Genomic DNA, 57,671 nt, shown 5'->3' on the forward strand with positions numbered 1-57,671 from the left:
GGTGGTGTATATGCGTTAGTGGGTCCAACAGGTGTGGGTAAAACAACGACTGTTGCTAAGCTTGCAGCTCTAGGCGCACAAAAATATGGTGCCGATAAAGTGGCGTTAATAACCACTGATACATACAGAATTGGTGCTTATGAACAACTTGCAACATATGGTCGTATTATTGGTTGTGGTGTTAAGCAAGTTAAAGATGCTAATGAATTAGCTGAAGTTTTATATCATTTACGAAATAAACGTCTAGTATTAATTGACACAGCAGGTATGAGCCAGCGAGATTTACGTTTAACTGAGCAATTAAACACGTTAATGCGTAACCAACGTGTAGATATTCGCAGCTACTTAGTACTTAGCGCGACAGCACAAATTAATGTATTGCAAGAAACTGTACGTCACTTTAAAAAAGTACAGTTAAGTGGCTGTATTTTCACTAAGTTAGACGAATCATTAAGTTTGGGTGAGATTATTAGTATTGCGATTCAAAATCGCCTTCCAATAGGGTATCTTACTAATGGTCAACGAGTACCAGAGGATATTCGTGTTGCAAATGCTGAGAAACTAGTTAAAAAGGCTGAGCAATTATATTTAAAAAGAACAAAAGAACAACATTCAAGGCACCAATCAGTGGCGCCAAGCACAGTAGGGATGTATGATTAACACAGTATTAGATCAAGCAAGCGGCCTGCGCAAAATGAGTCAAAACAATAACAACGGCGTAAAAGTTATCGCTGTAACCGGTGGTAAAGGTGGAGTAGGGAAAACAAATGTTTCTCTAAATACAGCTATTGCACTTGGGCAGCAAGGTAATCGAGTATTAGTGCTGGATGCTGACTTGGGTTTAGCAAACTGTGATGTGATGCTTGGTTTACGTGTAGAGCGTAACTTGTCACATGTCTTGTCTGGTGAATGTGAGCTTGATGAAATTTTAGTTGAAGGCCCTGCAGGAATTAAAATTGTACCCGCTACATCGGGTTCGCAAAGTATGGTTGAATTATCACCATCTGAGCATGCTGGGCTAATTCGTGCGTTTAGCGAATTGAATACCGAATTTGATATTTTAATTGTAGATACAGCTGCTGGTATTTCAGACATGGTACTGAGCTTCTCGCGTGCAGCGCAAGATGTAATGGTTGTTGTATGCGATGAGCCGACATCAATCACCGACGCTTACGCACTTATTAAAGTATTAAGTCGTGAGCACGGCGTTTATAAATTTAAAATTGTTGCCAATATGGTGCGCAGTATGCGTGAAGGCACTGAATTGTTTGCAAAGCTATCTAAAGTTACCGACCGCTTTTTAGATGTATCAATGGAGCTAGTAGCAACGGTTCCTTATGATGAAAATATGCGCAAAGCAACACGTCGTCAAAAAGTAATAGTAGAGCTCTTTCCAAATTCGCCAGCCGCTCTTGCGTTTAAAACGCTGGCAACAAAAGCAGTTAAATGGCCAATACCCAACCAACCATCTGGGCATTTAGAGTTTTTCATTGAGAAACTAGTAAACGGTTAATTATGACAACACTGGTGAATAGAGCTATGGGATATCAATCAACACAAAATTTAAATGTGATTGTTGAGAAGCATGCATCACTTGTTAAAAAAGTGGCATGTCATCTAATTGCTCGATTACCACCTAGCGTTCAACTTGATGATTTAATTCAATCAGGAATGATAGGCTTAATAGAAGCTTCGAAAAACTTTGATGCAACAAAAGGCGCAAGCTTTGAAACTTTTGCAGGTATTCGTATTCGCGGTGCTATGCTTGATGAAATGCGCCGTGGTGATTGGGCTCCTCGTTCAGTTCACCGTAAAAACAGGCAAGTTGCAGAAGCAATTACTGAGCTCGAAAGTAGTCTGAACCGCGAACCAACGGACATAGAAGTTGCTGAAAAACTTGAAATTTCGCTCAATGAGTACCATCATATTTTAAATGATGCGAATACGAGTAAAATATTAGGCATTGAAGACCTTGGTGTAGATGAGGATGTTATTACTCCTGTAGGCCAAGATTTAGCACAAGATAAACCTTTTAATAATGTTAAAAATGATAGGTTTAATGAGTCTTTGCTAAGTGCAATTAAGTCATTACCAGAGCGTGATGCAATGGTGCTTTCTTTGTACTACAACGATGAAATGAATTTAAAAGAAATAGGACATATACTCGATGTAAGTGAATCGCGTGTAAGTCAGATACATGGTCAGGCGATGATTAAGCTTAAAGCTAAAATCAATGACTGGATAAATTAGTAGTAAGTAAACAAAGGTTAATACCTCACTGGGGGATGTTTTGGATAAAAACATGAAAATTCTTGTAGTTGATGATTTTTCAACAATGAGACGCATTATAAAAAACCTGTTACGTGACTTAGGTTTCACTAACGTTCAAGAAGCTGATGATGGGTCTACAGCTTTGCCTATGTTGCAAAATCAAGTGTTTGATTTTGTAGTTACGGATTGGAATATGCCTGGAATGCAGGGTATTGATCTTTTAAGAGCAATACGTGCAGACGATAAGTTAAAACATATCCCTGTATTAATGGTAACGGCAGAGGCTAAAAAAGAACAAATAATAGCTGCAGCGCAAGCTGGTGTTAATGGTTATATTGTTAAGCCATTTACGGCTGGAACATTAAAAACTAAATTAGAAAAAGTATTTGAACGCTTAGGCTAATGATGGGGGAGAGGCTTATGCCAGCACCAGCTGCGCCTCAAATAACGTTAGAACAAGCTCGTCAGCTCGTTGTTTTTTTAGAAAATGATGAGCAAGACAAAGCAAATCAGTTGATTTTAGAGGCTGCATCTAAAGAGCAGTCTGAATTATTTGCTGAAGTTGGAAAGTTGACTCGTCAACTGCACGAAGCCCTTAAAAGTTTTGAGCTTGATACTCGCTTAACTGATATAACGACAGATGCGATTCCAGATGCTAAAAAGCGGCTTAATTATGTTATAGAAATGACAGAAAATGCGGCTAATAAAACAATGGATGCAGTGGAGGCGAGTCTTCCTATAGCCCAACAGTTAGCGGACGAAATATCTCATATCAAACCGACATGGGATCGTTTAATGAGCCGCGAGATTGAGCTTGGTGAGTTTAAGCAACTTTGCCATAGCATCGATAAGTTTATGAACAACTCTCATCATAAGACTGATGAGCTTCAAAACTTAATGACAAATGTATTAATGGCTCAAGACTATCAAGACTTAACAGGTCAAGTTATTCGCCGTGTTATTGAACTTGTTAGGGAAGTAGAAGAAAGTTTACTGCATCTTTTAACTGCGTTTGCTGAACAAGACGACAGTAACAGCACCGCGAATAAAGTAGAACAACAAAAAATAAAAGAACCAGTTGCCACACAAACTTTAGCAGGTCCTGAAGGCCCTATTATTGATAAAGAATCGCGTAATGATGTTGTATCTGATCAAGATGAAGTTGATGATCTTTTATCAAGTTTGGGCTTCTAAGAGGAGAGTAACTGCATGTTTGAAGTCGATGAAGATATTTTACAAGACTTTCTTGTAGAGGCTGGAGAAATCCTAGAGCTTTTATCTGAACAGTTAGTTGAGCTGGAAAATAATCCAGAAGATACCGAGTTACTAAACGCTATATTTAGAGGTTTTCACACTGTAAAAGGTGGTGCAGGCTTTTTAGCTATGACAGAACTTGTTGATGCTTGTCACGGTGCTGAAAACGTATTTGATTTACTACGTCAAGGCGTGCGAACAGTCAACTCAGAGTTAATGGATGTTATTTTACAAGCACTAGACACCATTAATGAGATGTTTGCGACTATCCAAAACAGAGACAAGCCTGAACCTGCAGATCCTGAATTACTTCATACTCTTCATATCTTAGGTCTACCTCCAACAGAAGCCGAAGCCACTGAAGCCTCTTCACAAACAGAGGTTGAACAACCTCATAATGAAGTGGTGGATACACCGGTAGCTGATGATGAAGATCCGTTTGCATTTGATGAACTATTTAGCGGAGCGCCTTCGGTTAGCGATGCTGAAATAGATGAAATCACTGAAGACGAATTTGAAAGCTTACTTGATGAGCTGCACGGTAAAGGACAAGGTCCTGCAGTTGAAAAACCAGTAGCAAGTAGTAGTGATTTTAGTGGTGATATTACTGATGATGAATTTGACAGCTTATTAGACGAGTTACATGGTGTTGGCAGTTTTGGTGAAGTTACGAGCAAACCTGAACAAAATGATGCCAATAAAACACCTGTAGAATCTGCTATACCAGCTGTAAATACAGTTAATTCATCAGATGATGAAATTAGTGATGACGAATTTGAAGCGCTTCTTGATGAACTTCATGGTAAAGGCACTGCTCCTAAATCGATAGAAAGTGCGCCAGCTGCAAAACAACCTGAACCTGTTTCACCGCCAGCTAAACAAGTGAGTGAACCAGTAAAAAAAGCTGAGCCAGCTAAAGCTCCTACTCCAAAACCAGTTGAAAAAGCGCCAGAGAAGCCAGTAGCTAAAGTACCACCAGCAGCAGCTCCAAAAAAATCAGCGCCACCAGCAGCAGAGACCACTGTTCGCGTAGATACAAAACGACTCGATCAAATTATGAATATGGTTGGTGAGTTAGTTCTTGTACGAAATCGTTTGGTTAGTTTAGCGACTAACTCAGACAGTGAAGCGATGGGTAAAGCAATCTCTAACTTAGATGTGGTGACTGCGGATATTCAAGGTGCGGTTATGCAAACGCGAATGCAACCAATTAAGAAAGTATTTGGTCGCTTCCCTCGCGTTGTACGCGACTTAGCACGTAGCTTAAATAAAGATATTGATTTAAAGCTTATTGGTGAAGAAACGGATCTAGATAAAAACTTAGTTGAAGCACTTGCCGATCCGCTTGTGCATTTAGTTAGAAACTCAGTTGACCATGGTATTGAAATGCCCGCTGTCCGTGAAGCTGCAGGTAAGCCTAGAACAGGTAATGTTACTTTATCAGCGTCTCAAGAGGGCGACCATATTTTGCTAACCATCAAAGATGATGGTGCAGGTATGGATGCTGAAAAACTGAAAAAAATTGCAATTAGTAAAGGCGTACTCGATCATGACCAAGCGAGTCGACTTTCTGACACCGAAGCATATAACCTGATTTTTGCACCTGGCTTTTCTACAAAAGAAGAAATATCTGATATTTCAGGCCGTGGTGTAGGAATGGACGTAGTTAAAACTAAGATCACGCAACTTAATGGCTCAGTAAGCATTCAGTCTGAACTTGGTGTCGGTACTATTTTAGAAATAAAAGTACCACTTACCTTGGCTATATTACCGACATTAATGGTCGTTGTTGGCGCACAAACATTTGCGTTACCACTGGCTGGTGTTAGTGAGATATTCAATTTAGATTTAACGAAGACGAATGTAGTTGATGGGCAATTAACAATTATTGTGCGTAAAAAGGCGATACCGTTATTTTACCTTGAGCATTGGTTAGTAAAAGACTCAGATCGTTCTCAGCGAAAATCTAAAGGTCACGTCGTTATTGTACAAATTGGTACGCAACAAATTGGTTTTGTTGTTGACTCATTAATTGGCCAAGAAGAAGTAGTGATTAAGCCGCTTGATGCGTTACTTCAAGGAACGCCAGGTATGGCAGGCGCTACAATAACTTCAGATGGCGGCATTGCACTGATTTTAGACGTTCCAAACATGTTAAAACATTACGCAGGCTAATAATAAAGTAGGTATATATTTAATATATACCTACGCATAAATTTAATAAGAGAGCTAAATGGCCGTTAAAGTTTTAGTTGTTGATGATTCAAGCTTTTTTCGCCGTAGAGTAAGCGAAATCCTTGAGCAAGATAGCGATATACAAGTTATAGGCTTTGCTGTTAATGGCAGAGAGGCTGTTGAGAAAGCAGCTCAATTGCGTCCTGACATGATCACCATGGATGTCGAAATGCCTGTACTTGATGGTATTAGCGCAGTTAAAGAGATAATGGCGAGTAACCCAACTCCTATCTTAATGTTTTCATCACTTACACGTGATGGTGCAACAGCAACGTTTGATGCGTTAGATGCTGGCGCAATGGATTTTTTACCGAAAAAATTTGAAGATATTGCGCGCAATAATGAAGATGCAATTAAGCTTTTGCAAAGTAAAGTAAAAGATATAGGACGAAGACGTTTACCGCGAACATTTAGAGCGGCAACACCAGCTAAACCAGTCATTTCAACGAAACCAACAAGTTCACTTTCGCAAAGAACAAGCACATCAACAACTCAAATCAAGCAGCCTGATAGAAGCTTTCAAAGAGCTGCGCCTGTTGCATCGACAAGTTCAAATGTTGCCTCAATGCGAGCAAGTGGAAAACAATATCAACTTTTAGCTATTGGTACTTCTACAGGTGGTCCTGTTGCTCTGCAAACTATATTGACTCAATTGCCTGCTAATTTTCCTCACCCTATTTTACTTATTCAGCACATGCCCGCTGCATTTACACCCGCGTTTGCAGCGCGCTTAAACGGTTTGTGCCAAATAAAAGTGAAAGAAGCACAACAGGGCGATCGCTTACAACCAGGAACTGCTTATTTAGCGCCTGGCGGACAGCAGATGATGGTAGAGGGGCGTGGAGCAAATAGAACGCTGCGCGTATTTGAAGATCATAGCGAGAGAATAAGTTATAAACCAAGCGTAGATGTAACGTTTGCTAGTGCAGCTAAAACGTACCAAGGTGATGTACTTGCTATTGTTTTAACAGGTATGGGCGCTGATGGTCGTGATGGTGCAAGAATGTTAAAACAAACGGGGGCAACTATTTGGGCACAGGATGAGAAAAGCTGTGTCGTTTATGGAATGCCTCAAGCAATTGCTAATGCGGGGCTTTCAAGTGAAAGCTTAGCATTGAGCGATGTTGCAGCACGTATAATGAGAGAGGTAGGTTGTGGATAAACTCTCAATATTTGGACTATTGGTAGCACTTAGTGCAATAGGTTTAGGTTATTCTTTAGAAGGCGGTGTTGTTTCAGCTTTATTTAATGGCCCTGCGCTTATTATTGTACTTGGTGGCACGCTTGGCGCTGTTATGTTGCAAACCTCTGCTAGCACATTCAAAAAAATGCTAAATATGAGCTCGTGGGTTTTTGTTGCACCACAATACGATATTGAAGACGCAATAGAGCAAGTTAAACGATGGTCTCATAAAGCACGTCAAGAAGGTTACTTAGCGCTTGAGAATGAAGCCTTAGCTCACCCAGATGCTTATGCAGCAAAAGGTTTAAGCTTACTTGTCGATGGCTGCTCAGAGCAAAAACTACGAGACACGCTTGAAATTGATTTACTGCTAGAACGCGATCGTTTGCTTGAAGCCGCGCGTGTTTATGAAGCAATGGGGGGTTACAGCCCTACCATTGGTATTTTAGGTGCGGTGCTTGGCTTAATACAGGCAATGTCGTTTATTACCGATCCACAAATGCTTGGCGCCGGCGTTGCAACGGCATTTATTGCGACCATTTATGGTGTTGGTTTAGCTAATTTATTGTTTTTACCTATGGCAAATAAGTTAAAACAGCGTGTAGAGCAAAAAATGCTTTACCATGAAATGCTTGCTGAAGGCGTTATTGCAATAAGCATAGGTGAAAGCCCAGTAAATATAGAATTAAAGCTTGAAGCCTATCGTGTAGAGCGCCCTAATTTAGTGGACGAATAACATGTTACGCCGACGACTTCGTCACTCTGCTGCTAAAAGTCAACATACCGAACGTTGGCTTGTATCGTATGCCGATTACATGACTATTATGTTTGCTTTTTTTGTGGTTCTGTATGCGATAGCGATTAATAAAGAAGAACAATTCCAAATATTGTCAGATTCCCTTGAACAGGTTTTTGATAAGTCAGCTCGCCAATACTCCCAGCAAGGTGAAGGTGTCAACGGTAATGGAATATTGACAGATAGAGTGACACCTGAACAAGAAGTTCTTTATGGCGAAAGTATATTAAAAGAAGAGCAAGGTCCTGAGCTACTCGACGGCCAAAGTGATACAAGCAACATCCAGCAAAAGTATTTAGGCAAACCTCTTGATAGTTTATTAATTAAATTACAGTCAGCGCTTATTGATGAAATCCGTGATGGAGAAGCCAGTTTAGAGCTTAACCAAGATTGGCTGATTATAGAGCTAAGCTCAGGTATGTTATTTTCAAGTGGTAGTTCAGTTGCACACTCTCGAGCAAAACAGGTCGTCAAGATTGTTAAAGATATTATTGCACCAGTAGATAACTATGTAAGAGTACGAGGTTATACTGATGATGAAAGTATTCGTAATGAGATATTTCGTTCGAACTGGGAGCTGTCGGTAGCTAGAGCCACGTCAATTTTAGTAGAGCTGGAAGCATTAGGCATTAATTCAGCTAGAATGGCGATAGAAGGTTATGGCCAATATTCACCTTTTGCAAGTAACGATACAGAACAAGGGCGCGCAGAAAATCGTAAAGTTGTTATCGCACTTTCTAAGTATGGATTACCGCCAAAACAAGAGGTTAAAAGTGACGGGCAAGCTGATGAGCCTGCAGTGATTGAACCTGAAATTGAACTTCCTTCAGATGACGATACAATAAAAATAATTCGTTTGCCTCATGGCGGTATTCGCATAACAACGCGCAATGAACAGTAATTAGGATGTAATGTGAAGATTTGGACTGTCGCTAATCAAAAAGGAGGGGTTGGTAAAACAACAACCGCAGTGAGCCTTGCCGGTATTTTGGCATTACAAGGTAAACGTGTATTGCTTATAGATACAGACCCTCATGCGTCACTCACTTATTACTTTGGCATTGACTCAGAGGATTTAGAAGTCAGTGTGTACGATATTTTTGCCCGTGGTACAAGTATGCAAAGTGAAGAGATACTCCAAGCTTTGTGTCCATCAACACTTCAAAACTTGGATATTTTACCTGCGACTATGGCAATAGCTACGCTTGATCGAAGTATGGGTAATAAAACAGGGATGGGGTTAATACTAAAAAAAGCGCTTGCAAAAATTAGCGAACATTACGATTATGCCATTTTAGATTGCCCTCCAGTTTTAGGGGTGTTAATGGTCAATGCGCTTGCAGCAAGTGAGCGAATTTTAGTGCCAGTGCAAACGGAGTTTTTAGCACTCAAAGGGCTTGATAGAATGATGCGTACTATGGATTTGATGCAATCCTCTCAAGCAAAAGATTATCAATATACTATAATTCCTACCATGTACGACAAACGTACTAAAGCATCGTTAGAAGCATACAAAACATTGCAAAGTACATATGGTGATAAAGTTTGGCCAGGTGTGATACCGGTGGATACCAAATTTAGAGATGCAAGCTTTGCACAAAAAGTACCTGTAGAGTATTGTCCTCGCTCGCGCGGTGTATACGCATATAAAGCACTGCTAGAATATTTAATTGAACAAGGTTAATGAATGAGTAAGCAATTGTTTGCTAATGAAAAAGTAATGAAACAATACCTTGGGGCTTTGTTATGTGAAGATGAGCCTGTAGATAACCTTGAGCCAGTTGCAAAATTACTTGAGCAAATCCCAGATGATTCACAACAGCATATTCATTCAAAACCTAAAGAACAATTAAAAGCAGCAGAGAGTACATTTGATAATGACTTGCTCAATGTTGAAATTGAGCCAATAGCTGAGCCAGCGTTTGAAACTGAAAAAGTTAATGAAGTGGTTGACGAGGAAGTAATAGCACCTGCAATTACTACTATAGAAAAGCCAGAGCTGGAGATTGTAACTACTAGCCAATCAGACTATTTTGATGGTGAATTTCAGGCATTGTTTTTTGAAGTTGCTGGCTTGACCTTGGCTGTGCCATTAAAAGCACTTGGTGGAATACATCAATTAGGTGAAGTAAATCATTTGTTTGGTAAGCCGAAATGGTTTAAAGGCGTTATGCTCAACAGAGAAGAAAAGCTTAATGTTGTTGATACTGCGCGTTGGGTTATGCCAGAAAAATATGATGATAAATTAGAGGCATCTTTAGATTATCAATATTTGATTACACTAGGTGATAGCCAGTGGGGTTTATTAGCTGAAAAGTTGATAAATAACATTACATTGAGTAAAGAAGATGTAAAATGGCGTACAAATAAAAGCAAGCGCCCATGGCTTGCTGGCGTTATAAAAGAAAAAATGTGTGCTTTGATAGACGTAGATAATTTAAATATATTATTAGAGAAAGGCTTAGATAGCCGTCAGTAGTAATGACCATTACGGGGTAATAGCATGAATCAAGATAAATTACTGTCAGCAAATAAAAACGCAGATAATAACGATGAAATTTTACAGTGGGTTACGTTTAAGCTAGAGGAAGAAACTTACGGCGTAAATGTAATGCAAGTACAAGAAATACTTCGTTATACAGAGATAGCTCCTGTACCAGGTGCACCTTCATATGTGATTGGTATTATTAACTTACGCGGCAACGTTGTTACCGTTATTGATACTCGTGCACGTTTTGGTTTGCTAGCTGCTGATGCAACTGACAACTCTCGCATCTTAATTATTGAAGCAGAAGAGCAAGTTATTGGTATTTTAGCCGACAGCGTATCGGAAGTGGTTTACTTGCGCAGCTCTGAAATCGACAGTGCGCCAAATGTTGGTACTGAAGAAAGCGCTAAGTTTATTCAAGGTGTTTGTAACCGCGATAATGAATTACTGATTTTGGTTGATTTAAATAAGTTACTCAGTGATGACGAATGGGATGAGTTAAGCGATATATAAGCTTTACCAAATAAATTATGGTGTTACTTAGTATAGCTATATCAGCGTTAGCGGTAGGACTTATATCGCTGGCGTTAATTATTGCATTAAAAAATAAACACGCGAATGAAATTAATGCTGTATCGCAGCAGCTTAAAGATAGCTCTGAGCAGACTCATATTTTGCGCAGTGAAATTTCGGAGATTAGAACCGGGCTCTTAAGTATTGGTAAGCGAGTGCTTGAAGTTGAACAACAAAACCAAGATTTAATGCAACAGCAAGCGGCGCAAAAATATGATGACCCTGATGCTAAAATTTACTCTCGTGCTGTAAAAATGGTTGAGTTAGGTGCAGACCTTGATGAAGTAATACGCGAGTGCGAACTACCACGAGCAGAAGCCGAATTACTATTTTCATTACATAAACAAAAAGGTGCTTAGCGCCTTTTTTTATGTGCGGATAAATTGGCTCAAGCCTTAATATTTAACTTACCTTGAAAATCCTGCCAACCTGGCGGAAATTGACCTCTTAATACATACGAAAACGCAATAAGCTCTGCAATAACATAATAAAGCTCTTTAGGAATTTCTTCTCCTAACTCTAAATGCGACAACGTTTTAGCAAGTGCTGCATCTTCGTGGATCATAATTCCTTTTAGTTTAGCCGCTGCTATTATTTCATCAGCTAATTCACCAAACCCCTTAACACTTACAGTGGGTGTGTTACCAGCTTCGTACAAAAGCCCAATGGCTGATTTATTAATCGGTGTATCACTCATAGCTAAACCTTAATATTAATAATTGCGTGAGATTTATAGAATGCCTGATTGTTGGCATCGCCTCGCCTTAAATTGAGCTCGCCAACTTGTAAGCCATGTTTAGCTAGTTTTGATCTTAAATTATCTAAGTGAGGGTGAGCAATTGCACTTACTTCTTGGCTCGAGGCTAATAGCTGGCAATCGAGTGCTTTATCCATTAACTCTGCAGTAATTTGTAGCTGCCCAAGTTGGGCATAATCAAAGTTTAATCTGACAAACCATACATTTTTATCTTCTAATTTACCGGCGCTTGGCTTTTTATACTGTCCAAGTGTTATTTCTGTTTGGGCTGCTTCTGGAGGTAATCTCATCGGTAATAAAAATTGTGCAAGCGGGTTTGTGTCTGGCTGTTGATTTGGTGTTGAGACACTTACTTGGGTAAGTGTGTTTTTAACGTGTACGATTTCGCTGGCCAAAGCTTGTACTTGAGCTTGTTGAAGCTGTTCAAGCATTTTTGCTCCCGTGTTACCCATTTTAAAAGTAGGTATAAGTACTTGTAAGAGAGCATCTAAGCCAGTTTGATTATTAAAACTGATAGGCGTTACTGATTGGCTAATCAGAGGCGCAGCTAAAATACTCACAGCCACCTGTTCAAGCCCTTTAGTGAAACTACTTTGCAGCATATCACCCGCTAGTTGAGTGGGCTGTAAAGTAGCAAGTATCTCACGCTGTATGGTTGCAGGGTTTATGTTATTACTTGAAACCATACGGTTAAATGCCTGATTAATTAAGCGAGTTAAATCAGGGGTGTCTTTTGTTGCCTTATCTGTAATATCAGTAATTTGACTGCTTAAAAGTTGTTTATTGTAAGCCAGCCTATCTGTAGGGGTTGTGGCATCAGGAAGCTTTAATAATGTACTTAATAGTTTTGCTTCTATTGGTTGTAGCATTTGACTACGAGAGGGCGCATTAGATAACGGCTCAGTTAACAAGGTAATGCTTTTAGTGTTCACTGTGCTTGTGTTGTTTTGATTATTATCGTTTATTGCAAGCTGTGCTGAGGAGGTGGTAAGTCCCTTAGTGACTACTTCATTGGTAGGGTTAACCAAGGTGTTCGATTTACTGCTTTCACTAGTAATAAGGGGTTTTAATTGGCTTGCTTTTAAATCACTTAGCTTAGCGCTCGCCACTTCACCTGGGGTAGTATTATTTGTTATTGGCATGTAGGTTGTTGCTGTGTTTGCAGGTGTTTGCCAAACACTAACACTTCCTTTTACTAGTTGCGTTAATTGTACAATCGGCGGGAGCCTTGAAAAGTGCTCTGGCAAAATATTGCTCGTATTGTTATTTAACGCAGTACTCACACTTTGAGTAATGTTAACTCTATTTAGCGGTGATTCACTCAGTTGTATAGCTAAAGACGTTTTTTGTTGCGCGGGCGAAGTTGATAGCTGCGTTAACTCAGATTTACTTATTGTAGCAAAAGGCTTATTTTCAAAATATTTAACCGCATCATTAATTCGCGTTTTTAAATCACTAAAACTATTTTGTAACCACGATTTTATTGGACTATTTAGGGTCAATAATGGATTTACTTTAATATTACTCGCAGAAACGGCTACTTCAGGTGCATTGCTTTTTTGCGCTAAAAGTAACTCGTTAAATGGTTTTGAGAATGAGTTGTTAAGCGTTACTTTTATATTGTTTGTATCGGTTTTAATAAATAATTTATCTGCCTGGTTCACTAAATTTACTTTAATAGGTGTATTAGGTAGTTCGGCAAGTTGTTGATTAGTAATAGGTGTTGTAAATGAACCTGACTTTTGAGGATGAGTTAAAATAGCCAGTTTTGGTGTTGCTTGAAGTTGCGCACTGGGTAATAAGGCCGCGAGCAAATTAGTAAGTTTAGTTTGGCTAAGTGGTTGCGAGTGAACCGTATCAGCAAAGCGGTTAATAACATTAATCTGCGCGCCTTTATTAGTCGTACTAACAACTACTTTTAAAGGCTGTTCTGTTGTAAGTAACTGGGCTACGTCTTTATTTATGGCAATACTTGCGTTGAGTTTATCAATAACTAACTTGGGAGAAGGGGATACAGCAACTTGTACATCCATTGGTTGGCTTTGTACCTCAGTGCCCGTGCTTACATAATTTAACAAGCGCTGCAATTGTACCGGCTGATTTAAAGTAAAGGTTGTACTGTTTGGCGATATGTTGAGCTGCTTACCATCAGGGCTGATTTGTATGTTAGCACTGACTATTTTTTGCAGGTTTTGTGGTGCGCTTGTAGTGCCAAGCCTTAATGTTTGCCAATGCTTATCAATAAATACATCAAGCGTAATCGAGTCTTTCGAAAATTGGATGTTTTTAGCCGCAAGTACCTCACTAGGTAACTGTGGTAACTCATTGGTCTGGCTGTGAGCAGATTGATTGATAACCAATGAGTTAGATAATGTTATTTGCGTTGGTGTATTCATTATTTTAAATCAAGTTTTTGTTAATCGATTATAAAGCAATATTCGTATTACCCTATCATTATGGTAGACTAACGCCTAATTTTTGGCAGAGAGAATCGTCATCTTGTTACACATTAAGTCCGTCACCTGCATCAAGCAAGATCGTTGTTTGTTTGCGGATCTTAATTTTAGCCTTAATAGCGGTCAAATCATGCAATTAGCGGGTCCTAATGGGGCTGGTAAAACATCGCTACTGCGTATTATTGCTGGCTTTTCTGTGCCTGATGAAGGGTCTGTTCTGTTCCAAGATCAACCTATATCTAAGTACTATGAAGAGTATGCCAGAGAGCTGCTTTTTATAGGGCATAAAACAGGTGTAAGTACTCAGCTTAGTGCAGTTGAAAATGTTCGCCACTGGTTACAAATTAATGGCTACATAAATGAGCCTGATTTGTATCCTATTTTAGCGCAACTTGGCCTTGTTGGACTTGAAGATGTACCCGTTAGAATGCTATCTGCTGGACAACAACGACGTGTAGCGCTTGTTAGGCTTTGGTTAAGTGATGCTAAATTATGGGTACTTGATGAGCCATTTACCGCGCTTGATAAAAGCGGTGTCGCCTTTTTACAGCAGCGATTTACTGAACACTTACAAAGCGGTGGTGCCATTTTATTAACGACCCACCAAGACTTAACGACCCACTTTAGTAACTTACAAACGGTTACACTGGAGTATCGCCACTAATGACTCGTCAACACTCTTATTGGTTGCTATTTAGTGCGGTATTTACCAAAGATGTAAAACTTGCGTTTCGCCAGCGCGCCGAAATTGTAAATCCTATTTTATTCTTCTTAATTGTAATTTCATTATTTCCGTTAGCAATAGGGCCTGAGCCCAGTCTACTTGCGAGAATGGCGCCAGGTATTATTTGGGTTGCCGCATTACTCTCTACCATGTTGGGTTTAGATAAGTTGTTTAGGGATGATTTTAACGATGGCTCGTTGGAGCAGTTAATTGCATCCTCTTATCCATTATCGCTAACCGTACTTGCTAAAGTGGCTGCTCATTGGGTGGTAACAGGTTTACCGCTTGTATTAATGACCCCGCTATTTGCATTGTTGTTAAACCTAGAAAGTACGGCGTTAACAGCAACTGTTTTAACATTATTATTAGGCACTCCACTATTGAGCTTTATTGGCGCAATAGGCGCAGGGCTTACTGTAGGATTACAAAAAGGGGGTATTTTGATGAGTTTACTCGTACTGCCTTTGTATATTCCTGTTTTGATTTTTGCAACGTCGGCTATCGATACCAGTACAATGTCACTGGATTATAGTGGGCAGCTTGCCATCCTTGGTGCAATGTTACTTATTGCTATTATTAGCGCACCAATTGCCATATCGTCAGCTTTAAAAGTGAGTGTAAGTTAATGTGGAAGTGGTTACATCCCTATGCTAAAGCAGAGCGTGCATACCAGTTATGCAATACGTTACTGCCATATTTTGCCGTAGTTACCGTAGTTAGTATGATTGTTGGATGGGTATGGGGGCTTGGTTTTGCACCTGCCGATTACCAACAAAAAGACAGCTACCGTATCATCTTTATTCATGTGCCTTCTGCCATTTTATCTATGGGGGCTTACTCATCAATGGCGATTGCCGCTATCGTTGCACTTGTATGGCAGCTACGAAATGCCGAGCTTGCTGTTATTGCTATTGCGCCTGTTGGTGCATGTATTACTGCTATAGCGCTTATTACTGGCGCTGCATGGGGTAAACCTATGTGGGGTGCTTGGTGGGTATGGGATGCGCGTTTAACGTCTGAACTTATTTTATTATTTTTATATCTTGGCGTGCTTTCGCTTTACCATGCATTTGAAGATAAGAAGTCAGCAGGGCGTGCGGCTTCTATTTTAGCAATTGTTGGCGTAATTAATTTACCTATTATTCATTACTCTGTTGAGTGGTGGAATACGTTACACCAAGGTGCAAGCATTACAAAGCTAGATACAAAAGCAATAGATCCAAGTATGTTTTGGCCTCTTATGGTTAATATTTTAGCCTTTGCTGCTTTTGTTGGAACAGTGACTTTAATTCGTCTTAAAAATGAAATTTTGCAACGAGAAAAGCACCGACCGTGGGTTCGCTCGTTGTTAAATAAGGGGTAATTATGCAGTTTGACTCTTTTTCTGATTTTATTGCAATGGGAGGTTATGGATTTTATGTCTGGCTTTCTTTTGGTACATGCGCACTTATTTTACTCGGTATTTTAGTGAACTCTTTGAGAGACACAAAGCGTATTATGGCTTCAGTGGAGCAACAAATAATACGTGAAGCGCGAATTAAAAAAGCTAAGCAGGAACAAATCTCATGAATCCAAGACGTAAAAAGCGCCTATTGGTAATCATTGCCGTACTGTTTGGTATTGGTGGGTCAATTGGTTTAGTGCTTTATGCACTGCAAGAAAATATTAATCTTTTTTATACGCCAAGCGAATTAATTGATGGCAAAGGCCCTAACAAAGAAAAACCACATATAGGTCAAAAGTTACGTATTGGCGGCATGGTTGTGCCAGGCACGGTTGAGCGTAATGAACAAAGCTTACAAGTAAGCTTTAAGCTAATAGATACAGGTCCATTAGTGACTGTGCGTTATCAGGGCATATTGCCAGACTTGTTTCGTGAGGGGCAAGGCATTGTAGCGCAGGGCGTATTAGTCGAGCCTAATGTTATTGAAGCATTTGAAGTACTAGCAAAGCATGACGAAGAATATATGCCAGCAGAAGTTGCAGAGGCAGTTAAAGGTATTAAGCACGAAAAACCAAAATACAACTTAGATAGTGGTAATTAGCTATGATCCCAGAAATTGGTTATTTTTCTTTAACGCTTGCCATGGTGCTAAGCGTTTTACTGTGTATTTTTCCTCTTTGGGGCGCGCATACTGGTAATCTTCGGTTAATGCGTGCGGCTCCATCTTTAGCAATAGGCCAGTTTGCTTTTGTACTAATCTCTTTTGCTGCACTTATTTATGCAAGTTTAACAGACGACTTTACCGTATCTTACGTAGCGTATCATTCAAGTAGTACGCTGCCTTGGTACTATAAAATCACCTCTACGTGGGGCGGTCATGAAGGTGCTATTTTATTATGGTTAGTAATGCAAGCGGGTTGGACCGCTGCTGTAGCAGCGCGTTCTAAATCATTACCTTGGGTATTACGTGCTCGCGTACTGGGTGTACTTGGTTTTTTAGGTGTAGGTTTTATGATGTACACCTTACTGCTTTCAAGCCCGTTTGAGCGCCTACTTCCTTATTTTCCGGTAGAAGGGCGTGACTTGAATCCGCTGCTTCAAGATCCAGGTATGATTATTCATCCACCATTACTGTACATGGGTTATGTGGGGCTGTCGGTTGCTTTCTCTTTTGCTATAGCTGCATTGTTAACAGGTAAACTTGATAACACATGGGCTAAATGGTCACGCCCGTGGACGATGACTGCGTGGGGTTTCTTAGGTTTAGGTCTTACTATTGGTAGCTGGTGGGCGTATTCAGAACTAGGCTGGGGCGGCTGGTGGTTTTGGGATCCAGTAGAAAACGCAGCGCTTATGCCTTGGCTTGTTGCAACCGCATTACTGCATTCATTAAGTGTGACAGAAAAGCGCGGTATATTTAAATCATGGACCGTATTACTCGCAATTGCAGCATTCTCTTTAAGTTTGCTAGGTACGTTTATTGTACGCTCGGGTATTATTGTATCGGTACATGCGTTTGCTACAGACCCCGATAGAGGCTTATTTATACTCGCCTTTTTAGGCATCGTTGTCGGTGGTGGCTTGGCGTTATATGCAATGCGTGTGTCACAAGTTCACAGTGAAGGACGATACAAGCTGGTATCGCGCGAAGTGGCCTTATGGCTCAATAATATATTTTTAGTTGTTGCTACATTAATTGTTATGTTAGGTACATTGTTGCCAATGGTTCATAAAGAAATGGGCTTAGGTAGCATTTCTATTGGCGAACCGTTTTTTAATAAGATGTTTGCAATAATTTTAGTACCGTTTGCTATTTTGATGGGGATCGGACCACTTTTACGTTGGAAGCAAAACAAGTGGGCTTTTTTGCAAAACAAAATATTAATGGGCGTATTAGCAAGTGTTGTGATTACCTGCGCTTGGTTATTCTCAAGTTACGATTTAGTAAAACCACTTACGTTATTAGCGACAACACTGGCGGTTTGGATTGCAATATCAACAGGGATTGATATTTACACCAAAGCAGCTGTGCACGGGAGCTTAAAAGAAGGCTTAAAACGCTTTACTGTAAGTTACTGGGCTATGGTACTTGGGCATATTGGTATTGCATTTATTATTGCGGGCGTAACACTTACCTCGGCTTATTCAGTAGAGCGTGATGTATCGATGAAACCGGGTGAAATAGCACAGCTTAATGAGTATGAATATCGCTTTGATGGCGTTAAAACTATTCGTGGGCCAAACTACAGCGGTCATGCGGGCGTTGTATCTGTGCTTAAAAATAATGAGCTAGTAACACGTTTACACGCCGAAAAACGTAAATATGACATTGGTATGCAGTTTATGACTGAGGCGGCAATAGATGCCGGTTTTAAACGTGATTTATATTTAGCATTAGGTGAGCAATTAAGTGGTGATGCATGGTCACTTCGCATTTATCATAAACCATTTGTACGCTGGATATGGATTGGTGGCGTGCTTATGTCATTTGCAGGTTTCATGATTTTGTTTGATAAACGTTACCGTACATCAGCTAAAACAGCCCGTAAAGATGTACCGGAGAGTGTTTTATGAACCGTAAAATTTTAGCTATTGCGCCGCTTTTAGTGTTTGCTTTTGTGTGTGTATTTTTATACCAAGGTCTTTTTGCCAACCCTCGTGAAATTCAAACAGGGCGGATAGGTCAAGAAATGCCAGCGTTTAATTTACCTGATTTAATGCAAGACAATAAGCAGTGGACCAACGAGTCGTTAAAAGGTGAAGTTTACTTATTAAATGTATGGGGTACGTGGTGCCCAACATGTTTAGTCGAACTTGGTTATTTAACTAAGTTACGTGAGCAAGGCGTTAAAATTATTGGACTATATTACGTACAAGGTTACGACTCTGATTTTGATGGCCCGTTTGATATGCAATCACTTCGCAGCGAAGTCACTGATATGCTGCAACGTGCAGGTGACCCTTACCAATTTAATATTTTAGATTTACACCGTACTTTGTCGTTGGATTTAGGCGTGTCGGGTGCGCCAGAAACTTTTTTAGTCGATAAAAACGGCACTATTTTGTTACATCACACCGGTGATATAAATCCGCGAGTATGGCGAGCTAAATTTGCGCCAATTATGCAGGAGCTTAAATAATGAAGTGGTTACTACTTACGCTTAGCCTTTTTGTAAGCATGGGTGCGTTTGCACAGCAAGATCGCTATCAATTTGATAACAACAAACAAGCAATATTGTTTGAAGAGTTAACCAAAGAGCTACGTTGCCCTAAGTGTCAAAATCAAAACATTGCGGACTCCGACGCTGTTGTTGCTAAAGACTTGCGCGATAAAGTACTCGTATTGGTTAAAGAAGGTAAAAGTAAAGACGAAGTGATTGATTATATGATTGACCGCTTTGGCTATTTTGTTCATTACGACCCACCTGTTACACCAGCGACTTTAGTGCTGTGGGTACTACCTGTGTTAATTGTAATTGTTGGCTTTGGTTTTATTGTTATTCGCCAACGAAAAGCATCAGTAAAACAAACATGGAGCAGCGACGATGAAGTGCTGCTAGCGAAGCTAATTGAACAAAATAAACGTCAGGAGCAAAGCTAAATGATTTTAATGTGGGCGTGTTTTGCCTTACTCACACTGGTTGCTCTTAGCTTTGTTATGATACCTTTTTTAAAAAAAGAGCGTGTTCAAACGATTACTCATAACGCCAATGCTGAATTAATTAGTATTTATGAGCAGCGTTTAGTCGATTTGCAAACTGATTTAGATAATCAACGCATTGATAGCGTAAATCACGCAGAATCAATTGTTGAATTAAAACGTCGCTTATCGAACGAGCTATCACCAGAGAAATCACTTAACAGCAAAGGTAATAATCGTATTTTTGCTTTAACAGGCGGTGCATTTGTTCTTGCGCTTACAGGGATTTTTTATAGTTTTACAGGCAGTCAGCAGCAAATTTCGGCTTGGCATGACGCAATGGATAATTTAGCTGATTATGGCGAGCGTGCTGTAATGCAAAAAGGTGAGCCGCTTAGTCAAAATGAGCTGCAGGCTTTTGCATTGGCGCTTCGTACTAAACTTAGCCGCTCTGGCGATGATGAAGTTGCTTGGATGCTACTTGGTCGAGTGGCTATGTCGCTTAATGAATTTGACATGGCGCAGCAGTCATTTGATAAAGCACTACGTATGAACCCTGATAATATGCAGGTTCTTATTAGTTACAGTCAGGTTTTATTACTTGAAGGTAGCGAAGCTAATATGACTCGCGCGGCAGGTATGCTTTCAAAAGTGCTAAACGTTGAGCCTACTAATTTAGATGCTATTTCGTTACTAGCCCTGATAGCGTATGAACGTAAAGATTGGCCGCAAGCTAAAACTGCATTTGAAGTTTTATTGGCGAGCATGGAAAAAAATGATTCACGTTATAACATGATCTCCGAACGTATTGCTGATATTGAGCAACAAATGCAAAGTGAAGGCTCAGTTATGCCAGTTACTACTACAACGGGTGCTATTGCAGTTACAGTCGACATTGCAAAAGAGCTTATTGATAAACAGCCAAAAGACGGTATTTTGTTTATATTTGCAAAAGCTGCAACTGGCTCACCTATGCCATTAGCTGCTGTTAAGCTGACTAAATATTCATTTCCAATTACAGTTGAGTTGAGTGATAGTAGTGCAATGGTTGCAGGGCTTAACTTATCTAGTGCAGAAAATATTATTATTTCGGCGCGTATTTCTATCGATGACTCTGTTATGCCAAGCTCTGGTGAGCTAGAAGGTCATTCACAGGCGTTAAAGCGTGAAAGTGTAAGTGACTACCAACTTCAAATTGATACATTAATACCTTAAGGACGTTAGATGTTAAAACACAGTTTTACTTTTTTATGTTTATTGATACTAGCCGGCTGTGCTCAAGTACCTCAAAGCAAAGTAGATGACAGAGATCCGCTGCAAAGTATTAATCGTCCATTATATGACTTTAATATGGATGTACTGGATGCTTATTTATTGCGCCCAGTTGCTGTAGGTTATGTTGAAGTAACGCCTGTACCGGTAAGAAACGGTATTGTTAATTTTACAGGTAATATCACCGCACCTGTAGATATGATCAATGCGGGTTTGCAAGGTAAACCGGGTAATGCAAGTGTGAGCTTAGCACGCTTTTTAGTTAACTCTACTGTCGGTCTGTTTGGTATCTTTGATGTTGCAAGCTCACTAGGTCTTGAAATAGTCGATGAAGACTTTGGACAAACGTTGGGTGTATGGGGCGTAGGTGATGGCGCCTATTTAATGCTACCAGGTATGGGGCCAACAACAGCACGTAACCTGACCGGTGATGTAGTCGATAACTTTGTATTACCTGAAGTTGCGCTAACGACTCCACAAACTATTTTAGTATTTGTTTTAAAAGCAGTTGAGGCGCGTGCATCTTTAATACCACAAGAAGGGCTATTAAATGATTCACTTGATCCGTACTTATTTGTAAAAGATATTTACTTCCAGCGTCAAATTTATGAGCTGTACGATGGCAACCCACCTATAAAAGAAGAGCCAGCTGATTTTGATGAAGACTTTTTAGAAAGTTTATAATTGAAGCCACTAATAAAAACGCCAGCTAAATGCTGGCGTTTTTATTGACTGTTTATATAATCTGAACTTTGGCTAGAGAAAAATAAACTTAGATATCATTATAATTCAATAAATTAGTAAATATCTTAACCAGAGTTCGGGTTACTTATTTTTCGTTAACTACTAACTGCATTTGCTCATTAACCCAAGTCAGTGCTTCATGATAGGCATCAGGAACTTTTTCACCTAGGTTTAGCTCTTTCGTTAATTCGTTTGCGGCTGACCAGTTAGCTTGTTCATAATACTTAACTAAGTTTAAATATTTTGCCAGCAAGCCTTCATCGTTTAATAACGCTGCTTTTATGTCATTCGAAAGTGGAAGCTTTTTCATAACGCTTTCCATACTCTCATCTAAAATAGCATCCATAAGAGACATCATACCGGTTAAAAATGCCATGCCGGTATCTTTAAATTGTCCATGGGATATAGCGAGTAACTCACCAAAACGAGCGCGCGTAAGCGATAGCCTAATTAGCTCTATAGGTTTATCTGCTGATACTTGCGCTGCAAATAATAATGATAATAGTTTTTTAATTTCGTTAGCACCAAGCACTATAAGGGCTTGCTTAATGGTACTTATTTCAGCACGCCTTGCAAAGGCAGCAGAATTTGAATACCTAAGTAATTTGTAAGATAGGTTTACATCACGCTCAAACACATCAGTGATTTTTTTAAGATCCATATCAACGCTTGATGTTTCGTAAAGTAATTCAGCTAATGCCATTTCTGAAGGCGGTAGAGCCTTACTTTGTACCATTTCAGGTTTTGAGAAGAAAAATCCTTGGAAATAATCAAAACCAAGCTCTAGAGCTTGTTGGTAAATTTCATAGGTTTCTACTTTTTCGGCAAGTAACTTAATATGCGAGTGCAGTTTTAAATCATTAAGAACCGTTTTTATTGTATCTATATCAGATGCTAAAAAGTCTATTTTAATAATATCAATAAATGGATAAAAGTGGCGCCAAACAGGCTGATGAATATAGTCATCAAGAGCAATAGTGTAACCTTTATCTTTTAGATCTTTCACTATGGCTAATAATCGCTTCCCAGGTTGCACAGTTTCAAGGATTTCTACAACTACAGTATCTTTGCCCAATAGTGTTGGGTAGCCCTTTGATAGCGTTTCTAGGGTGAAATTTATATAGGCGGGTTTATTGTCGGTTAAATCTTCTAAGCCGAAATTAAACTGACTACCTTCAATTAGTCGTGTAGTTGCCTCGTCACCATCTATATCAGGAAATACGTTATCAACGCCATCGCGAAATAAAAGTTCATACCCGATGAGCTTTTTATCTCTGTCTAAAATAGGTTGGCGTGCAGCGTAAAAATACATAAACAGTTCCGTAAGAGTAATGTAATTGGGTATTGTAATAATATATGGCAAAAGACTCAAAATAGCATTACGTATATTTGCTAGATTAATAAATTATCATTAAAAATTAAGGTGTTTCTAGTATTTAATTTATTTTATTTCACCAATTCGCTTTAAAATCATTCAACATGAGTATTTTTGTATCAGGTGAGGGCAACAAGTTGGAGATTTTATTATCAAGCATGATATAGTCAGCGAGAATGGTTTTTACCCCAATAGTGTCTTAACTATAAAATTTTAAGAGTCATTATTTGGATTAAAGCCTATTATTAATAATTATGCGGAGGCTAATTTGGAAACAGGAATGATTATTTCACTAGCATTATATTTTATTGTAATGTTAGGTATCGGACTATATGCATATAAGCAATCTACTGACGATGTATCTGGTTACATGTTAGGTGGACGAAATCTATCTCCAAGTGTAGCTGCACTGTCTGCAGGTGCATCTGATATGAGTGGCTGGATTTTAATGGGCCTACCTGGTGCGATGTTTGTTACTGGTTTTAGTAGTACATGGATAGCAATTGGCTTGGTGATTGGTGCTTGGTTAAATTATCTGTTAGTTGCACCGAGATTACGTGTTTACACTGAAAAAGCAAATGACTCTATAACCATCCCAGACTACTTTTCAAATCGCTTCAATGATAAATCCAACCTATTACGTGTTGTATCAGCTGTGGTAATTATTGTTTTCTTTACTCTTTATACTTCATCTGGTGTTGTCGCTGGTGGTAAATTGTTTGAAAGCTCATTTGGTTTAACTTATGAAATGGGTTTATACATTACAACGGGCGTAGTTGTTTTATATACCTTGTTTGGTGGTTTTTTAGCTGTAAGCTTAACTGACTTTGTGCAAGGTTGTATTATGTTCATTGCACTTATTCTAGTACCAACGGTTGCATACTCTTTGCTTGAACAACCTTTAGAATCAACTTTACATAGCGTAAATCCAGATATGCTTAACTGGATTGGTGCAGGTTCTGCATTAGGTATTATTTCTGCAATGGCTTGGGGTTTAGGTTATTTTGGCCAACCACATATCATTGTTCGTTTTATGTCGGTACGTAGTGTTAAAGATATGCCTAAAGCACGCCGTATTGGTATGACATGGATGATTGTTGCTGCCATTGGTGCTGTTGGTACTGGTATATTTGGTGCAGCTTATACTTATGAGAACAACATTGTAGTTGAAGACCCTGAAACAATTTTCTTAATTCTTTCTGAGTTGCTGTTCCACCCACTTATTGCTGGCTTTTTACTTGCTGCAATTTTGGCTGCGATTATGAGTACTATCTCATCTCAATTATTGGTTAGTTCAAGTTCATTAACAGAAGATTTCTATAAAACATTCTTACGTAAAGATGCCAGTGATAAAGAGCTAGTTGCTGTTGGCCGTATAAGTGTTGCCGTAGTTGCTATGTTCGCTATTTATTTAGCTTACGACAGAGATAGCTCTATTTTAGACCTAGTAAGTAATGCGTGGGCTGGCTTTGGTGCTGCGTTTGGACCACTTGTATTGTTTAGCCTTTATTGGAAACGCATGAACTTTGCTGGTGCGTTAGCTGGTATGTTAGTAGGCGCATTTACTGTGCTAATTTGGATATATGGACCATTTACTATCAATGGTGAAAGCTTAAGTAGCTTTATGTAGGAAATAGTACCGGGCTTTATTTTAGCGAGTATTGCAATTGTTGTTGTTAGCTTAGTAACAAAAGAGCCTGAGCAAAACATCACTGCTTTATTTGATGAAGTAGAAAAAGAGCTTTAATTAGCAATTACTATTTATTTTAAAATGAGTAGTAATTAATACCAATCCGCAATAATACTTAATCATTTTGCGGGGCTAAACGTGTTGCTACCGGCGTTAAAAAATTCTCATTTAGAACAACTAAATATCGAATTTTTGCCTAGCTATCAACACGTTTTTCCACCCTCAAAGAGATCACTTAATTAAGCGAATTGGTATAATAAAAAAGGGAGCAACTTAGTTGCTCCCTTTTTTATTTAGTTTGTCCCGTCCGAGGAGGGAACATTCTATGAATTAACTTACTTTTTTATCGTTGTTATCTTCAATTGATGCAACGTTATCTGACTTTTTACTTTTTGCTGGCGCTTTGGTAACAGCTGGATCTTTGCCACCTTTTAATATGGTCATAAAATCATCTTTGCTTTTCGCTATTTCTAAAGCAAGTGATTCAATTTGTTGCTCACTAAGCGGTACGTCTACCTTTTCTAGCATCAGCTCAAGTGATTCTGCTATATCGAGCATCTTGTCATAAGCATCCGCTTCTTTTTTGGTAGTAAACGTCATACGCTCGACTCCGTTTCGTTCTACAACATATTTAACAACAACAGCCATGATTTCTCCTGCAAAATTGCTTGGCACCGTGGTTTTTAAAAAACCATTAGATTACTGTTTTTATGTACAGTAATGGTTTGTAAGTAAATTTGCAAGCGCGAAGTATTAATTTTTAGGTGTCTTAAATTTGACAAAAAACGGTAACTTTACTTTAGTTAAGCAATCACTTTGTTGTACCAGCTGCATTTTCAGGATTTCGGATCATAGTGATAATGCGTTTAGGTACACTTTAAGTGATGAACTTTACAGTTCCTTATTTATTGATTTCCTGAGCAATACTCAAAATTAAGAAAAGAAGAATAAGGGCAAGTTTAATGAAAACGTTAAAAAATTTACTCATCATAAGTTTATTATGTTTACTACCCGCGACTACCGCGTATGCACAATTATCAGAAGTAACTAAGCAAATGCCTCAAGCTGAGACAATTAGTATAAATAATGCTGATGCAGAGATGCTTGCTAAGTTACCTGGTATAGGTAAGAAAAAAGCGCAGGCAATTGTGGATTATCGTGAAGAAAATGGCGAATTTAAAAGCGTTAGTGATTTATCGCAAGTTAAAGGGATTGGCAAAAAACTTTTAGCTAAATTAGAGGGGAAACTTACACTTTAATATTTCTAAATAGTAATCAGGGTGCTAGGCGCCCTGATTAAATTGTTTTAGTGCATCGCTTAAGTGCTTTTTAGCAAAGTTAATCTCAATAGGTGTAGTTAATAGTGGATAGCACAATCCGCCAAGTATCAAAAATGGTATTAATATCCAACCTTTAAATACAGTGAATATTAAAAATAGTGGGCTAAGTAATAGCAGTTTTATAATACGCAATAGAACTTTATCAGTTGGCGATAGCTGACTTAATGCAAGCGCAATTACGTCTTGACGCTGGCGTACTTTTAAATGCTTAAGCTGGTCTAATTGGCTTGAAAAAAATGTAAACATATCAAATCGACTTTTTAATTGATAAACGGGCAATAATTATAATAAATAGCGTTAGTGAGAAAATCCCAAATATCACTTCCATCCAAGCAGGCATGCTCATGCCAACAAACTGCCAATCTATATTTCCACAATCCCCGGTAGCTTGAAAAAAGCTAGGTATCCATTCATGTAGTGGCATAAATGATGGGAAATTTGGTTCAAACTCGCAGCTAAATGCAAAAGGGTCTGTGGTGGTCTGCATATCAATATGTTCGCGAGCAATTAAGTATCCCCAAACACTCGATATTCCCCAAATAACATACGCTATCATACGCACAGTTTTACTTTGTGGTTTACTTGAGCCTACAATCCCTGCGCCTAATAACCCCAATACTGCAGTGCGTTGATATATACACATTATGCAAGGCGCTAACCCCATTTTGTATTGAAAGAAAAGAGCGGTAACTTCAAGTAAAAAAACGATAGCTGTAAATAAAAGCCACGGGGTTCGTTGGGTAGGTAATTGTGCAAGCCAGTTCATAAAAATTCCGCGTTTTAATAGGACGTTAGATTATGACGTAGGATAAAGTATGCAGCAACAAAAAGGAAAAAAAAGCTACCGAAGTCGCTTTTTATAAGATGAAATTAATGACTACTCAATTCAGCCTTAGCAAAGGTTAAATGACGTTCTATTATTTTCCCATCGATACATAAGCTCAGTTATATTGCTTACTTATACTAAGGTGATGCATCATCTAAAGAATTTTTTATGGTTGTACTTTTTTGTACTTTTCTTATGGCAAGTGCGGGATAAGTTAATTAAGCTCAGGCGCTGCGTAAATAAAAATATCTCCATAATAACAATGTACCTACAATGAATATTACTCTAGATATTCATGCATTGTAGCTAAATTAGAGAAACCCAAATTTAATTATTTATTAATTTTAAATTTCTACCCATTTGCTTTTGATCATACATACATCACATAAGAATCTCACACACTGAAAAAGACCATTTTATAGCTTTTAATTAGCCATGTGAGAATCTCACACCACGCATAACGTGATATTTTTTTTATATTTACACGTATAAGTTGAGATTTTTTAGACGATATAGCGGTGACCTAATATGCGTTCAGTTATTAATTATGAACCAAGCCCATGTTAGTTTCATATTTCGCAAACTTAACATCCTATAGGGATGTTCGAGGACCCTTATGCAAAGAGGTTTCATTAAAGACGATTTTTTTGATTAAGAGTAATTGAAATTACTGAGTAGCAGTATTATACATTTCTGAATTTATTAGTGGTATGTTAGTAGCATATGGAGTTTTAAATACCAAAATGGTACCAACCATTTTTAAAGGGATATTACATGGAATTCATTTTTATAATCGCAGTTGTTATATTGATAATTTGGTTAATTACCAGTCCACGCTCAAATTCAAATAAAAAAAAGCCTAAAGTACTAGATAATCCGAGGCAAAGTATAAAAGAAACTCCTGATACGCCTGCCTCTAAGGTTTCTTTGTCTAGACCTTCGAGTGACGTGACTAGCTCGATAAATCCCATTAAAACTAATAAAGCATCAGTTAGCGTTGAGTTACAGGAACAAATGAATGAATTAAAAACTGCAAAGCAGACTGATCCAAAACCTCGCATCACTGTTGTTAATACACCTACCTCAATTATAGAAAGTGCTGATAGTGCGACACATTCTGAGGACGATTTAGCTACATTTAATATTTTTGAGAGTGCAAATCCTCTAAATAAGAGCATTAAAGGCACACGCAAAGCCCAATGGCTTGATAAGAATAAAGAAACTATTATACAAAAGCGTAAGCTAATGGGGTTGATATACATAGGTGAGCAAATGGAGTCTATGAGAAGTTATGACCCTGACCCTGCGCTAATAAACTCCATTTTACCTGCATCAACACCTTTAGGGCATCAGCTGGGTTATTACACTGACGATTCGCTTGGTTACTGGCCAAGTTATAGCAGGCTTTCTAGGCAATGTAGAGGTGCCTATCTCGACTGGTTAGCAACCGACAGAAGCGCAGCTAATACCCCAATAGGATTCGTATTTTTGTACTTTTATGGATTTGAAAGATTTGTTGTTGTGAACAACAAAGACAATAAAGTTGCAGATGAACAATTCGAGGATATTTTTAATGAAGTACTTCGTTTACACAAGGTGTTTGCTTCAAATCGCTCTTTTGCTGGTTACTCAGCAAACTTTTTAGAATTTATGTATTTACTAAAACCTGAATTTTTTAAAAGTAAAAAACACATATTACCTAAGACACGTCATTCACTACTTTTTAAATTACGTCTTTCAGAGCAAATCGTTGCCACAGAAAAAGTGGATGATGAGTTGGCACTTGAATGGATCAAAAATACAGACCAATACAATTTAAAAACCGCAGCTAGGCGCTGCGATTTAGAGTTTGATTCACTTTTTAAACTTTACTACAAGCAAAAATTCCCTGAGGGAATGCAAGTTAAGCCCAATAAAACTAAATTAAACGCTGAGTACTTCTCTGCCAGCGGTAGTCTTCCTAGCGTTAAAATTTTATTAGATAGTTTACCAGACCCGAGCATATTAAAAGCCCCTATTAAAAAGCTAATACCTATTGCTGATAAAGTCGCTGAGGAACTAGCTAGTTATAGCCGTTACTTAGGTAAAGCAGGCACTAGTAGAGATGACTTAGCTGCACTGATGTTACTGCCTCGCGCTATTGCTAGTAGTCAACCATCACCATTAATTGAAAAGTTTAAGAGGTGGGCTCAGGCTATTATTTTAGAAAATGGTGGGGTAACAAATGTATCTGAATTTTGGTTGCAAACAGACTTACCAGTACCAAAAGCGATAAATAAAAAGGAAAGTGACCTCATTTATAACTTAGCGAGCCTTGCTGATATAGGTATTGCGCCTGACTTACGTTACCACCATGCAAAACCTAGATTAGATGGCAAACTTGTCTTATTTACTCCAGGGCATGGGGAAGAGTTTGTCCCTAGTCATGTATTTAACCAAGTGGGTGTCGCACTTCGCTTAGGTGCGATGGTTGCAAACATAGATGGGGTTGTAGATGAGTCAGAAAGTTCTGAGCTAGAAAAGCTAATTACTCATGATGAAAAATTAACAGATACAGAAAAGCGATCTTTAAAGGCTTATCTTACATGGCGATTAGTTACACCATCAGATAATACGGGTTTAAAAAATAGACTTAATAATTTAGGTGAAACAGAAATAGAATTTGTGAAGCGGTTTATTCTGTCTATTGCGCTCGCTGATGGCAACGTCGATAACAAAGAAGTAAAACAAATCGAGAAGCTCTACACGAATTTAGGGTTGAATAAAGAGTCTGTCACGAGTGATATTCATCAGCTTACTACAAGTAGTCATCAGCTTGCCCCAAAAAGTCAAAATTCATCAGAGTTTAGCTTAGATGAAACAATCTTAGCCCTTCATGAAAGCCAAACAACAGAAGCTAAAAATATGCTGGAAAAGATCTTTACCTCAGATGAAGATGAAAGCGATTATATTGAAGTCTCAGAGCTGACAAACGAAGTTGAAGGATTAGATCAGGCTCATAGCCAGTTGTTTGAAAAGCTATGTGCTAAAGCGCAATGGGGTCGCGAAGAGGTAGCTCAAATGTGTAGTGAGCTAAAATTAATGGTCGATGGTGCTATAGAAACCATTAATGACTGGTCATTTGATTTAGTGGATGCACCAGTAATTGATGATGACGGTGATATATACATTGATGAAGAAATAGTCGAAGAGATAAGGGAGTTATAACAATGGCAGCAAAAAAAATTAGATCAAAAGAGCGCGATGCAATTATACAGTCTCTTAAATCGGGTGTTACCCCAAAAGTCGGCATACAGCATATACAAGTAGGTCGTGGTAATGAGCTTAAAGCGCTCATTAAAGATATCGACAGAGTGACAGAGGGCGGCTCTGCTTTTCGGTTAATTATTGGCGAATACGGCTCAGGTAAAACATTCTTTTTAAGTGTAGTAAGAGCGATAGCATTAGAGCGCAAGTTAGTTACTGTTAATGCAGATCTATCTCCTGACCGTCGTATTCATGCATCATCAGGACAAGCCAGAAACTTATATTCTGAGTTAATGAGAAATATGTCTACTCGTAATAAACCTGACGGCAATGCATTGACCAGTGTGGTTGAAAAATTTATTACCGAAGCACGTAAAGAAGCAGATAATACAAGCAAAGAAATAACTACAGTGATCCACGAAAAGCTTGCATCACTCTCAGAACTCGTAGGTGGCTACGACTTTGCAAAAGTTATAGAAGCATACTGGACTGGCCATGAAACAGATAACGAGCAACTTAAGAACAACGCTGTAAAATGGTTAAGAGCAGAATATGCAACAAAAACAGATGCTCGCAAAGATCTTGGTATAAGAAGTATTATCTCAGATGTGTCGTTTTATGACTCTCTAAAGCTTATGAGTTTATTTGTAAGGCAAGCTGGCTACGAAGGGTTATTAGTTAACCTCGATGAAATGGTAAATTTATACAAACTCAATAGCACCCAAGCACGATTATCAAATTACGAGCAAATTCTAAGAATACTCAACGATTGCTTACAAGGATCGGCTGAGTACTTAGGGTTTTTACTCGGTGGTACACCCGAGTTTTTACTTGATCCAAGAAAAGGGTTATATAGCTATGAGGCGCTGCAATCTCGTTTAGCTGGCAATACGTTTGCAAAGCAAGCTGGTGTTATTGATTACTCATCTCCAGCATTGCATTTGGCAAGTTTAACGCCAGAAGAGTTATTTATATTACTTAAAAACCTTAGACATGTTTTTGCATCAGGCGATGAATCGTTATATTTAGTCCCTGACGAGTCCCTCAAAGCATTTTTAATCCATTGCAGTAAAACAATTGGAGACGCTTACTTCAGAACGCCAAGAAATACGATCAAAGCGTTTTTAGATATGCTTGCCGTGATTGATCAAAATCCAAACATTTCGTGGGGCAGCTTAATAGAAAATGTTGATATAGCAGAGGAAAAACCTTCCGATCTAGAATTAGATATTGAATCTGAAGACGATGAACTAGCTGATTTTAAGTTATGATCGACGCGCACGAAAAGCTCGATTTTCGTATTCAGCAGTGGATTTTTAAACAAGGCTGGGATCGGCTCAGAGAGATACAATGTTTAGCAATTGAGCCTATCCTATCAGGCAATACTGATGTGCTTATTAGTGCCTCTACTGCCGCAGGTAAAACCGAAGCATTTTTTTTACCTGCAATAAGTAGTATCGCAGATGAAGTAAGTGGTGTAAGCATTTTATATATCAGTCCACTAAAGGCGTTAATAAACGATCAAGACCGAAGGCTAGAAAGCTTGTCAGATTTGTTAAACATACAAGTTACACCTTGGCATGGTGATAGTCCTCAAAGTCGGAAAAATAAGCTGAAACGAAATCCATCAGGCATTATGTTAATAACGCCAGAGTCCCTAGAGTCATTATTAATAAGAGACAGTGGCTGGGTAAAGTCTGCTTTTCAGAATTTAAAGCATATAGTTATAGACGAATTTCACGCATTTATTGGCACAGAGCGAGGCCATCACTTGTTGAGCTTACTGCACCGCTTAGAACACCTTGTAGGCCGTGTAAACTCACCAATACCCAGAACGGCTTTAAGTGCGACTTTAGGTAACTTAGAAAGTGTCCCAGCATCTTTAAGACCTAATAAATCACTGTCTTGTAAAATAATAAAGCAAACGCAGTCTTCATCATCGTTAAAAATGCAAGTGAAGGGATATATTGAGAGCGCTGTTGTGGCAGATGAGACGGTTACTGCGGAGCAAGCCGTATGTAACGATTTATATGGTCTTTGCCGTGGTGGAAACCACCTAGTGTTTGCAAATAGCAGAAGTCGCACCGAAAGTATTGCGACCACTCTTGCAGAGATGTGTGAGAGCAACACTGTGCCTAACGAGTTTTTTCCACATCACGGCTCATTAGCCAAAGAAATGCGAGAATCACTTGAGGCTCGGCTTCAGCAAGATCAAATTCCCACGACAGCAGTGTGTACTATGACTTTGGAGTTAGGCATTGATATAGGCAAGGTTAACTCTGTCGTACAAGTTACTGCGCCGCATTCTATTGCAAGTTTACGGCAGCGCATGGGTCGTTCAGGTAGGCGTGGTGGCGCTAGTATTTTGCGAATGCTAATAACTGAGGCTGACCTTACAGAAAAATCGAGTATTGTAGATAAACTGCGGCTTGAATTGGTTCAATCGTTAGCGATGATACGGTTATTGGTTGCAAGTAAATGGTATGAACCAGCAGACACTTCGCTCTATCACTTTTCAACATTACTTCATCAGGTTTTAGCTCTCATCGCGCAATGGGGGGGGATAAGAGCAGATCAAATCTACGTATTACTTTGTAAAGACGGGCCATTCCAACAAGTTACTGTTACTCATTTTAAAGATTTGCTATCTCACATGGGTAAGGTAGATCTTATTACCCAGTTAGGAAGTGGTGAACTGGTTTTAGGTTTTATGGGTGAAAAAGTAACAAATCATTATACGTTTTATGCCGTCTTTAAAACTCCTGAAGAATTTAGAATTGTAACGGGTAGTAAAACACTAGGGACATTACCAGTAGATAGCCTTATTTTAGAGGGCCAACATATTGTATTTGCGGGTAAACGTTGGGTGGTTGAGCTAGTCGATACAGACAAAAAAGTGATTTCAGTACAGCATGCAAAAGGAGGGAAACCACCTAAATTTGGTGGTTCAGGGATGGCTGTACATGATGTAGTGAGACAAGAAATGCTTAAAATTCTGAAAGAAAGTGACTACAGAGTTCAAGTTGGTGAACAAAGAATTGAATTTGGTGATGCAGTTGCCCAAGCACTTTTTAAAGAGGGGGCTGACTTTTTTAAAACTGCAAAACTTGAAAGTACATATTTCTTACAGCATGGCAATACAGCCGTTGTTTTGCCTTGGGCCGGTGATAAAGTTGTAAATACACTTGTTGCAGTACTTATACACAAAGGGTTTGGAGCGGGTGCATTTGCAGGAATTATAGAAGTTGAGAATACCTTAATTGATCATGTTATCGGGGCTCTTAAAAGCTTTCGAGATGATAAAACCATATCAGCAATTGATTTAGCTGATGCTATTGCAGAAAAAACTATAGATAAGTTTGATGAGTATTTACCTCAAGAAATTCTTGCACAAGGGTATGCTGCAAGAACTTTTGATGTTGAGAAAGCACAGGTATTAGTTAAAGAATTACTCTAAGACAGCAGATCTTAGATTATTTGTAAAACAATGCACCCCCCTCTTCACAGAGGGAGGTTGAGTTGTCTGTTATTATGAAGCTCCTGCCACTTCTTCAGTTCAATTAGCTTTAAAGTTGAGTTATCTGCTTTCCAGTCAGAGGATTTGATTAATCCGCTACTAATTGCATTTTTGATGGTGTTGGGTGATATTTTGGCAATTTTTGCACATGTATCAATACTGACTGTTCTGGCTTTAGACGATTCCAAATGACGTTCGCCTACTTTTATCAACTCATCGCGGCTAAAGTAAATTGAATCAAGGAGGCTGCTGTTACCTTGATAGTAAAATGGCAAATCCTTCAAAAATATTGCTAATAAGAGATCTGATTTTTCCATCAAGTATTGCTCGACAAATTTTGTAGCTTCCATGAAATCGACTTCATTTATGACTTCAGGGGTTGATTTAGTTATCAGCTCTTCGATTAAGTGCTTGGCATCAATTAAACCATCGACTTGATAGCGGTTTGTATTGCTGAATCGTAGAATTTTTTTGTACCACAGAGGCTTTAAATCAGCTGCGTTTAGCCCAAGACAAGATGCGAGTATCCTTATTTCCAAAGGTTTGCTAGTGGAAGTAAGCTGGAGAGAAGGTTTTCTACTATCGATTTGAGCGCGCTTTATCAAGTTCCAATCTCTGTGTATATGACATGATAAGGAATAAAGCTCAGGATATGCCAAGTTTTTAGGATAACCAGCTGGCAGCCCTTTGCTAGATATTTTTGCTAGCCAATGCACTAATGCTTCATTATTAGTTAACAAGTCAATTCCTGCGGTTAGGATTTTTGGTATGTCTTTATAATTAAAATAGGCTTTTCTTTTAAGCTCTGAAATTTCAAGAACGTACAAACCTGCAATAATACAGTCTTCTATATTACCGGTTGTGAGCCTTTTAATCTTTTCATCCACCGAAAGCTGAAGAAGTTTTCTTCCACAATATTCATTGCTGCAATACCCTTGAAGTAAACTTGCGTTAAATTCCAGTTCGTGTTCGCAGTGAGGGCATACATCAATAAGCATGACCTGGTGCTTTGCACAGTGCGTATATCTTGGGTCTTGCCAATTATCTCTATGAATAGGGTTTTCATTCAAGCATTTTAGACATGCTCTAGCGTGGAGAATTCGAGCACTGGAACAGACTTTTGGAAAAGGGCTCCCCTCCGTTTCTGAAAATGAAATAGGGCGTTGTATGAGTGAGCTGATATTGTTGATATCAGCTTTTTTTAGATTATTGCGAATTGCTAAGTTAAATACTTTCTTATTAACAATGTCTTCTGGTTTCATAAAACCATTTCGCATTGCAAGACGAAGAATGTAGCCAGCCTGGCTTTCTCCAACGAAAGGCCTAACTCGAATTGGTAACCTAGCCATGTGTGAACGTTTCCTTTAACTTGCGATCTAAATCTTCAATATTTCGTTCAGTTTGCTGTGCATTAATCATGTCAGCATTAAACGGGTTGTCTTCGCTATTTCTGATAGCAAATTTATACGCTTCTTCAAATGCTCTTATGTACTGAGCTGTATTCTTGTAATCAGCGGGTAACATCTGTGCATAAAGCTTATTAAGGAGCCCATGCATGCCATTTGTTGCAATATAAATGCGGTTGAGTAAGTCTTTATGTGACTGAGCCGTTAGCCTATTAAAGCCATATTTAAGTTGATAAAAATTAACCATGTTTATCCAAGCTAGGCACTGGCTTGGACAGGGACTAAGTTGATGTGGGGCTAGAAAACGACGGCTTAATTGCTCTTCTTTATCTCCACCTTTGTAGGCGAGTTCGATAATTCTTTTAGCCAATGGCGTTCCCATTAAAATTACAGGGATGCTAGCTTTGTCTACTAGACCTGCAAATTGTTTTGCCATTTGCTGAGCTCTGATACCGTCTGTATCAGGTAAGCACTCTTGAACCTCATCAATAATAATAAGCTCAACACTTTGTTCATTGAGTAGATGTAACAAACGTTCAAGTGCAGTATAAGGCCTTTCTTTGCTGTTCATTACAGTGCACCCTAAAGCCATTAAAATTTGGTGAAGCAAGTCAGTTGGAGTTGATGTTGCACCTAACTTAACGTAAAGCACTGGAATAATATTTTTTTCATCTAACTCAGATTGAGGGAATTGTTGGGTATACGTCTTAGCCAAATATGATTTGCCAACACCAGAAACCCCCGTCAATAAGCCTGAGTAGTTTCTATTCTGATGAATCTTGCTAATGTATTCCCATGCTTCCGTTGTAGACGAATGGCAATGGAATGTGCCACTTTGCGGTACATATAACGAACTTGGTGATGTATTAAGAGTAGTGCTTACCATTTTTCATAACCTTCCTTGTTTCTGAAGTGAGAGTCATCCTGATTCTCTTGTGAGAGATCCGTACCTAGTAACGGATCTGTGCGTTTAGATTGGCGTTCATGGGGAGAGCTATTAGATTGCTTAATGATATCTTTAGTAGATCGATCATCTATTAAGTTTTGCTCCATATTTTGCGTTTGCTTGCCATTACGTATTTTTCGACGTTTACGTTTTATAAGCTCAGCTTCGCCACAATATATTGAGCGACGAATAGGTGTACTGTGATTCATGTTGGCGACCTCAAATGAAATTGCCACCTGTTCATCAACCAAATCGATGTTGTAAGCAATGATTTTTGTAACATGAGTGTCGCCAGGCAATGTGACCGCAAGGGTTACAGCCCTGCAATCTTGTGTATCATGCAATACCGATACTTTAGGGTTTTTCCCTGAAGCTTTGCCGGTTTTAAGCTGCCAATATAGGTTTTGAACCTCTTCACCATAAAAGTCCTGTTTGTTGAATCTGAATTTACCAGTCTCGTTTAAGGTAGTCTCCCCCTGAAAAACATGGAAACTGGTTTTTAGATGTTCATAGTGGCACGGAATCAATGGGTACTCTAGGCAAGAGGCTTCCCATACTTCCTGGGGAGTTTTGCCATTGAGTTCATTGTGTGGCTGATTTACATAATGCACTAAAAAATCGTGGAGATTCTGAACGAAGCTATCTACCGTCATGGCGGCAGCTTGTTTTAGCGTTTCATCTGTAGGGTTCCTGTTAGTGTTTTTCCCTTCATAACGCTTACCTTTGTATCCAGGCACGCCATGCACGATTTTATTGCCAACTTTAAGCTCAGCGCTTTCTAAAAACTCACTTCGGATCGTTTTATTAAATGATTCTACAAAAGGTTTTTTGTAGGGCTGATTGCTTGGCGCGTAAATCAGTTCACACTTCAATGATTCAGCTGTTTTTGCAAATGTTTCATTATTGAACCCCGGACCATTATCGCAAATTATTCTGATAGGTATGCCAAATGCATCGAGTTGTTCACTCGCGGGTATAACAATATTGCGAAGTAAGTTAACGCCACCGATAGCCTTTTCGGCTTCACCAAACTCCACAGTGACTGCAATCGGGTAGCGAGAATGACAATCAATGGCAATATATAAAGCGACTTTTCCAGTAACTTCTCCAGTAGTATCATCAATTAGGCGAAGATTAAGCGCTAATCTATCTGCTTCTATACGCGTAAGTACTCGATCCGTTTTGATGCGAGTTTTGTATGTTCTCATTAGCTTATTGACTTCAGCTCTGTTGCCCGAAGCTTCGGCACGGTCTAGATCGTTGAAGCTGTGATGGTGCTTTCTAAATTTTTCTCTACTTACGATGGTAATGGTAGGGTCATTCATCTCGTTGACCCAATTCTCATACTTTGCATGTCCTACAGCAATACTTGGAGTTATTTTTCCCATCATGAACTTTTCGTAACCCTCCCACATGATTTGTTCAGAGCGAGAGTCTGTTGTATTTCTCTTAGACTTTCGTTTTGGGAGAGAGTCAATATGACTAAACCCAGCGTCTTTAAACCTCTTCCACCACCTTGATAAGCTTGATTGGCTTGGATGCTTTACCTTAACAACTGTCCCTGGTTTGCTATTTATTGTTTGCTGCTCTTCCACTTCAGCTATAACTCGTTTATAAATTGATAACGTGGTCATATGTGCGTTTTCTTCTTCAAAAATCTTTTTCATTAAAGAAAGGTAAGGTGCTTGCTTTTCTTTTATTAGTTTTTGGAATGGATCTAATGCTGAATGAGGTGAATTAGGGGTAACTGGTATCAAATAAGTTTTTAAGGCAAATGCAAACTCATTACGAGTAAAAGTTTGCAGCTCCTTGGTTTTAATATCTCTAGTAACTACGTTTAATTGATCGCAAAGCAAGATATCGAATTTACGATCTTTATCATCTAATAGTTGAGAATAAGGAAGTATATTCATCGAGCTTAATTTCTCAATTGAGTGCTGTCAGAAAGCTTTACAGTATTGTCAAACCCGATGTGTGAGTGAGCGAGTAGAGCAAAAGGAACAAATGGGCTAATGCCAATAGATTCAGCTTGTTTCCTCAAATCACCAAAAGTAGTTGGGAATGAATTAACTAAAGGTAATAATTTATGAACTTCGCTCGGTTCTGTTCTTAGGTAGGGGTAAAGTGTTTTAAAGTTGCCAATAGTAATTGGGTTTAAATCCTTTTCAGTGACAATACGAACAGGGCGCCCAGTTAAGCGCTCAATATACTGCGCCTTTTCAGTAAACTTGTTTATAAAAGTTTTAGAATGCACGTACTTGTATGGATGCGGGTCAAAGTAAATACTAGAACCATTTTGAAGCTCAACTAATACATCGGGCGTATAGCGACCTGCTGGTGTATCCGCACTCTCTGGTTGGGTTGTATAGGCAGACACTCGTTCGTCAAATTCGAGCCAATACAAAAAGTCTAGCTCTAATGTTGATTCAACCCAAACATGGCAATTGTTCTTTAAACTGTAAAAGTAGTCTACGGGCCTATCTCGCCTGATCCTACGAAGTGTTCGCTGTTGCATAAAATTCTCCAAACATCCTGTTTATAGCTGCGTCATTCCTTGTGATTGATGAGCAAGTCATCATTTGAAGATGCATACTTGAGACTAGCTAAGTTAATCTGTTTAATTTCCGTATTGCACTCAATCTTCATTAACGATCATAGCAGATAATTTCCAGATGGATTTCGTTGGTATGAAATAAAATCAAATAAAACAATGCTTTAAATAATATAACCAAGCAGTAAACAAAGATGAATAAGCACTTTCTTTGATAAATCAGCTAACTAGTCTAAATGATGAGAAATTTTTGATGTTGATAATTTTTTTGAGAAACTTGTTGTATTCGAATATAGGTATCTACAGTATTAACATTTCCACTTCTAGTACCTTTGCGAAGTTCGGCTGTGAGTGATGAAGAGACGGTCACGATAACTTTATGTAATTAGTTTTATTCTGCAAAGCCGGCTATCGTCTAACTCGTATTTGCCCCAAAACGAGTTAACGTAAATACTCTATAGGTCAGCTTTGAGCGATTAACAGACAGTCGAACTATCTCATTATCAGACATAAATATACTTGGTGAAATAACCTTCTTTGATTTAAGATGCATCTTGCTCTATTAATAACTTATTAATATTAAGGACAAAATCTTATGGAGTTTCTATCTTCAGCAATACTTTCTGGCTTTGTTTATGACATGCTCAAACACCAAGTTTCGATTACTGCAACTTCAATAAAAGAAAAGTTAAAAGATTGGGTTATTGATGAGGCTGTGGCTCCGGCATTGGCGGAAGAAATTGAAAAATTGTCTTTAAACGATGAAATGAGCGAAAAAGCGATTGAAAGAAAACTATTGGAAAGTGGTGAAATTCAACAAATACTTTCATCTATAAAACCCAACAATACTACTGTAATTATGCAAAACCATAGTGGTATTGGTGACAACGTTGGTGGAAGTAAAATTACTAGGTAGTCTCTATGAGTAACTCGGATAGTGGTAGTTCAGTTAGTCAAAATCATACTGGAACTGGTCATAATGTCGCTGGTAACTTAACTATTTATAAAATTGACAATGTTGACTTAGCAGCTGAGTTGGCAGTTGCTGTTTTAGTTGGTTGCTGGGATGAAAAAAATGAAGGTGATATTGAGGTAATTAAAAGCCTTATTGATGAACCGTATGAAAGTTGGATAAAAAAGTTAAGAACAATTGAAGGGATGCAAGATAGTCCCTTGATTCATGAGCAAGGCTCTTGGAGTTTTAAAGATAGAATACAAGCATTACAAGCGGTATCTTCAAGATTGTTCGATAATCATTTGGATTCATTTCAGGCGATTGCTACATCCGTTTTTAAAACTATCGACCCACAGTTTGAACTGGCACCTGAAGAGCGTTATGCGGCAGCAATTTATGGGAAGGTTTTACCACACAGTCGATTAATAAGGAAAGGGCTATCCGAAGGTCTGGCGTTAATCTCAACAAAACAAGAGTTGCTTACCAACTGCTCAAAATACAAAGGGCAATACTGTGCCTCAAGTGTGGTTAAAGACGTGCTGTCTGACTCTAATTGGCAATTATGGGCTAGTACGCAAGACATTCAAATTATGCTTGCAGAAAGTGCTCCTGATCATTTTATCGACGAAGTAGAAAGGGCTGTATCTCATCAAGACAAGCCGTTTGATTCACTTTTTGCGCAAGAAGGAGTCGGTGGGATTTCAGGTCGGAATTATTTAACAGGACTATTATGGGCTATCGAAGGGTTGGCTTGGGCACCCGAGTATTTATCTCGCTCTTTAGTAATTTTAGGGGAACTAGATAGCCATGATCCGGGTGGTAACTGGGCTAACAGACCGCTTAATTCAATCATCGGCATATTGTTACCATGGCTTCCGCATACTACAGCCGATATTGACAGGCGTATTGCTGCTTTTAAAGCGTTGGAAAGGGAGTACCCCAATACAGCATGGCGAGTTTTAGTTCAGTTGCTACCCAATAATACGAGAACAACCTCTGGAACACATATACCAACGTTTAGGAATTTTATTCCCGACGACTTTAACAAAGAGCCATCAAATGGTGAGTATCGAGCTCAGATTGAAGCATATAGCCAACTAACAATCGAATTGGCAAGTAAATCGTCATTAAGGCTTGTTGATCTAGTTGAAAATATTGACAATTTATTACCGTCTAAATTCGATGATGCTATTGAATTGTTATCTGAATTTTCCAGAAACCCAGATAGTGATGAATTAAAGTTAGAGTTGTGGGAAAAATGCTTAGAGGTCTATAACAAGCACAAAAAATTCTCAGATGCTCAATGGGCAATGCAACCTGAACAAAATGAAAAGATTAAAGATGCTTCTATAGCCTTGAAACCAGAAAATCCCATGCTTTATAGCAAACGACTTTTTGGTCAAAGAAGTTATGACTTATTTGATGATCTTGGGGACTGGAGAGCCCAAGAAGAAAGGTTGGCACAAGAACGAGGTCGGTCAATATCTGAGATATACACAGCTAACGGTATTGACGGCGTTTTAGAGTTTTCAGGGTGTGTTGAAAGGCCAGAGGTTGTCGGCAATACCCTAGTTTCAGAAAATCTAGAAATACCTATTGATACACTAAAAAATCTTATTCTTAGTGAAGTTAAAGAGGAACGTTCTCTTGCTTCTGGTTATGTATGGGCCAAGAAATACAAGGAGGGAAGTTCATGGGTGTTGGCAGCTGTTGATAGCTGGAATGCTCAAGAAAAAGTTGAGTTTTTTCTTTTACTACCGTTTAAAAAGGAAATATGGGATACGTTAAATACTTCATTTGATGACTTCCCTTACGAGTATTGGAAAAATACAGTTGTTAACGCATACCATTGTGGTTCAACAGAAGAAATATATTTTGCAATAGATTGCTTAATTAAAGTAGACCGTCCAGTGTCAGCAATTGACTGTTTATCTCGCATCCTTCATAGCGATAAGGTAGTTGATAGCAATGTAGTTGCAGTCGCGTTATTGCAATCTATTAAAACTACAGAAGACGTAAATCGGTTTGATATTCACTCATTTAACGAACTTGTTAATTATCTTCAAAATGATGACACTGTTTCTGATGACGATTTGGTGAAAATTGAATGGGCATACTTACCTATAATTAATAGGGGGGCTAATGACTCATTGCAGCCTCAAGTCTTAGAGAAAAAACTCGCAAATGAACCAAGTTTCTTTTGTGAAATCATTCGATATGCTTACCGGTCAAAATTTCAACAGGAAAAGAACAAACTGTCTGAAAGTGAACGAAATATAGCCACAAACTCATACTATCTACTCGATGAGTGGACTAAGGTACCGGGTGTTGATGCAGAGGGTAAATTTGATGTCGATGCGTTTAATGACTGGTTTAATTTAGTTCAAACAGAATGTGAAGAATCAGGGCATTTAGAAATAGCTTTTCAAATAATTGGCAGAGTATTAATTTTTAGCCCTTCAAATGACGAAAATTGGATACTTCCTGAACTTGCCGAGATTTTGAATAGGCGGGAATTGGAAGAGGTGCGTATTGGTTATAAGGAAGCGATAAGAAATTCGCGTGGTGTTCACTGGGTTGACCCAGAAGGAAAGCCCGAATTGGAATTAGCGCAAAAATATCGCACTAAATCTGATGAAATAGAACTGTTAGGCTTTCACCGATTTGCGAGAACTCTTCGAGAATTAGCTGACGGCTATCAAGCAGATGCAGAGTCGATAATAGAGCAACATAGTAAAAAAGTAGGTTGTTGATTTTTAGGGTAGTGCCTGTGATTTAGGGGAAATGTTTTAGCTAAAAATACATTTTTTGCTCACAAGTATTCAAAGTTACTGATTACACTGTTCCACTACCAATTCGTTTCGGATTAAAAACGAGTTAAACTTGAACGCCAGTTGTGACACATAGCCGCCCGTTGACTCTAACTCATATTTGTCCAGAGACGGGTTATGTATATAACTCGCCTTTGCCACTTTCAAAGTTAAAATAGCTTTACTCCCATTTCCACTAAACTAGTAATTGACTGACTTTTTCCTCATGCGCATAATGGATAGAAAATTTATTATAATTCAGTATGATATTAATTTAAGAGGTGGATATGGACTTTCTAACAAATACTTTCCTATCAGGTATTTTATATGATGGTTTTAAAAATAGCGTAGCGATATCATCTGACTTTTTGAAGGAAAAGCTACAAGGGTGGCTTATTGATGATGAATTGTTGGAAAAACTAACAGAGAAAGTGAATGCTCTTGAGCTACAGGATTATGGTGAACATGTAATTGAGCGTAAGTTAAGTGAGTCAGGCGAGTTACAAAAGATCTTAAAACTAATTAAGCCGGAGCAAAACACTGCGATTGGCTCATTGACTCAGAACCATAGTGGCTCAGGCGACAATATTGTTGGAAACAAATCAGTTTACCATAAATAGGTAGGTATTGTGATGGTAAATCAAGAGCATAGCGGCCCAGGCGATAATGTGGCTGGTAACAAATACGAAAACATAATTCGTAGTGTTCAAGCAAGAGATCTCAGCAGTGTAATAGATAACATAATGCGTGATGTTTGTTACCGAGAACTGGAAAAAGCCACAGAGAAGCTTGAAGTTCTCAAGGGAATAAGTGCTTTGGATCGAGATGTCCATTTACTTCTAACAGCTTTAAGTATTAAAGCTGAATTAGTTAGAGGCTCTGAGGCACCATCTAAGAACGACCTCCTAACATTGTTAAAATTTAACGATCTTCCTAGTAATGTTAGGGAGGTCGTTACTTCGATACTTATTGATTTAGAGTCACGAACATCTAAAAATTTAGCAAGAGAAAGATATTTAGACTCAAAAAACATTAGTTTCTACATTACGGAAGTGTATTTAGAGCTCCTCGCATCTAAAGAAGAGTTAGAGTCATACTACCGAAATGCAAAGGCATATGATTTGTCAGAACAGGAACTAACGGGCTTAGTTCGTGGAGCCCTTAGAGTAGAAGATTATGTGTTTGCTTTTGAGTTAGCTCGACAGTTAGATAGTTATTTTTCATCAGCAAATTCGAAAGCTCTCCAGCTCTATACCGAAAGTTGTTTTCTTGTTCAGCAGAATCAAAGTAAGCACTACGTATCGCTAAACAAACAAGCTAAGTCTGATGCTGATAGACTTGTGGTCCAATTATTGTTCGAAATCGCAGAAAAAGATGACGTTAGATATATCGCAACGTTGACAAATTTACTCAATTTGACCTTTTTATTAGATTGTCGTCTGTATGATGTTGCTAAGAAGTATGTTGATAAAATCCGAAAAATGGACTCAATGCTTGCTGACTTCATTGAAGAACTTTCAAATGGAGGCAACGTTGAAGATGCTAAGTTTGAACTTGCTTCTAATTCATTGGATTTAGAACAGTGTGCTCGTTTAGGTTTTGCCCTAGAGAATAACCAAATAAAGGCTAATACTTTAAACAAGTGGGTGGAGAGTGGTGGAGAAGTCCGTACTGGGGATGATTACATTAACTTATTCTTCGACTTATACTTGAGAGCTTCTGTTTGTCCAGTTAATGATATAAAACAAGTTCAACTATTGAATAAAAGAGCCAGAAATTTTATAAATATTGACTCTGATAAGTTTTATCGCATAAACCCTTATGCTGTATTACGGTTGTGTGAGAAGTTTCTAGAACTCGAGCTGCCCCTGAACGCAGTCAACTATCTTGAACCATTTCTAGACGATGAGGCTTGGGTATCTCCTATTTTTGAATGTTATTTGAGTGCTTTATATACAAGTGAAAAATTTGACTTGTTTTTAAATAAAATTAAGCATTTGGAGGGAGAGGATAGAACTTTCTCAATTTGTTTAAGGGAAGCACAAGTGTATGCTCGCTTGGGAGAGTATCGGTTATCAATTCAATCGGCTAGAGCTGCAATCTATATCTCACCAACTAATCCGTATGTGTGGCAATTGTTGCTTCATGTATCGAGGACTGAGGGGTTGAGGATAGAGGAACTCAAAGGTATTGTGCTTGAAATTCCAGAAGAAATATTTGAATCGTACCATGAATCAAAAGTTGCATTGGTTAACGAAATAGCAACTCATATAGACGTAAATCTTTCTGAAAGAGTGCTAGTTGATTGGTTTGTGCAGAACCCACATCAAGTAGCGGTTCCACTTACTCAGATTCATGCTAATGTTTTATGCGCTCAGCCTCAAGTCGGTGATAATCCATATTTACCAAAAAAATGTGGAGATGGAGTTACATACTCTGATGGTTTTGACACTTTCACTCGAATCCTAGTTCATGATGTCGATATAAAGCATCCTGACTTATTAGACGTAGAATCCCCTTTAGGAAAAGTTTTAGAGGATTTGCAGGTAGGCGATTCCGAAGGTGAAATCTCGGTAATTCAGCGCCTTTCGCCCTACGTCGCTGCCTTTAGGTTAGCAGCAACAATTCGTAGCAGTAGTTTCGATGGTACGGATATATTTAGGAAGTTTTCTTTACCCTCAAACAGAAATGAATGGATTCCCTATTTTGAAAATATAATGAGGCGATATTCTTCCGAAGAGAAACGACAAGTAGAAGCATTACAAAACCCAAACGTGCCTTTGACAATGCGAGGTAAATACACAGATCCAAGCAATCCTGTCAGAGGAGCTTTATCACACCTTACTTCGCCAAGCTCGACAAAATATATGGGGCTGTTTAGTAAAGGTGAAGAAACACCAGCTAAAGTAATTATTGACGTTTACACAGCGGTTTATATTTCACTAATAGGGGGTTCTTCTAACTTCGGTAAGCTAGGTGTAGAAGTTGTTATATGCCAACATACTAAGAAAGTTATAGAGTCTTGGCTGAAAGATGTACTTAGAGATGATTATATGTCTATGGGGGTGTCGGATAGTGGACTTTATAGGATTACAGCAGATGAGATAAGAAGAGATACATCGGGGTTAATTGAGGGCTTACAGACCATACTTGAATATGCGAAAGTAGAAAACCTCAAACCAATCGACACTCCTGATATCTTAGTGCAGATTAGGGATATGATCGATAAGTCTGTTTATTCGACGTATCAACTTTCTTCTGCTAATCATGTTCCTCTGTTTAGTGTTGATCATTTGATGTCTGAGCTTTTATCTAGCTCAGGCTTCCCTGTAGCGAATGTGAACACATTGGTATTTAAACTACTAAACTCTTTGTCGATAGAGGAGAGAAAAAGAAGTATCAAGTTAAACTTGTTTACAGGCATGCCTATTTCAATTTTATATATTGATATAATAGAGCTAAGTCGCTCGCTAGACCCAGATGACACATTCTTAGTGTTTAAATTCATGGAAAAGTATGGTGAAACGATTGATGCAGCAGGGGCTCCTTTGAGCTTCTTAACAGCTATAGTGAGAAATGTGACAGCCGTAGCGTATATTGATGGAGCTATTCTCGCGGGAGGAAGAGCGAGCAACCCATGTTATGATGGTTATGCTGAACACGTTTTTAATTCTTGTTGTCGCTCAGCTATGAGGGTAGTTCCAGGTGTTACAGCTGAGCAAAGATTCGCGAAGTTGATTTACAGTATTATCGATACGCCTAGCCGAGTACGCAAATACGTTCAGTTGATATCGGTGCTTGCTTCAAATTTTGCGTCGGGACACTTTTTGGATTTTGATGCATGTAATGAAGCTTTGGCCTCTTGCCAGAAAAACACTACGATGCAGGAAGAGAACTAAACTCGCTGACTAAAGATTTATCTATATCATAGAGTCAAAATACTTTTTTAAACTTTGCTGATTGCATTAGTACCATTGCACTGATGCACTTTTATCCAAAACGAATTAGTTGAACGTCCGCTATTTTAGTTCTATTAGTTGTATAAATGTGTAGCTGAGTGACTCCTTATGGCACTCAGCTGACGTTAGGTATTTACACATAGCTGCCCTTGATATACGTGTGATTATAATTTTTATATATATGGACTGTGCGTTCAATTAAAAGCCAATTCTGATCTTTTTACCAAGCCAAAAATCTCACGCTGTGCAACAATCTCACCTTTGATATGTATGATCACTTTATTAATATATATTACTTTACTTGTTAGTTGTGCTTCGTCTGGTACAATCAGTCAGTTATTCGTATAAAACGATGAGTGTTGATTAATTCGAGTGGGAACTGGATGAGAATTTTTAAAGCGAAAAGCCCAGCAGGATTTGCTGAAGAATATATAGTTGAGTCCATTTGGAACGGCGATTTCCCTCCAGGTTCAATTTTACCTGCCGAGCGAGAACTTTCAGAGTTAATTGGTGTTACAAGAACAACCTTGAGAGAAGTACTACAGCGTTTAGCGCGTGATGGTTGGCTAACAATTCAGCATGGTAAACCTACAAAAGTAAATAACTTTTGGGAAACGTCTGGCTTAAACATTCTTGAAACATTAGCGCGCTTAGATGAAGACAAGATGCCAGAGCTGACAGATCAGCTTTTATCTGCACGTACTAATATTAGTGCTATTTATACACGTGCTGCAATTAAGTTAAATCCTGAACGCGTAATTGAAATTTTATCACAAAGCCATGAGCTAGAAGACACCGCTCAAGCATTTGCCGACTATGATTATAAAGTGCATCACGAATTAGCCGTTGCGGGTAATAACCGTATTTATGTATTAATACTTAATGGTTTTAGAGGCTTTTATTCAAAGATTGGTTGTCATTACTTCTCTGATGCCGGAACTCGTGAACTTGCTCGTCAGTTTTATAAAGATTTAACCATTTTGGCAGAAAATAAAGAGCATGATGGTGCTATTTCGATGATGCGTAAATACGGTCATCAAACAGGTGAGATTTGGCAAAAAATCCGTGGTGATATGCCCTCAGATATAATGGACTAAGTCTAAGCGAGAAACCTGCATTTGCAGGTTTTTTTATATCTATAAAATTTAGCGCCACCGTATATGAAATTCTAAAAAGTTTAATGTATAAACCACTTCGATATTTTTAAAATTTCTACTTAGTTACAACGCAACTTACCCTTTAAAATAGACCTATTATTTAAGCATATTAGTGCAAGTTGCAAGTGTTCGTTATTTTCGATTGCTCACATCGTTAAATGCGATTGTTCTTTTGCAGTGAATAACTTTAGAATGCCAATTAATTATATGTATGCGCTATTGGTTTTTAATTTTTAGCGCCCATATAAGTACCAGCATTGCGAAAGCAATTGAAAACAAACTCAAAATATTTGGAGAATAAAATGGGTGTATTAGTAGGCCGCCAGGCACCAGACTTTACCGCTGCAGCTGTTCTTGGTAACGGTGAAATTGTAGATAGCTATAACCTTCATGAAACAATTAAAGGTAAAAAAGCAGTTATCTTCTTTTACCCACTAGATTTCACGTTTGTATGTCCTTCTGAACTTATTGCATTTGATAAGCGTTTTGAAGAGTTTCAAAAGCGTGGCGTAGAAGTAATTGGTGTTTCTATCGATTCACAATTCTCACATAACGCATGGCGTAACACTGCTGTTGCAGACGGCGGTATTGGTAAAGTTCAATACGCACTAGTTGCAGACGTTAAACACGAAATTTGTAAAGCATATGACGTTGAGCATCCAGAAGCGGGTGTTGCGTTCCGTGGTTCTTTCTTAATTGATGAAGAAGGTAACGTACGTCACCAAGTAGTGAACGATTTACCACTAGGTCGTAACATCGACGAAATGCTTCGCATGGTTGACGCGCTAGCGTTCCACACTGAGCACGGTGAAGTATGTCCTGCTGGTTGGACTGAAGGTAAAAAAGGTATGGACGCAAGCCCTGAAGGCGTTGCTAAGTTCTTATCTGAAAACGAAGGCGAGCTATAATTTAGCCCTTAGTTTTAAATAAAAAAAACCGCCAATTGGCGGTTTTTTTATTTGTAGCGTTAGCTCACTTTAAAATAAGCTCGCAAAGTTAAAACGAGAAGCTAACTTTAGTATAGAAGTATCGGCCTCTAGGATTGTGTACACCTGAAGCATAACCGTATAGATCAGCGTCGCCATCACCAATTGCAAATGGTGGCTCTTCATCAAATAAGTTATTTACACCTAGCGATACTTTAGTTGAGTCAGTAACACGATAAGATGTTTGTAAATCTACCAATGTTTGCGAATCAACCATACGTGATGTATTGCTATCAAAGTCTAAATTACCGTCAAAATCAATATCTGGGGTATCTTCAAACTCACCTACATAACTGATGTTTACGTTTGTATTAAACTCGCCAATTTCCCAGTTTGTAGAGAAAATCCAGCGGTGCTCTGGATAGCCATACTCACCGGTGTAATCGCGGCCATCTTTTTCAAATTTATCTTGGTATGCCCATTCTAAATTAAATTTCAATAAACCTAAGTCATCAAGTGAGTGATTGTAGTTAGCTGAAACATCGACCCCAGATACTTCTTGCGAAGAAACGTTTTCAAATGTGCTGTAAATTTTTTGAATTGTTCCTAAGCTATCGCCACCTGTAGGTGTTAAGCGCACACATACAGTACTATCTTGGTTATTACACTCAGAGTTATAAATTGGACCAAACTCTTGCTCATCAATTTTGTTATCTTGAGTGATGCTCCACACATCGACACTTAAACCAAACTCAGCAGAAGGCGCCCAAATAAAGCCGACATTCCATGATTCTGATTCTTCAGCTTCAAGGTCAGGGTTACCAGCAAATTCAATGTTGTAATCAAGTGCATCACAATCAAGGCCCGTTGCTTCACATCGGTATGTATCTACAAAGAATTGGCTTTCTTGAGATGGACCTAAACCAACTTGTGCCAAAGAAGGCGCTCTAAAGCCTTGTGCCCAAGAGCCACGCACTGTGATTTCATTAGTAGGCGCCCAGCGAAGAGCTACTTTAGGGTTTGTTGTTGTACCGAAGTCACTGTAGTCATCGTAACGGCCAGCAAGTTGTAGCTCTAAATTATCAGCAAGAGGGATAGAAAACTCGACATAGGCTGCGTATTGTTCACGATCTGCAGATGCAGATACAGACTCTGTGCCAAATATTAAACCACGTTGAAATTGATCATCTGGAATGTCATTAACGTCTTCTTCACGGTACTCAATACCTGCAGCCATCATTACTACATCATCGCCAAAACTAAATGCTTCACCTGTAATGTTTGCATCAAAGGAAGTCATGTGAGACTCACCACGACGCACTAAGCTTGTTGTAATACGATCAATTACAGCAGGGTCGTTGTATGTGCCACCAAATGGATTGTAGTTTCCTGCATCAATTTCTTGTTGTAAGAAATCAGTACGCACCCAACCTTGTGTTCTATCACCTGTTTGCAAAGATTTACTTCGGCCTTTTTGTACAGCGGTTTCCCAGCTCCAGTCATTAAACTCACCTCTAAGCCCTGCAACAAAGCGAAGAGTATCTGATTCAATATCCCATTGGCGTGCGCCAGCATCAACTGTACGGTAACGACCAATTTGAATGTCTTCACCAAATGGATTGTTAGGGTGGCTAGCTGGGACAGTTAAGCCTGCATCTTCATCAAGTGGAGTAGGGGCTCCGGCCGCAACAGACGTATTGTGCTGTACTGCCATTTCTAAAAAGCCCGTAATGCCATTATCAAAGTTATATTCAAATTGAGAAATAGCACCCACGCGTTCAGACGCTGGTGCGATATAACCGTAAGGGCCGTAATCAAATAAACAACTGCCGCTTGAAGTTGCATTTTCAGCAGGACAAGCCGGATCAATTGTTTTAACACCGTCTACATAAAAATATCCAGGGAAGCCACGAGATGAGCGAAAATCTTCACCACCATAAGGTGATTGATTTGCTGTACCTAAGCTGCCCATTTCATCAGAAGAAAGAGATGTATTTTTGAAGTAATCGATAATAACTGACGCGCTACTTTTCTCGCTAGTAGTACCCCATACTAAACTTGCTGTTGTTTCTTCATAATTGGGACCATCAGTACCACCGTAGCCCAAATTAACTTCAACACCGTCAATGTCTTTTTTCAAGATAACGTTTACAACACCCGCCACTGCGTCTGAGCCGTAGATAGCTGAAGCACCATCTTTTAGTATATCGATTCGCTCAATGGCAGAAACTGGGATACTGTTAATATCTACAAATGAGTTTGTGATACCTTCGGCAAATGCACTAATAGATACACGACGGCCATTGATGAGTACGAGCGTAGCATCAGCACCTAAGCCACGTAAACTAACAGCAGCAGACCCATTTGCAGTTGAATCTTGGTTGTTACCACGTGTTGAGAAAGTACCGCTACCCGCGACAGGCATTCTTTCGAGGAGTTGTTGTAGGTTGTCATAACCCATGTTCTCAATATCAGCTCTTGCGATTGATTGAACCGGAGAAGGTCCTTCGATATCTGAACGTTTGATTCGTGAGCCAGTTACTTCAATGCGCTCTACTTTTTTAGCTTCTTCAGCAGCGTAAGTTGTTGTTGTAAAACCTGCTGAAAGTGCGATTGTAGCACCTGCAATTAAGCTAGGTGTAAATGCAATTGATTGCTTCATCCTTAAGTCCTTGTTGATATGTTATAAATTTAGTTGCTCTATACCAATCCTTTTTAAACTGTTAAATAAATCCCATATTTAAGCGGATTGATATAACAAGCGACGACATTAATATCATGTAACTTAAGTGTTAGCAATTAGACTGAAATGTGATTTTAGTATGGTTTTTTGTGTGTTTTTGGATGATTTTAAAACAGATGTTATGCGCTGAAGAAGGTTGAAATAGGCGAATATGCTTTATTTTGGAAATAACAAATACAGCCTAAATGCGAGTAATAATTAAATTAATTAATTCACAATAAAATTGTAATAAATTATTTACATGTATATTCTGAATGAATAGTAATCTTGTTGTATATTAATAAAACAAATAATAGTTGTTTTTTTTAATAAAAAAAACGCCTAACTTGTTAGTTAGGCGTTGTGCTTATACTTTGTGTTTCATTAAACGTTCTTTTTCGCGAGACCAATCTTTATTTTTCCCGTCGTCACGTTTATCGTGCAACTTTTTACCTTTTGCTAGATGAAATTCAAGTTTTACCCAACATTTTTTCCAGTACATAGCTGTAGCTATTAATGAATAGCCATCTCGCTCTGTTGCACCGAGTAGACGGTCAAGTTCGCGTCTGCTTAATAGTAACTTACGATAACGCAACGGATCGCAAATTACATGGGTTGATGCACTATTAAGTGGCTGGATTTGCGCGCCAAGCAAAAATGCTTCGCCATTTTTAAGATGAATATAAGTTTCGGTGATGTTTACCTTACCTGCTCGGATACTTTTTACTTCCCAGCCTTGTAGTTCAACACCTGCTTCAAACTTATCGTGTAAAAAATACTCATGTCGCGCTTTTTTGTTTAGCGCGATGGTATTACTTGTCGATTTTGATGAATTTTTCTTAGCCATAGTGCCCTATAATATACGTAATGTGAGATGTTTTACATCGATTTTTTAATAATGCTTTTAAAAATTAAGCTTTAATTTAAGCAGCATGAAAATTTGGGGAAACGCGCAAAGCTTGCTAAAATTCGCCCACACAGTTGGGAGTGAGTATGCCACAAATAGAAAAAAGTGCGCTGGTTATGTACAGCACTAAAGAGATGTTTGATCTAGTTAATGATGTAGAAGCTTATTCGCAGTTTTTACCAAATTGCTCAGACTCAAAAATTGTTTCACAGCATGATAATAACATGACCGCGAGTTTAGAAATATCCAAGGCGGGTATAAAAAAGTGGTTTACCACCGAAAACACCTTTGTTGATGAGCAAACAGTGTTACTAAGCCTTGTTGATGGACCATTTAAGATGTTAAAAGGACGTTGGCACTTTCAAGAGCTTGACGCCAAAGCATGTAAAGTTCACTTGCAACTAGAGTTTGAATTTTCAAGTAAGTTAATAGAGCTTGCCTTTGGTAAGATTTTTAACGATGTTGCAAAAAATATGGTGAGTGCATTTACTCAACGTGCAAAACAGGTTTATGGAGCGAGAGCATGATTAATGTTGAGGTGGTATTTGCATTACCAACCACGGCCACGTGTTTATCAATTGAAGTGCCACTAGGGACTACAGTCGAGCAAGCTGTTATTCAGTCAGGTATTATACAAAAGTGCCCTGAGATAGATGCTACATCGCTAACTTTAGGTGTGTGGAATCGAACTGTAAAAGCTAACTATGAGTTAAAAGACGGTGACCGTATAGAAATATATCGTCCATTAATTGCAGATCCTAAAGATGCGCGTAGAAAGCGTGCAGAAAAAGCTAAAGAAGAAGGGCGTGCAAATAAAATAACGGGTGGCCGCCCACTCGAAAAGTAACGAAAATCGATATAAACGTGGAAAATTTAACGGATTAAATCACACGCTGACGTTGTTTAAAATGGTAAAAGCTTTTAAATAAACCAATAAAAAAGGTGAGCCATGCTCACCTTTTTTTACCACTTGAGAAATTTATTGCTCGAGCGGTGTAGTAAAGTTTTCAGGTTGGTCATAATCACCTGAAATTGAAACTAACTTTTCATTTTCAAAGTTAATTACTAACTCTTTATTTTGCTCGTTTTTACGGCCTTTATTGAAGCTGTAAATATAACGCCAAGTATTGTTATCAAAGGCGTCTTCGGCAATAGGTCTGCCTAATACGTAAACAACTTGCTCTCGAGTCATATTTACACGAAGTTTTTCAACATCCGATTGCTCTAAAAAGTTGCCTTGTGGGATGTTAATTCGGTATACCCAGCTAGAGCAACCTGCTGCTGAGCTAAGTGTTAAAGCAACGATAAGCCAAAGAGAAAAAGTTTTTAACGACTGCATTGTTAGTTGTGATCCTTATTTTTTATAATCTGCATGATACCGATTAGTCACTGAAGGTAAAACCCTTTTAAGCAATTGTTTTATGTTAAGGGCGTTAAGGTAATGTTTTGACCATAAATAATGAAAAAAGTTTACAGCACATCGAAACGAATATTTTAAAAACGGAGTCTACTTGGTTTTTATATATAGTTGAGACACGATTTGGTCATTGGTACACAGGGATCACAACTAATGTTGAAAAACGCTTTGCAACTCATCAAGCCGGCAAAGGGGCCAAAAACCTTAGAGGGAAAGGGCCGCTTTTACTTATTCATCAACAACAAGTTGGTAATAAAAGTGAAGCAAGTAAACTTGAGTATCAATTAAAAAAGCTCCCTAGAGCCAAAAAAGAAGCATACGTTTTAGCATTTAATACCGGCGACACTAAAATCATTTAGTTAATTTATTTAGATTAAACCGTATTCGCTGTGGGCAAAAGCTAGCTTTTAATATAGCTTTTGCTCACAAAGGAAATATAGCAGTTATAGCTGCTTAGCGATGTTTTTCAAAGGTAGCGACAAGTGCATCGAGTGTTTGAGCGCTGTTTGCCAAGTCACGAATAGCTTGCTCTGTATTGATTTGCTCGCTCATTGCTTTATCGCTAATTTCACTTATTTGCTCTATGTTACGACCTACATCAGCAACCACATTACTTTGCTGCTCAGTTGCAGTTGCAATAAGCGTAGCCATATCGTTTATTTGATTAGCTGTTTCGGCTATCGCATCGAGTAATTCTACTGAGCTTTGCATGGCTCCAACGCTTTGCTGCGCTTTATCTTTTGATTGGCTAATATCGTTAACTACATCATCAGATATTCTTGTAAGCTCTTCAATCATAGATTGAATTTCGGTGGTTGATTGCGATGTACGGTTTGCCAGAGCGCGTACTTCATCAGCAACAACAGCAAAGCCTCGGCCGTGCTCACCTGCGCGAGCAGATTCAATTGCCGCGTTTAAAGCAAGTAGATTAGTCTGATCCGATATCCCTCTAATTGAATCCACAATACTTGCTATATCAACCGTTTTTTTAGAAAGCAAAGTAACTTGCTCTGTTATGCCATCAATATCGCTAGCTAGGGCTGAGATAGTTGCCTGGCTTTGTAATACTTGTTTGTGGCTTTGAATGGTGTTCTCACGGCTGTTATCGGTTAACTTAGCTGTATTCGCTGCGCTTTGTGCTATTTCTTGCACTGTAGCGCCCATTTCGTTGATAGCTGCTGCGACAGATATTGTTTGCTCTTTTTGATTATCAATTGCTTGCGAGTTTCGTTTTGCCTGTTCAAATACATGATCAGAACTTTGGCGAATATCGTGGCTTTCACTGGCAACTTGAGTAATCGCTGTTTCTATTTTATTTATAAACTGGTTAAAGCCATTACTTAGATTGTTGAGCTCTGGTTGGCTTGATTCTGGTAAGCGGTACGCTAAGTTTGCATCGCCAGAGCCTAAGCGTGAAAATAACTCAGCCATTTTAGAAAGTGGAGATGAAAGAGAGCGAGCAAGTAAGTAACTAATCAAGCTAGCAACTAACGCGGTGATTACTGTAAAAGTAAATATTTGCCATTGTAGGGTGTTTACACTTGCGAATACTTCACTTTTTGGTACTTGAGCTACAACATATAAGTCAGTGTTTTTAATTGGGGTTGCAGCTATAAGAGTAGGTTCGCCATTTAAGTTAATTTCTTCTAGTGCAAAGCCATTACTATTAAATAGTTGGCTGTGAATATTTGCAGTATATAAATCGTCAATATTTGCTTTTGCTACTTTATTGGCATCTTTATGAAGTTGAATTAATCCATTTTTATCTGCAATAAATACAAAACCTGTTTGCTCAATTTTAAATTGCTGTAATAGCTTTTGCATATCAGTGATGCTTTTTGCAAGACCTGCTAAACCAGTACCATTAGCTTGCTGATGGTTTACAAACATTTTCACATCATTGGCTGACTCTTGATAAATACTGATAGAATAAGGTTGTTTTGATTGCTTAAAAGCAAAGAACCAGCCATCGGCTGCATCATTTTTTAACACACGCAAAAACCCATTCTGGTTCCAGTACTGTGCAGTGTCTCTATTTGCCCAAGATGCTGTTGCTAAATCGTATTGCTGGGCAACACGATTTAATTCTTTTAATAATAAGGTGTCGTCTTGATTACTAGACTGAGCCCACTGTAAAACAAATTCGTTTGATGATAGTTGCTGAGCAGCACCAAGTAACTCATTAATTTCACCGCCTATATGATTACTGATTGTTTGCAGTTTACTAGGTAGCTCTGACTCGATCATACGTTGCTCAATTATGTCTTTAGAGCTGTATAAAGAGGTCAAGCCAATCAGTGCCGCTACGCATATAGCAATAACACTGCCTAAAGCTGTGATTTTTTGAGTAATAGAAAGGTTTTGTATCGTCATGATATTAATTAATTTTACAACTGAGTAGAGGACTATACTAGCACATTATTTATTTAGAGCTAGATATTGCCTACTGTGAAATGAATAGAAGGTAGCGTGTTATGGTTAAATTTTTATGAATATGCATAAAAAAGCCCATAAGCAAAGCATATGGGCTTGGTTTCTAACAAGCGAAACATTTATCGTTTAGGGTTAAACAATCTTTTTCATTGCTGACATGTAGCCACGTAATTTAGCACCTACTTTTTCAACTGGGTGTTCACGAAGGGCGGCGTTAATTTGAATTAATGTTTGGTTATCAACTTGGTTACAGTGCTCGCCAAGGCCTTTACCAATAACATCTGTATCAATTTTTTTCATAAAATCTGCAAGTAATGGTAAACATGCATGGTTATATAGGTAACATCCATACTCTGCAGTGTCAGAAATTGTACGGTTCATTTCAAAAAGCTTTTTGCGTGCAATAGTATTAGCAATTAATGGCGTTTCATGTAAAGACTCGTAGTAAGCTGACTCTTCAATAATACCGGCTGCTGTCATGGTTTCAAAAGCAAGTTCAACACCTGCTTTTACCATTGCTACCATTAAAATACCGTTATCAAAAAATTCCTGTTCTGAGATTTCTACATCGCCAGCAGGGGTCTTTTCAAAGTTAGTCTCTGCTGTTTCAGCGCGCCATTTAAGTAAGTTTACGTCATCGTTATTCCAGTCTTCCATCATAGTGCGTGAGAAAGTGCCGTCGATGATGTCATCTTGATGCTTATTATAAAGCGGGCGCATAATTAGTTTTAGCTCTTCGCTTAGTTCGAACGCTTTTACTTTTGCAGGGTTTGAAAGGCGGTCAAGCATGTTTGTAACGCCGCCGTACTTAAGTGCTTCGGTAATTACTTCCCAGCCGTATTGAATTAGCTTTGATGCATAACCCGCATCAACGCCTTTTTCTATCATTTTATCAAAACATAAAATAGAGCCAGTTTGTAACATGCCACATAAAATGGTTTGCTCGCCCATTAGGTCTGACTTAACTTCAGCAATAAATGATGATTTAAGTACACCTGCACGGTGTCCGCCAGTCCCTGCTGCATACGCTTTAGCTTGTGCTAAACCATGACCTTGAGGGTCATTTTCTGGGTGAACAGCAATTAGAGTTGGTACACCAAAACCGCGTTTGTATTCTTCACGTACTTCAGAACCAGGACACTTAGGCGCAACCATGATTACAGTAATGTCTTCACGTACTTGCATGCCTTCTTCAACAATATTAAAGCCATGAGAGTAGGCAAGTGTAGAGCCTTTTTTCATAAGCGGCATAATTGCACTTACTACAGCAGTATGTTGCTTATCTGGTGTTAAATTAAGTACTACATCAGCTGTTGGGATTAGTTCTTCGTAAGTGCCAACAGTAAAGCCGTTTTCAGATGCGTTCAAAAATGATTGGCGACGCTCAGAAATAGCTGATGCGCGTAATGTGTAAGAAACATCTAAACCAGAGTCACGTAAGTTTAAGCCTTGGTTTAAACCTTGTGCGCCACAGCCTACAATAACTAGTTTTTTACCTTTAAGTGCATCAACGCCATCGGCAAATTCGCCTGCGTCCATAAATTCACATTGCGCTAATTGCGCTAATTGCTCGCGTAAAGGTAAGGTATTGAAATAATTCGCCATTGTTAGTGTCCTATAAAGTCATGTTTGTTAGATGCGCAATGTTTAC

The 57,671-nt window shown here is 38.7% G+C and carries 51 protein-coding genes and 1 pseudogene (1 of these 52 running past the window's edge); 37 read left to right on the forward strand and 15 right to left on the reverse strand.

The genetic code is table 11. From position 1 onward, the window contains the following. The 13 genes in view from flhF to QMA08_RS05225 are tightly spaced (at most 58 nt apart) and all read left to right on the forward strand, a layout consistent with a single transcriptional unit that may run on beyond the window. Positions 1 to 660: the 3' end of a flagellar biosynthesis protein FlhF gene (flhF, locus tag QMA08_RS05165; RefSeq protein ID WP_290173832.1), read on the forward strand. It extends 822 nt beyond the left edge of the window; the window shows 660 of its 1,482 coding nt (coding positions 823–1,482); the start codon falls outside the window, past its left edge; it ends in the stop codon at positions 658 to 660. Continuing rightward, on the forward strand, positions 653 to 1,513 hold the full coding sequence (locus QMA08_RS05170) for a MinD/ParA family protein (RefSeq protein ID WP_002959312.1): 861 nt from the start codon (positions 653 to 655) through the stop codon (positions 1,511 to 1,513). The genes flhF and QMA08_RS05170 overlap by 8 nt, the downstream gene beginning before the upstream one ends. Positions 1,514 to 1,539: 26 nt before the next feature. Beyond that, a complete protein-coding gene (locus QMA08_RS05175; protein WP_002959310.1) occupies positions 1,540 to 2,250 on the forward strand; it encodes an RNA polymerase sigma factor FliA in 711 nt (236 codons plus the stop codon). 40 nt (positions 2,251 to 2,290) lie between these two features. After that, on the forward strand, positions 2,291 to 2,674 hold the full coding sequence (gene cheY, locus QMA08_RS05180) for a chemotaxis response regulator CheY (protein WP_008132609.1): 384 nt from the start codon (positions 2,291 to 2,293) through the stop codon (positions 2,672 to 2,674). Positions 2,675 to 2,691: 17 nt separating this feature from the next. Beyond that, the gene (locus tag QMA08_RS05185) at positions 2,692 to 3,465 is read left to right on the forward strand and encodes a protein phosphatase CheZ (RefSeq protein ID WP_165742705.1); all 774 of its coding nucleotides are present in this window, start codon (positions 2,692 to 2,694) and stop codon (positions 3,463 to 3,465) included. Positions 3,466 to 3,480: 15 nt separating this feature from the next. Continuing rightward, entirely contained in the window at positions 3,481 to 5,700 is a 2,220-nt protein-coding gene (locus tag QMA08_RS05190; RefSeq protein ID WP_290173833.1) for a chemotaxis protein CheA, read from the forward strand. 58 nt (positions 5,701 to 5,758) lie between these two features. Further along, the gene (locus tag QMA08_RS05195; RefSeq protein WP_290173834.1) at positions 5,759 to 6,922 is read left to right on the forward strand and encodes a chemotaxis response regulator protein-glutamate methylesterase; all 1,164 of its coding nucleotides are present in this window, start codon (positions 5,759 to 5,761) and stop codon (positions 6,920 to 6,922) included. Then, entirely contained in the window at positions 6,915 to 7,679 is a 765-nt protein-coding gene (locus QMA08_RS05200; protein ID WP_024606204.1) for a flagellar motor protein, read from the forward strand. Before QMA08_RS05195 ends, QMA08_RS05200 begins: the two co-directional genes overlap by 8 nt. A 1-nt stretch (position 7,680) precedes the next feature. Continuing rightward, positions 7,681 to 8,640: a flagellar motor protein MotB gene (locus tag QMA08_RS05205; RefSeq protein WP_024595392.1), complete on the forward strand. Its 960-nt coding sequence runs from the start codon at positions 7,681 to 7,683 to the stop codon at positions 8,638 to 8,640. A 12-nt stretch (positions 8,641 to 8,652) separates the two neighbouring features. Further along, positions 8,653 to 9,423, forward strand: a complete 771-nt coding sequence (locus QMA08_RS05210; RefSeq protein ID WP_002959298.1) for a ParA family protein — start codon at positions 8,653 to 8,655, stop codon at positions 9,421 to 9,423. Positions 9,424 to 9,426: 3 nt separating this feature from the next. Continuing rightward, complete coding sequence (locus QMA08_RS05215) at positions 9,427 to 10,218, forward strand: chemotaxis protein CheW (protein ID WP_024595393.1); 792 nt, start codon at positions 9,427 to 9,429, stop codon at positions 10,216 to 10,218. Between the two features lie 24 nt (positions 10,219 to 10,242). After that, complete coding sequence (locus QMA08_RS05220; protein ID WP_002959294.1) at positions 10,243 to 10,740, forward strand: chemotaxis protein CheW; 498 nt, start codon at positions 10,243 to 10,245, stop codon at positions 10,738 to 10,740. A gap of 17 nt (positions 10,741 to 10,757) precedes the next feature. Beyond that, positions 10,758 to 11,159, forward strand: coding sequence for a DUF2802 domain-containing protein (locus QMA08_RS05225; protein ID WP_024595394.1), 402 nt, complete (start codon positions 10,758 to 10,760; stop codon positions 11,157 to 11,159). Positions 11,160 to 11,188: 29 nt separating this feature from the next. Here QMA08_RS05225 and QMA08_RS05230 read toward each other — a convergent pair whose 3' ends face one another. Both QMA08_RS05230 and QMA08_RS05235 read right to left on the reverse strand, forming a co-directional pair. Then, positions 11,189 to 11,497 (reverse strand): EscU/YscU/HrcU family type III secretion system export apparatus switch protein, encoded by a 309-nt coding sequence (locus QMA08_RS05230; protein ID WP_007377933.1) that lies wholly within the window; start codon positions 11,495 to 11,497, stop codon positions 11,189 to 11,191. 2 nt (positions 11,498 to 11,499) lie between these two features. Then, a complete protein-coding gene (locus QMA08_RS05235; RefSeq protein WP_182737106.1) occupies positions 11,500 to 13,953 on the reverse strand; it encodes a flagellar hook-length control protein FliK in 2,454 nt (817 codons plus the stop codon). A gap of 103 nt (positions 13,954 to 14,056) precedes the next feature. Between QMA08_RS05235 and ccmA the strand changes: the two genes are divergently transcribed. The 10 genes from ccmA to QMA08_RS05285 are packed head-to-tail and all read left to right on the forward strand — an operon-like array spanning position 14,057 to position 21,777. Beyond that, positions 14,057 to 14,677, forward strand: a complete 621-nt coding sequence (gene ccmA, locus QMA08_RS05240; protein WP_152609331.1) for a cytochrome c biogenesis heme-transporting ATPase CcmA — start codon at positions 14,057 to 14,059, stop codon at positions 14,675 to 14,677. Further along, entirely contained in the window at positions 14,677 to 15,363 is a 687-nt protein-coding gene (gene ccmB, locus QMA08_RS05245) for a heme exporter protein CcmB (RefSeq protein ID WP_165723519.1), read from the forward strand. Before ccmA ends, ccmB begins: the two co-directional genes overlap by 1 nt. Further along, a complete protein-coding gene (locus tag QMA08_RS05250) occupies positions 15,363 to 16,100 on the forward strand; it encodes a heme ABC transporter permease (protein ID WP_002959285.1) in 738 nt (245 codons plus the stop codon). Before ccmB ends, QMA08_RS05250 begins: the two co-directional genes overlap by 1 nt. Positions 16,101 to 16,102: 2 nt before the next feature. Then, positions 16,103 to 16,306: a heme exporter protein CcmD gene (gene ccmD / locus QMA08_RS05255; RefSeq protein WP_002959284.1), complete on the forward strand. Its 204-nt coding sequence runs from the start codon at positions 16,103 to 16,105 to the stop codon at positions 16,304 to 16,306. Continuing rightward, positions 16,303 to 16,782, forward strand: coding sequence for a cytochrome c maturation protein CcmE (gene ccmE, locus QMA08_RS05260; protein WP_002959283.1), 480 nt, complete (start codon positions 16,303 to 16,305; stop codon positions 16,780 to 16,782). Before ccmD ends, ccmE begins: the two co-directional genes overlap by 4 nt. Before the next feature lie 2 nt (positions 16,783 to 16,784). Next, positions 16,785 to 18,755 carry a heme lyase CcmF/NrfE family subunit gene (locus QMA08_RS05265; RefSeq protein WP_002959282.1) on the forward strand — a complete coding sequence of 657 codons (1,971 nt, stop codon included), beginning with the start codon at positions 16,785 to 16,787 and terminating at the stop codon, positions 18,753 to 18,755. Continuing rightward, on the forward strand, positions 18,752 to 19,321 hold the full coding sequence (locus QMA08_RS05270; protein WP_024595354.1) for a redoxin family protein: 570 nt from the start codon (positions 18,752 to 18,754) through the stop codon (positions 19,319 to 19,321). The genes QMA08_RS05265 and QMA08_RS05270 overlap by 4 nt, the downstream gene beginning before the upstream one ends. After that, positions 19,321 to 19,782, forward strand: a complete 462-nt coding sequence (locus QMA08_RS05275) for a cytochrome c-type biogenesis protein (protein WP_290173835.1) — start codon at positions 19,321 to 19,323, stop codon at positions 19,780 to 19,782. Before QMA08_RS05270 ends, QMA08_RS05275 begins: the two co-directional genes overlap by 1 nt. Next, positions 19,783 to 21,036, forward strand: a complete 1,254-nt coding sequence (gene ccmI, locus QMA08_RS05280) for a c-type cytochrome biogenesis protein CcmI (RefSeq protein WP_290173836.1) — start codon at positions 19,783 to 19,785, stop codon at positions 21,034 to 21,036. A 9-nt stretch (positions 21,037 to 21,045) separates the two neighbouring features. Beyond that, a complete protein-coding gene (locus QMA08_RS05285) occupies positions 21,046 to 21,777 on the forward strand; it encodes a VacJ family lipoprotein (protein ID WP_002959276.1) in 732 nt (243 codons plus the stop codon). Between the two features lie 145 nt (positions 21,778 to 21,922). Here QMA08_RS05285 and QMA08_RS05290 read toward each other — a convergent pair whose 3' ends face one another. Next, positions 21,923 to 23,149, reverse strand: coding sequence for an HDOD domain-containing protein (locus QMA08_RS05290; RefSeq protein ID WP_165723517.1), 1,227 nt, complete (start codon positions 23,147 to 23,149; stop codon positions 21,923 to 21,925). A gap of 343 nt (positions 23,150 to 23,492) precedes the next feature. Between QMA08_RS05290 and putP the strand changes: the two are divergent. Further along, positions 23,493 to 24,959, forward strand: a pseudogene (gene putP, locus QMA08_RS05295) (sodium/proline symporter PutP). A 273-nt stretch (positions 24,960 to 25,232) separates the two neighbouring features. Here putP and QMA08_RS05300 read toward each other — a convergent pair. Continuing rightward, the gene (locus QMA08_RS05300; RefSeq protein ID WP_004335683.1) at positions 25,233 to 25,550 is read right to left on the reverse strand and encodes a YebG family protein; all 318 of its coding nucleotides are present in this window, start codon (positions 25,548 to 25,550) and stop codon (positions 25,233 to 25,235) included. 314 nt (positions 25,551 to 25,864) lie between these two features. On the opposite strand from QMA08_RS05300, the gene QMA08_RS05305 reads away from it, so the two are divergent. Then, on the forward strand, positions 25,865 to 26,161 hold the full coding sequence (locus QMA08_RS05305; protein ID WP_024595349.1) for a helix-hairpin-helix domain-containing protein: 297 nt from the start codon (positions 25,865 to 25,867) through the stop codon (positions 26,159 to 26,161). Between the two features lie 24 nt (positions 26,162 to 26,185). Here QMA08_RS05305 and QMA08_RS05310 read toward each other — a convergent pair whose 3' ends face one another. After that, complete coding sequence (locus QMA08_RS05310) at positions 26,186 to 26,488, reverse strand: DUF6170 family protein (RefSeq protein WP_024595348.1); 303 nt, start codon at positions 26,486 to 26,488, stop codon at positions 26,186 to 26,188. 1 nt (position 26,489) lies between these two features. Beyond that, positions 26,490 to 27,008, reverse strand: a complete 519-nt coding sequence (gene dsbB, locus QMA08_RS05315) for a disulfide bond formation protein DsbB (RefSeq protein ID WP_024595347.1) — start codon at positions 27,006 to 27,008, stop codon at positions 26,490 to 26,492. A gap of 834 nt (positions 27,009 to 27,842) precedes the next feature. On the opposite strand from dsbB, the gene QMA08_RS05320 reads away from it, so the two are divergent. The 3 genes from QMA08_RS05320 to QMA08_RS05330 are packed head-to-tail and all read left to right on the forward strand — an operon-like array spanning position 27,843 to position 33,771. Then, positions 27,843 to 30,275: a TerB N-terminal domain-containing protein gene (locus tag QMA08_RS05320; RefSeq protein ID WP_290173837.1), complete on the forward strand. Its 2,433-nt coding sequence runs from the start codon at positions 27,843 to 27,845 to the stop codon at positions 30,273 to 30,275. A 2-nt stretch (positions 30,276 to 30,277) separates the two neighbouring features. Beyond that, entirely contained in the window at positions 30,278 to 31,585 is a 1,308-nt protein-coding gene (locus tag QMA08_RS05325) for an ATP-binding protein (RefSeq protein ID WP_290173838.1), read from the forward strand. Next, entirely contained in the window at positions 31,582 to 33,771 is a 2,190-nt protein-coding gene (locus QMA08_RS05330; protein WP_109874289.1) for a DEAD/DEAH box helicase, read from the forward strand. Before QMA08_RS05325 ends, QMA08_RS05330 begins: the two co-directional genes overlap by 4 nt. 44 nt (positions 33,772 to 33,815) lie before the next feature. Here the strand turns inward: QMA08_RS05330 and QMA08_RS05335 are convergent, their stop codons facing one another. Genes QMA08_RS05335 through QMA08_RS05350 form a run of 4 tightly spaced genes read right to left on the reverse strand, consistent with a single transcriptional unit; the run spans position 33,816 to position 38,698 of the window. Further along, positions 33,816 to 35,180, reverse strand: coding sequence for a TniQ family protein (locus tag QMA08_RS05335; RefSeq protein ID WP_182752698.1), 1,365 nt, complete (start codon positions 35,178 to 35,180; stop codon positions 33,816 to 33,818). Next, positions 35,173 to 36,123: an ATP-binding protein gene (locus QMA08_RS05340; protein ID WP_290173841.1), complete on the reverse strand. Its 951-nt coding sequence runs from the start codon at positions 36,121 to 36,123 to the stop codon at positions 35,173 to 35,175. Before QMA08_RS05340 ends, QMA08_RS05335 begins: the two co-directional genes overlap by 8 nt. Then, complete coding sequence (locus tag QMA08_RS05345; RefSeq protein WP_290173843.1) at positions 36,117 to 38,096, reverse strand: hypothetical protein; 1,980 nt, start codon at positions 38,094 to 38,096, stop codon at positions 36,117 to 36,119. Before QMA08_RS05345 ends, QMA08_RS05340 begins: the two co-directional genes overlap by 7 nt. A 5-nt stretch (positions 38,097 to 38,101) precedes the next feature. Next, positions 38,102 to 38,698: a hypothetical protein gene (locus QMA08_RS05350; protein ID WP_139015384.1), complete on the reverse strand. Its 597-nt coding sequence runs from the start codon at positions 38,696 to 38,698 to the stop codon at positions 38,102 to 38,104. Between the two features lie 631 nt (positions 38,699 to 39,329). Here QMA08_RS05350 and QMA08_RS05355 point away from each other — a divergent pair. From QMA08_RS05355 to QMA08_RS05380, 6 genes are all read left to right on the forward strand, one after another. Then, the gene (locus tag QMA08_RS05355; protein ID WP_290173844.1) at positions 39,330 to 39,650 is read left to right on the forward strand and encodes a hypothetical protein; all 321 of its coding nucleotides are present in this window, start codon (positions 39,330 to 39,332) and stop codon (positions 39,648 to 39,650) included. Positions 39,651 to 39,655: 5 nt separating this feature from the next. Then, entirely contained in the window at positions 39,656 to 42,442 is a 2,787-nt protein-coding gene (locus QMA08_RS05360) for a hypothetical protein (protein WP_290173845.1), read from the forward strand. Between the two features lie 344 nt (positions 42,443 to 42,786). Further along, positions 42,787 to 43,119 carry a hypothetical protein gene (locus QMA08_RS05365; protein WP_182798219.1) on the forward strand — a complete coding sequence of 111 codons (333 nt, stop codon included), beginning with the start codon at positions 42,787 to 42,789 and terminating at the stop codon, positions 43,117 to 43,119. Between the two features lie 12 nt (positions 43,120 to 43,131). Next, entirely contained in the window at positions 43,132 to 46,398 is a 3,267-nt protein-coding gene (locus QMA08_RS05370) for a hypothetical protein (RefSeq protein WP_356782611.1), read from the forward strand. A 443-nt stretch (positions 46,399 to 46,841) separates the two neighbouring features. Next, on the forward strand, positions 46,842 to 47,555 hold the full coding sequence (gene fadR / locus QMA08_RS05375) for a fatty acid metabolism transcriptional regulator FadR (RefSeq protein ID WP_004335692.1): 714 nt from the start codon (positions 46,842 to 46,844) through the stop codon (positions 47,553 to 47,555). Between the two features lie 362 nt (positions 47,556 to 47,917). Beyond that, positions 47,918 to 48,523 carry a peroxiredoxin C gene (locus QMA08_RS05380; protein WP_007378637.1) on the forward strand — a complete coding sequence of 202 codons (606 nt, stop codon included), beginning with the start codon at positions 47,918 to 47,920 and terminating at the stop codon, positions 48,521 to 48,523. Between the two features lie 88 nt (positions 48,524 to 48,611). Here the strand turns inward: QMA08_RS05380 and QMA08_RS05385 are convergent, their stop codons facing one another. Continuing rightward, positions 48,612 to 51,203 (reverse strand): TonB-dependent receptor, encoded by a 2,592-nt coding sequence (locus QMA08_RS05385; protein WP_290173848.1) that lies wholly within the window; start codon positions 51,201 to 51,203, stop codon positions 48,612 to 48,614. 427 nt (positions 51,204 to 51,630) lie between these two features. Then, entirely contained in the window at positions 51,631 to 52,110 is a 480-nt protein-coding gene (gene smpB / locus QMA08_RS05390; RefSeq protein WP_004335699.1) for an SsrA-binding protein SmpB, read from the reverse strand. 146 nt (positions 52,111 to 52,256) lie between these two features. Here smpB and QMA08_RS05395 point away from each other — a divergent pair, with 146 nt between their 5' ends. Both QMA08_RS05395 and QMA08_RS05400 read left to right on the forward strand, forming a co-directional pair. Then, positions 52,257 to 52,697 (forward strand): type II toxin-antitoxin system RatA family toxin, encoded by a 441-nt coding sequence (locus QMA08_RS05395; protein ID WP_182715998.1) that lies wholly within the window; start codon positions 52,257 to 52,259, stop codon positions 52,695 to 52,697. Beyond that, positions 52,694 to 53,017 (forward strand): RnfH family protein, encoded by a 324-nt coding sequence (locus QMA08_RS05400; RefSeq protein WP_138488725.1) that lies wholly within the window; start codon positions 52,694 to 52,696, stop codon positions 53,015 to 53,017. Before QMA08_RS05395 ends, QMA08_RS05400 begins: the two co-directional genes overlap by 4 nt. 132 nt (positions 53,018 to 53,149) lie before the next feature. On the opposite strand, the gene bamE is transcribed toward QMA08_RS05400, so the two are convergent. Beyond that, positions 53,150 to 53,509: an outer membrane protein assembly factor BamE gene (bamE, locus tag QMA08_RS05405; RefSeq protein ID WP_004335706.1), complete on the reverse strand. Its 360-nt coding sequence runs from the start codon at positions 53,507 to 53,509 to the stop codon at positions 53,150 to 53,152. Between the two features lie 107 nt (positions 53,510 to 53,616). Here bamE and QMA08_RS05410 point away from each other — a divergent pair, with 107 nt between their 5' ends. Beyond that, on the forward strand, positions 53,617 to 53,946 hold the full coding sequence (locus QMA08_RS05410; RefSeq protein ID WP_024594786.1) for a GIY-YIG nuclease family protein: 330 nt from the start codon (positions 53,617 to 53,619) through the stop codon (positions 53,944 to 53,946). 94 nt (positions 53,947 to 54,040) lie between these two features. Here QMA08_RS05410 and QMA08_RS05415 read toward each other — a convergent pair whose 3' ends face one another. Together QMA08_RS05415 and ilvC are read right to left on the reverse strand one after the other, a co-directional pair. Further along, the gene (locus QMA08_RS05415; RefSeq protein WP_182715997.1) at positions 54,041 to 55,960 is read right to left on the reverse strand and encodes a methyl-accepting chemotaxis protein; all 1,920 of its coding nucleotides are present in this window, start codon (positions 55,958 to 55,960) and stop codon (positions 54,041 to 54,043) included. A 192-nt stretch (positions 55,961 to 56,152) separates the two neighbouring features. Next, positions 56,153 to 57,625, reverse strand: a complete 1,473-nt coding sequence (gene ilvC, locus QMA08_RS05420) for a ketol-acid reductoisomerase (protein WP_182724519.1) — start codon at positions 57,623 to 57,625, stop codon at positions 56,153 to 56,155. Between the last annotated feature and the right edge of the window lie 46 nt (positions 57,626 to 57,671).

Origin of the sequence: Pseudoalteromonas sp. APC 3355, assembly GCF_030407615.1 — a bacterium.
GTDB lineage: Bacteria > Pseudomonadota > Gammaproteobacteria > Enterobacterales > Alteromonadaceae > Pseudoalteromonas > Pseudoalteromonas distincta.

Bases quoted from the DNA above. Each gene is read 5' to 3' on its own strand.
- QMA08_RS05415 (WP_182715997.1), bottom strand. From the start codon at position 55,960: ATGACGATACAAAACCTTTCTATTACTCAAAAAATCACAGCTTTAGGC.
- QMA08_RS05365 (WP_182798219.1), top strand. From the start codon at position 42,787: ATGGACTTTCTAACAAATACTTTCCTATCAGGTATTTTATATGATGGT.
- QMA08_RS05350 (WP_139015384.1), bottom strand. From the start codon at position 38,698: ATGCAACAGCGAACACTTCGTAGGATCAGGCGAGATAGGCCCGTAGAC.
- QMA08_RS05385 (WP_290173848.1), bottom strand. From the start codon at position 51,203: ATGAAGCAATCAATTGCATTTACACCTAGCTTAATTGCAGGTGCTACA.
- QMA08_RS05170 (WP_002959312.1), top strand. From the start codon at position 653: ATGATTAACACAGTATTAGATCAAGCAAGCGGCCTGCGCAAAATGAGT.
- QMA08_RS05250 (WP_002959285.1), top strand. From the start codon at position 15,363: ATGTGGAAGTGGTTACATCCCTATGCTAAAGCAGAGCGTGCATACCAG.
- QMA08_RS05175 (WP_002959310.1), top strand. From the start codon at position 1,540: ATGGGATATCAATCAACACAAAATTTAAATGTGATTGTTGAGAAGCAT.
- QMA08_RS05340 (WP_290173841.1), bottom strand. From the start codon at position 36,123: ATGGTAAGCACTACTCTTAATACATCACCAAGTTCGTTATATGTACCG.
- QMA08_RS05285 (WP_002959276.1), top strand. From the start codon at position 21,046: ATGTTAAAACACAGTTTTACTTTTTTATGTTTATTGATACTAGCCGGC.
- ccmD (WP_002959284.1), top strand. From the start codon at position 16,103: ATGCAGTTTGACTCTTTTTCTGATTTTATTGCAATGGGAGGTTATGGA.
- ilvC (WP_182724519.1), bottom strand. From the start codon at position 57,625: ATGGCGAATTATTTCAATACCTTACCTTTACGCGAGCAATTAGCGCAA.
- smpB (WP_004335699.1), bottom strand. From the start codon at position 52,110: ATGGCTAAGAAAAATTCATCAAAATCGACAAGTAATACCATCGCGCTA.
- fadR (WP_004335692.1), top strand. From the start codon at position 46,842: ATGAGAATTTTTAAAGCGAAAAGCCCAGCAGGATTTGCTGAAGAATAT.
- QMA08_RS05190 (WP_290173833.1), top strand. From the start codon at position 3,481: ATGTTTGAAGTCGATGAAGATATTTTACAAGACTTTCTTGTAGAGGCT.
- ccmI (WP_290173836.1), top strand. From the start codon at position 19,783: ATGATTTTAATGTGGGCGTGTTTTGCCTTACTCACACTGGTTGCTCTT.
- QMA08_RS05395 (WP_182715998.1), top strand. From the start codon at position 52,257: ATGCCACAAATAGAAAAAAGTGCGCTGGTTATGTACAGCACTAAAGAG.
- QMA08_RS05400 (WP_138488725.1), top strand. From the start codon at position 52,694: ATGATTAATGTTGAGGTGGTATTTGCATTACCAACCACGGCCACGTGT.
- QMA08_RS05290 (WP_165723517.1), bottom strand. From the start codon at position 23,149: ATGTATTTTTACGCTGCACGCCAACCTATTTTAGACAGAGATAAAAAG.
- QMA08_RS05275 (WP_290173835.1), top strand. From the start codon at position 19,321: ATGAAGTGGTTACTACTTACGCTTAGCCTTTTTGTAAGCATGGGTGCG.
- QMA08_RS05230 (WP_007377933.1), bottom strand. From the start codon at position 11,497: ATGAGTGATACACCGATTAATAAATCAGCCATTGGGCTTTTGTACGAA.
- QMA08_RS05325 (WP_290173838.1), top strand. From the start codon at position 30,278: ATGGCAGCAAAAAAAATTAGATCAAAAGAGCGCGATGCAATTATACAG.
- ccmE (WP_002959283.1), top strand. From the start codon at position 16,303: ATGAATCCAAGACGTAAAAAGCGCCTATTGGTAATCATTGCCGTACTG.
- QMA08_RS05320 (WP_290173837.1), top strand. From the start codon at position 27,843: ATGGAATTCATTTTTATAATCGCAGTTGTTATATTGATAATTTGGTTA.
- QMA08_RS05185 (WP_165742705.1), top strand. From the start codon at position 2,692: ATGCCAGCACCAGCTGCGCCTCAAATAACGTTAGAACAAGCTCGTCAG.
- QMA08_RS05215 (WP_024595393.1), top strand. From the start codon at position 9,427: ATGAGTAAGCAATTGTTTGCTAATGAAAAAGTAATGAAACAATACCTT.
- QMA08_RS05310 (WP_024595348.1), bottom strand. From the start codon at position 26,488: ATGTTTACATTTTTTTCAAGCCAATTAGACCAGCTTAAGCATTTAAAA.
- QMA08_RS05330 (WP_109874289.1), top strand. From the start codon at position 31,582: ATGATCGACGCGCACGAAAAGCTCGATTTTCGTATTCAGCAGTGGATT.
- QMA08_RS05265 (WP_002959282.1), top strand. From the start codon at position 16,785: ATGATCCCAGAAATTGGTTATTTTTCTTTAACGCTTGCCATGGTGCTA.
- bamE (WP_004335706.1), bottom strand. From the start codon at position 53,509: ATGCAGTCGTTAAAAACTTTTTCTCTTTGGCTTATCGTTGCTTTAACA.
- QMA08_RS05270 (WP_024595354.1), top strand. From the start codon at position 18,752: ATGAACCGTAAAATTTTAGCTATTGCGCCGCTTTTAGTGTTTGCTTTT.
- QMA08_RS05360 (WP_290173845.1), top strand. From the start codon at position 39,656: ATGAGTAACTCGGATAGTGGTAGTTCAGTTAGTCAAAATCATACTGGA.
- QMA08_RS05300 (WP_004335683.1), bottom strand. From the start codon at position 25,550: ATGGCTGTTGTTGTTAAATATGTTGTAGAACGAAACGGAGTCGAGCGT.
- dsbB (WP_024595347.1), bottom strand. From the start codon at position 27,008: ATGAACTGGCTTGCACAATTACCTACCCAACGAACCCCGTGGCTTTTA.
- QMA08_RS05235 (WP_182737106.1), bottom strand. From the start codon at position 13,953: ATGAATACACCAACGCAAATAACATTATCTAACTCATTGGTTATCAAT.
- QMA08_RS05220 (WP_002959294.1), top strand. From the start codon at position 10,243: ATGAATCAAGATAAATTACTGTCAGCAAATAAAAACGCAGATAATAAC.
- QMA08_RS05345 (WP_290173843.1), bottom strand. From the start codon at position 38,096: ATGAATATACTTCCTTATTCTCAACTATTAGATGATAAAGATCGTAAA.
- QMA08_RS05205 (WP_024595392.1), top strand. From the start codon at position 7,681: ATGTTACGCCGACGACTTCGTCACTCTGCTGCTAAAAGTCAACATACC.
- QMA08_RS05335 (WP_182752698.1), bottom strand. From the start codon at position 35,180: ATGGCTAGGTTACCAATTCGAGTTAGGCCTTTCGTTGGAGAAAGCCAG.
- QMA08_RS05305 (WP_024595349.1), top strand. From the start codon at position 25,865: ATGAAAACGTTAAAAAATTTACTCATCATAAGTTTATTATGTTTACTA.
- QMA08_RS05370 (WP_356782611.1), top strand. From the start codon at position 43,132: ATGGTAAATCAAGAGCATAGCGGCCCAGGCGATAATGTGGCTGGTAAC.
- QMA08_RS05355 (WP_290173844.1), top strand. From the start codon at position 39,330: ATGGAGTTTCTATCTTCAGCAATACTTTCTGGCTTTGTTTATGACATG.
- QMA08_RS05225 (WP_024595394.1), top strand. From the start codon at position 10,758: ATGGTGTTACTTAGTATAGCTATATCAGCGTTAGCGGTAGGACTTATA.
- QMA08_RS05195 (WP_290173834.1), top strand. From the start codon at position 5,759: ATGGCCGTTAAAGTTTTAGTTGTTGATGATTCAAGCTTTTTTCGCCGT.
- ccmB (WP_165723519.1), top strand. From the start codon at position 14,677: ATGACTCGTCAACACTCTTATTGGTTGCTATTTAGTGCGGTATTTACC.
- QMA08_RS05380 (WP_007378637.1), top strand. From the start codon at position 47,918: ATGGGTGTATTAGTAGGCCGCCAGGCACCAGACTTTACCGCTGCAGCT.